Source organism: Olivibacter sp. XZL3, assembly GCF_004368405.1.
GTDB lineage: Bacteria > Bacteroidota > Bacteroidia > Sphingobacteriales > Sphingobacteriaceae > Olivibacter.
This window is the reverse complement of the sequence record NZ_SBJH01000112.1, coordinates 1-57,671: the sequence shown is the minus strand read 5'-3', so window position 1 is coordinate 57,671 and position 57,671 is coordinate 1. Positions and strand designations below refer to the sequence as shown.

Genomic DNA, 57,671 nt, shown 5'->3' with positions numbered 1-57,671 from the left:
ACGGACATCATTTCCCTTCGTAATCAATGGTACATCCATGGCGTCCACATACAATTCCGCGGCGATCATCGGCGTTTTGGGTTGCAACGTAGCAATAGACTCGCCTTCCTTGACGTTTTCTCCTATACCTGCCTTAAGGGTCTTCACTACGTAGCCACTTTGAGGAGCCCTTACCACATATAGGCTACGCCGAATGTCAATGTTGGCAATCTCATTGCGTAGTTTAGCAATATCACCCTCCGCAGAAGCCTTACTGGACAGAGCGGTTCCTAAATCAGATTGTGCTTTGGCAAGCGCTTCGCTGTATTTTGCTTTGATGTTATCTAGGTCAATAACCGCATTCATCAGCGCTTGTCTGGAGTTAGTTAGTTTATTTTCAGCGCTGATCACTTTTGCTTGGTCATTCTGCAAATTCAGCCGCCTGGTTTCGATATCAGTAAGCGAAAAAAGTCCGTTTTTGTAGCCTTCTTCATAGCGTTTCAAGCGCGCTACACTCGTTCTATAGAAGCTGTCGACGGCAACGAGATCTGCGCTATCGATTTTAACGAGGTTCTGAGACTGGATCACTTTGTTTTTTGCAGCCTCCAATTGATAACGTAACCCCGAAGTTAACGCTTCTATCTGCGCTTTGGTGGCTGTCATTTTTTGATCAGCCGCTTGTTCGCTGTTCTTTTTCGCGAGCAGCTGCTCACGTAGGCGAATGGGCAATTCAGGGTCAAAATAAGATGAGGTGGTCTCTGAAATAACCAAAAGTGTATCGCCTTGCTGTACTTCGTCTCCTTCTTTAACAGCCCAGCGCTCGATGCGACCACCAATCTGGTTTTGAACGGTTTGTGGGCGATCCTCCGGCCGCAAAGCAGTCACAGATCCTTTACCAGGAATCGTTTGTCGCCACGGCAGAAAAAGCGTGATCACGAACACAATTATTGCGCTATAAACGATACGTCCTAATCGTAATATACCTTTGATTTTCAAAAGCCCTGCACGTCCTTCGGTCGACAGTCCCTCCCATGGAATCGACTTCTCCAGAACAATTTTATTTCCCATAATCAATGGCCTCCTCTTCCATTTCCAAATCCGTCACCGCTGCAAGTTTCACTGTTCCAGTTAACATGTCAAAAATTGTGTCGAGATTTGTCATTAATTTTTCTACTGCATATCCTATTTGTACAACCACTACTTCTGCAGCCACAAATTGACCGAAGGTCATTTCTCTTTCAATTACAAAATAGGAACCCAAGAACAGCATCAAACCGAATAAGAGCGTCCGTATCACTACCGATCCGGCGAAAAACCGCTTCAATATTCTGAAATGACTATTTCTGGATGCCAAGTACTTGCTGGTGATAGCATCGGTATCAGAAATGACTTTCTTCATCATCTCTTTATTTCCACGATACGCATCGATGTTTTTTGCCACTCCCTCTAAATAAGCTACGTTCTCGTATTTATGTTGCGACTCTTCAATGCTGCTTGATAAACCGCGCTGGTAATAGACCGCGATAATTACGGCAACGGCAATAATGATGACCAACCCAAAGCTTAAAAAAACCGGGTGGTAAAAGGAAAGTAAGATCACGCTAAAGAAAATGGTGACCACAGCAGCAATGATGTCGATGAGCAGTTTGATGATTCCTTTCTGGATCACGATCACATCAAAAAAACGATTCACTAATTCCACTAAATTCTCGCCTTCCAGCTCCGAGCGCTTGATCCTAGGCAGCCGATAGGCAAATTCAATGGAGTATTTGAGGAAGATTTTCTGTTCGAGATATTCCACTAAGCTGAGTTGTCCAATCAATGCGATGCCGCCTAACGACACCGCAAAGAGCACAATGACAATGAGAATATAGGTAGAACTATACATCGCTCCATTGCTGAGTAAATTGAATACAGCTGTGATTCCAAGTGGAATCGTTAAACTGAAAACGCCTATAATAATAGCGTATAAAAAAATATAATTGATGGTCTTCCGCTCTGGATGTAATATTCCTATTAACCTTTGCAAAGGAGTAAGCGAAGACTCCGCGTGTTTCTTTTTCATTAATGCCTTTAAATTTGGATAGAAGTCAATAAATCTAGTCCTGTAGCTAAAATTCCTTAACTACTTTGTATTAAACGTTATATAAATGCGACTAGACTATTTTATCCGGAGGCGGCGAGGGTACAGCATCAATATGGCAAAAATGATAAAAAAAAGCGCCCAGACTGCGTTTTCTTACCAGGTCTTTTTCTATAAGACCGACATTATGGATGACATCAACTTGTAGGAAATCGTTGGATTTATATCGGTCACCTGCATCTTTTCGTTCTCCCTTTTCCCGTTTTTCATTATCCTCGTACGCTTTGAAGGCGCTGGCATCTTTACTCGTATGGTAAGTGAAGACAATTCCTGCCGTTTTTAAAGCAAAAAGAGCAATTAAAAGCGAACTAAATACATAACGGAAAGCGGTGCCTCGAAAAAAATGCAACATGGCACAAAAATACTCGCCAGAGCGGAATAAATCTGTCAGGAAAATGTAAATGTGTAGTTTAGATTCAGTGGTACCGAAAGAAAAGCCGCGTTTATACGCCAAACTCGCCTTAATAAAACGAGAAAGGTTGCAAACTATCGTTTACAACCTTGCCTATGTGCCCGAGGAGGGACTCGAACCCTCAAGAGCCAAGCTCAACGGCTTCTGAGACCGCAACGTTTACCAATTTCGCCACCCGGGCATGCTTGCAAATATAGTACTCGTTTTTGGTTCAAAAAATTTTTCTTACCAGCAATTTGGCTATCATGCATAAAGAACTCTTTTACAAAGATTTATTTTTTGCTTTAAATAACAATTGTAAGTGTAACAAATGCTTTGAGTTCAAAGCCTGCTATTGTTCATTTCGGCATACTGCTTAAAAACGCGGTCGTAGACTTCTAAGAACCAGAAAGTAAAATTTTCCGGCTTGGACAAAGTCACTTCTTTTAGACTTTGATAGGAAATCCACTTATATTCCATAACCTCTTCCTCATTAGCTTGCACTGGTCCATTGAATTCTCCTACAAATACATGGTCGAATTCGTGTTCTATCAAGCCATTAGGAAATGGGGCTTTATATACAAAGGCAAAAAGAGGCCTAATGGAGGCACTAAACCCCATTTCTTCCATCAGCCTGCGATTTCCTGCCGACAATAAACTCTCGCCCGGTTCCGGATGACTACAGCAAGTGTTCGTCCACAATCCGCCACTGTGATATTTTTCGATAGCACGCCTTTGTAAAAGCAATTCTCCGTCCGGATTAAAAATGAAAATGCTGAAAGCTCGATGTAATAAGCCCTTTTGGTGAGCCTCTAATTTCTCCATGCTACCGACAGCCTCGTCTTGTTCGTTTACTAATATTACCTCTTTCATAAACTCTGCACCCTCACGGTTCTTAATGCGTTAAAAATTAACAAAAAATGGCTTTAAAAGCTCTTTGTAGGCTACCGAATACACGCCTTTTTGTTGATATATCGTGAAGGCGATCTCTTCGGTGCATTCAGCGGTTCCGTTTTTTCTCAAAGATATTATGTGCCGGAATGGCTCACTATCTTCAAAAGACTTTAAGTAGATCGTTTTCGCGAGGCAAAAGCCTCCCGACTCGTTAGCGTATCGCTGAATGTGTGCACTGATATTCGGAGGTAGCACGAGCTGTAATTCGCCTCCCTCATTAAGCCAGTTAAACGCTTTCTCAATCAGCTCCTCGTAAAACGATTCATCGGTATGACGTGCTATGGACTTTCTCTCATTTGGGCTCCGCAGCGCATTCAAAAAAAAAGGCGGATTGCTGACAATCAAATCGTAGGCACCCTGTGGCGAGAACTCCTGAAAAACAGTGCAATAAGCATGCATACGTTTCGAAAAAACCGAGTTCTTAAAATTCCTGTCAGACAATTGTGCTGCCCATTCATCCTTTTCAATGGCATCAATAATGGCCGCCGGAAAACGTTGTGCCATCATCATCGCAATTACGCCGGTTCCTGATCCGATGTCTAGTATACGGCCGGGCGCAGCGCAACTTGCTAAGGCGCCCAACAGCACACCATCGGTATTTATTTTCATACCGGCATCAGTTTGATCCACATGGAATTGTTTGAATTTAAATAACGAAGGGTGCGTCTCCATAAACCGGTGCAAAATTACCAATTTTATTCAAATCGTTTTGCAGATAGCGACCGAAAAAAAGGTGTCCAATAATTTTTGAACACCTTTCTATGATGATTTTCACTAGGGTAATCTAGGTTGCCCAGGCTTTATCTCCCTTTTTATAAGGAAAATTGCCATCATAGCGACCAGGGATTTTTACATATCTCAGCGCTTTCGTAGCCCCTAATTCAGAAGTGAAGAAGCCAAGTAAGGTAAGCTGCTTAATCATGCTGAAATAATGATTCGGATCATCGTCTTTTTTATTGGTGCTGTATTCCCTCGCTTCCTTATCGATTTCAGTTAGCAAGCTAGTACGCTCTTCTTTAGATAACTCTTGAAACTTCTTACTGTATTTAGCTTTTGACGCGTCTTCCAGCTTACCCAGTCCTTCAAGAAAAACCTTTTGATCTGCTTCAGTATAACAATCACGAACCATCACGGGTATAAAGGCCCCTACGCCGGCCTCTTTTGCGCCGGGTGTAGAAGTTTTAGGCAAAATCGTTTCGGAAATATCACCTAAATAATCTATTTGATCTTCTTCGAATAAGCTTTCAACGTCCTTTGACGCTGGACGAGTACAGCCCTCAAGAAAGAGATTCGCACCGATTACCGTGCCTCCCATTATCCAGGCTACTCGAGTTAAGGCCTCTCTTCTATTCATATCTTTATTCGTTTAATAACGGTTAAATTTTATAGTTTATATCCCAACCCGATCGGTAATTTCGTTTAACGAATTGGTTTACATCGTCAAAGTTAGTGACCTTCATGGCGTTGTTGTCCCACATTAACTTAATGTTACGGCCCGGGTATTCATTATTAATCCGTAAATCGGCTCCTCTAATGGCTAAATTAGCCATCAATAAGGCCTCAGTAAGCGGTCCCGCAATTTCAAAAGGCGAGCTTACCGCCTTATTACCATAACCGGCGATACAGGCTTCTACCCATTGCGCGTAATGACCTCTTTCCTGATCGGGGACGCGATCGTATTTCTTCGGCACGTTAACGGTCGAGGTTTTAGAGGTTGGCAACAAACGAGCATTTTTGCCATAGGTATCGGCAAGAATTTTCCCTTTTGTACCTATTAATAAGATACCATTTCCGCCATCGCCATAAATTTCGTTTGGTTCCAATTCTTCGGGGCGTTCGGGTTGAATACCTCCGTCCATCCAATGTAATGTTACCGGTTCGCTCGTTCTCGTTCCTTTCGGGAACGTAAGCGTAGCGTGACTCGATGGAGGGCAGCTCTCAGGGAAATACCCACGCTTGAATTCATCGACATACACAGTACCCACACTTGCTTGAACGTCTTGTACATAACTCAGTCCGAGTACGCTGAAAGGTAATTCTAACAAATGACATCCCATATCGCCTAAAGCGCCCGTTCCGTAATCCCACCAGCCTCGCCAGTTGAACGGTACGAGCTTGTCAACATAATCCTTTTGAGGAGCCGTACCCAACCATAGGTCCCAATCCAATTCCTTCGGAATTTCTGCAGTTTCTGTAGGCCACTTAATGCCCGAAGGCCACACAGGTCTATCAGTCCAGCAATACACTGTGTGGACGTCACCGATGATTCCTGCCTCGTACCACTCACGTGCTTGTCTTGGACCATCGTTTGAAGCCCCCTGGTTGCCCATTTGTGTTACAACTTTGTATTTCTTTGCCGCATCCGTTAATACGCGCGCTTCCCAAACGTCATGAGTTAACGGTTTTTGCACGTAAACATGCTTTCCCAATTGCATAGCAGCAAGGGCTTGAATCGCATGGTTGTGATCGGGAGTCGACACAGAAACCGCATCGATATGCTTGTGTTCCTTATCAAGCATTTCTCTGTAATCTTTATAGTATTTAGCTTTAGGGAACTTTTTTACAGAACCAGCAGCTCTTCTATCATCAACGTCACATAAAAAGGCGATATCCGCTTTTCCACTTTCAAAAAATGCGTTGATATCGCTTGACCCCTTCCCTCCGACGCCGATGCCTGCAACCTGTAGTTTATCACTTGGAGCGATAAAACCGGTGCCTCCTAAAACGTGTCTCGGAACAATCATAAAACCTGCTGCCGCTAATGCACCAGCTTTAATGAAGCTTCTCCTCGATTCGTTTGTTTGTGAGTTGTTTTTCTTATTAGTATCAGACATGATTAATATATAATTGGTGAACTTAAATATTGCCCTTTTTTAATTCTTTAACAGCGAAGTCGGCAGCACGAGCTGTCAATGCCATATACGTCAATGAAGGATTCACACATGCAGCGGAGGTCATACAAGCGCCATCTGTCACAAACACATTAGGTGCATCCCAAACCTGGTTATTAGCGTTCAACACAGATGTTTTCGGATCTCTGCCCATTCTTGCGGTCCCCATTTCATGTATTCCCTGACCGAAGCCATATTCGCGGTCGTATGTAAATACATCCTTCACGCCAACGGCCTCCAGCATTGCTTTTGCTTCTTCTGCCATATCCTTACGCATCTTAATCTCGTTCTCTTTAATTTCGACGTCGAAGGCTAATACGGGCAGTCCCCACTTGTCTTTCTTCTCTTTATCTAGCGTTATCTTGTTTTCGTGATAAGGTAAGATTTCACCAAAGCCACCGAAACCGATCGTCCACGATCCTGGTTCGCACAGTTCTTCTTTCAGCTCGGCACCTATACTCATTTCCGCAACATTTCTGCTCCAGCCTTGCCTGCTGGCAGCGCCCTGATAGCCGAAACCTCTTAGGTAATCTCTCTTGTCGCCGTCGACATTCTGAAAGCGCGGTATATACAAGCCGTTCGCCCGCCTACCAAAATAATATTTATCCTCATAGCCTTCCACTCTTCCGCTGGCCCCTACACCTAGATGATGATCCATCACATTGTGGCCAAGTTCGCCACTGCTACTGCCGAGACCTCCTTCCCAGACGTCGGTTGCTGAGTTCATTAATATCCAAGCCGAGTTAAGAGCCGAAGCATTCACGAAGATTATCTTAGCAAAATACTCATATGTCTGGTTGTTTTGTGCATCTAATACCTCGACACCTTTTGCCTTCTTTGTATCTTTGTCATAGATAATTTTGGTAACGATTGACCAAGGCCTAACCGTTAGGTTACCGGTTTTTGCTGCCGCGGGTAGGGTTGCCGACTGGGTACTGAAATAAGCTCCAAAATTACACCCCAACCAACATTTGTTTTGGTACTGGCAGTTCACCCGGCCGTTGTGCGGAACAGTAATGTTAGCGGTACGTCCAATAATAAAGTGGCGTTTACCGCCGAAATGCTGTTTAATCCTTGCTGCGACGTCCTTTTCTACCACATTCATCTCCATCGGAGGCATGAACTCACCATCTGGTAAAACCGCTAAACCGTCGCGGTTTCCGCTGATGCCGGCGAATTTCTCCGCATAGCTGTACCATGGATCAATGTCTTTGTATCTGATAGGCCAGTCCACCGCAATTCCGTCTTTTAAATTCGCTTCGAAATCCAGATCGCTCCAACGATAACTTTGGCGACCCCACATTAAGGAACGTCCCCCCACATGATAACCTCTATACCAATCGAACCGTTTTATTTCCACATAAGGACTTTCCTTCTCATTTACCCAATAATTCAAGTTGGTTTCGTTGAGTGGATAATCCCTTTTCAGGACGGGATAGTCTTCGATCATCTTTTGTGTTCTGCCACCTCTATGAGGAAAGTCCCAAGGGTTCTTATTCGGACTTTCATAATCTTTTATGTGTTCGATGTTTCTACCCCGCTCCAACATAATTGTTTTGAGGCCCTTTTCTGTTAATTCTTTGGCTGCCCAGCCTCCGCTGATACCTGATCCGATTACTATCGCATCATATACATTCTCTGCCATAATTGATTTAGTTTATTGTCGTTTTAGTATTCAGTTAGTAATTTACTGTTATGTATTCAATTGTCACCCGCCCTATTCGTAACTTACACTGACTTCCTTCTTTTCCTTGAAGAAAAGTGCAAATAATACAAATATAACAGCCGCTATCGAAGCCGGCACCACCCAAACATGTTGCCATAAATTGTCAACAGCTGCTTCTTTATAATACTCCGTTACAAAACCGGCCACCCAAAAGCCTATTAACATGCCCACACCGTATGTTGCCAATGTAACCAAGCCTTGAGCGGATGACTTGTATTTTTCACCTGCACGGGCGTCTGTATAGATTTGACCCGAAACAAAGAAAAAGTCATAACATATACCATGGAGTGCAATACCGATAATCAATAAAAAGGATAGTTCATCAGCATTACCATAGGCGAAGAAAGCATACCTTATGGCCCAAGCCAACATGCCGAATAAGATCGTTTTCTTAAATCCAAAACGACTAAAGAAGACAGGTAGGAGTAACAGGAAAAACGCCTCAGAAACTTGGCCTATTGCCATTTTCCCCGTAGGGTTAGGCAATCCGATGTCGGACAAGAACGGATTTGCGTTCTGATAATAAAATGCAAGCGGAATACAAATGAGAATAGCTGAAATAAAAAATATCAAAAAATCTTTTTTGTTCAATAGTTTTAACGCGTCCAGGCCTAAAATTTCAGAAATACTGCTCTTCTCGCCTGCCTCGCGAGCTATCGGAGGTGTCTTAGGAAGAATAAAGCTATATAAACCTAATATGAAAGAAGCGATACCTGCCATTAAGAAGGTGTTCCGTAACGCTCCGGCTTTTAAATTATCGCCCGAATCCCAGTTGAACACGTAACTGATCACTAAACCTGCAACGATCCAACCGATTGTTCCCCAGACGCGTATCGAAGAAAACTCTTTTTCGGGATTTTGCATTTGTCGAAAAGAGACAGAATTTACAAGCGCTAGTGTGGGCATATAGCCAATCATGTAAGCTAAGACATAGGGATAAAACACGCCTACATCAGGAGCACTATACATTTTGTACATTAAAAAAGCACCGATTAAATGGAGCACACCCAAAATTCGTTCGGCGTTGAAGTAACGGTCGGCTATTAAACCTATAATGAAAGGCGCAATAATAGCACCAAACGACTGCGTTGAAAACACATTGGCGCTCTCCAGCCCCGATGCATTTAAGTTGATGTTCAAGAATGTACCTAGGGTTACAAACCATGCTCCCCAAATAAAAAATTCCAGGAACATCATGAATGACAATTTTGCACGAGTAATAGTGTTCATAAAGTGGGTTAGTCTAAGATTTGGTTGCGTTAATAATAAATTTAATTTTTATCATCTAAATTGTTAGTTATAAATAGTTTATGTTAGCTTTTCTGGTTGCTTTGTTCAATGCCCTTTCTGCCTTTTTGCAGAAATGTTTCAGCTAAAATTTACTAAATGTAGTCGATTTTTTAAAAAAACCAAAATGCGCATAAAATTTATTTGAACTTTATTGAAACGATAAAAGCAGTCCAATTATTATTAACACAGCAGGGTTCAACAGAACTAATTGATAATCAGACTGTACTAAATACATTAAGAGGAGAAACAGCTAAAAGAGATTTCTTTTTATAACATTTTGGTTATAAAAATAGCCGTAAATCAAAAAGGCCGCAGAATATGGAAATTCTACGGCCTTTTACTTGCTAAATCGTTTTTCGCTATTGTCGACTGTTATAGTTTGGAGCTTCTTTTGTGATGGTTATATCATGTGGATGGCTCTCGCGCATACTTGCCGCACTGATTCTCACAAATTTCGCACCCTGTAATTGTTCGATGGTTGCTGCACCACAGTAATGCATGCCTGCACGTAATCCCCCAATGTATTGATAAACAATTTCCGCCAGTGTGCCTTTATAAGGAACCCGACCTACAATACCTTCAGGAACCAGCTTCGTTACTACATCTGTTTCATCTTGAAAGTAGCGATCTCTTGAACCTTTTGCCATTGCATCTACCGATCCCATACCTCGGTAAGATTTGAATTTACGTCCTTCATAAATGATCGTCTCGCCCGGCGACTCTTCTACGCCTGCGAACAGAGAGCCTGCCATAATGGTACTTGCGCCGGCGGCGATGGCTTTCACGATATCGCCCGTCTGTTTAATTCCTCCATCCGCGATTACCGGAATTCCCCTCCCCCTTAGCGCTTTGGCGCATTCGAACACGGCATATAGCTGCGGAACACCTACGCCAGCTACAATCCGTGTGGTACAAATAGAGCCAGGACCAATTCCGACCTTCACGGCATCCGCACCTGCGTCAGCCAGCGCCACCGCTGCTTCTGCTGTGGCAATATTTCCAGCTATCACTTGAAGTTGCGGGTGTAACTTCTTAACATTCTTCACCATATCAATTACGCCCTTTGAATGGCCATGCGCCGTATCTACGGTGATTACGTCTACTCCGGCCTTCACCAGTTCCGATACACGGTCTAAATTATCGGCTACAACGCCTACCGCTGCACCAACCAATAAACGGCCATGCTCGTCTTTGGCGGCGTTCGGATAATATTTGAATTTCTGGATGTCTTTAAAGGTAATCAGCCCAACGAGTTTTCCTTCGCTGTCAACAACCGGTAACTTTTCTATTTTATAATTCTGCAAAATTTCTTCTGCCTTAACTAAGTTCGTTCCTACCGGAGCTACTACCAGATTCTCTTTTGTCATTAATTCGCTAATAGGCCTTTCCATATCCTTCTGAAAGCGTAGGTCTCGATTTGTCACGATTCCTACCAGCTTCTTTTCTCCGTCCACTACCGGAATTCCGCCTATTTTATTTTCTTTCATAATGATGAAGGCATCCTTCACTAAAGCCGCTTCGTTTAATGTAACCGGATCTTGGATCATCCCGCTTTCTGAGCGCTTCACCTTACGCACTTCGTCGGCTTGTGCCTCCGTTGTCATATTTTTGTGTAAGATGCCAATACCTCCCGCTTGCGCCAGCGCAATTGCTAGGTCGGCTTCAGTAACCGTGTCCATGGCCGCAGAGATCAACGGAATATTTAATCGGATCTTCTTTGTTAACTGTGTACTCGTGTCCACGTCACGTGGCAACACTTCAGAGTAAGCGGGAATTAATAATACATCATCGTAGGTGAGACCTTCAGCTACAAATTTTTCTGGATCTAATTGCATGGCAAATATGTATAGGGGTTACTATTTGCCAGGCAAAAGTACGATTTTTTTTCAGATCCGCGACAAGGAAATATACATTTTTGTAAAAGGAAAGTCAAGTTTAGTCAGCGATCCGCTTAGCAATACGAAGAATCGGCAAAGTGACCTTAATTGCCCTTCATTTCCTGTGGTGAATAAGAAAAACTACCGATTTAATCCTTACCTTTGTCCCCTTAAATTTCGTTGCTAACAATGAGTAACTTACAAGTAGAGATAAATAAGCGAAGAATTTTTGGAATAATAAGCCACCCCGATGCCGGTAAAACTACCTTAACAGAAAAACTGCTGTTATTTGGTGGTGCTATACAGAAGGCTGGCACCGTTAAACGAAATAAAGCTGAGAAAACTGCCACTTCGGACTTCATGGAAATCGAAAAGCAGCGCGGTATATCGGTTGCTACGTCTGTAATGGGATTTATCTATAAAGATCGAAAGATAAATATATTGGACACCCCCGGCCACAAAGATTTTGCGGAAGACACCTACCGTACGTTGACTGCAGTGGATTCGGTGATTTTGGTTGTGGATTGTGTGAAGGGCGTGGAAGAGCAAACCAGAAAATTAATGAACGTCTGTCGAATGCGGCACATCCCTGTGATGGTTTTCATTAATAAAATGGATCGAGAAGGGAAAGATCCGTTCGACTTGTTAGAAGAGATCGAAAAAGAATTGAATATTTCAACGCGTCCGCTTAGCTGGCCTATTGGAATCGGCAGCACGTTCGCGGGTGTGTACCATCTTTATAAAAAGCAGCTCAAACTGTTTAGCGGCGATAATAAAATGAATATATCGGATGAATATATTCAAGTTGAGGATATTTCAAGCAAAGAACTGGATAAGCAGCTAGGCGAAAAAGCCGCGAATAAATTGCGTGACGAGGTTGAGTTGGTGGAGGGCGTTTACGAGCCCTTCGATTTAACACTTTATCGCTCGGGCTATCTGGCGCCTGTTTTTTTCGGGAGCGCGATCAATAACTTCGGTATTGAAGAATTGTTGGACACTTTCGTGGAAATTGCACCCGAACCGCAAGCAAGGGAAACGGATAAGCGTACTGTGCAGCCGAATGAAAAGCCGTTTTCCGGATTTATTTTTAAAATACATGCCAACCTTGATCCCAATCACCGCGACCGTATTGCTTTTTGCCGGGTATGCTCCGGGAAGTTCGAACGCAATAAGTTTTATCAGCATATTCGACTGAATAAGAAGTTGAAATTTGCATCTCCCACCAGCTTCATGGCAGACGCAAAGAGTCTGGTAGAAGAGGCCTGGCCAGGCGATGTAATCGGATTATACGATGCAGGGAACTTTAAGATCGGTGACACGTTGACAGAGGGCGAGACATTAAAATATCTAGGGATACCTAGTTTTTCTCCGGAGATCTTTAAAGAGTTAGAGAACTTAGATCCAATGAAAACGAAACAACTCGAAAAAGGCATTACGCAATTGGTAGACGAAGGAGTTGCGCAGTTGTTTACGCAAAATCTGGGAAGCAGGAAATTCGTTGGAACTGTAGGTGAACTTCAGTTTGAAGTCATCAAATTTAGGTTACTTCACGAATATGGAGCATCCTGTAATTTCAGAGCCATCAGTTTCACGAAAGCCAGTTGGATAACTTCTGATAATCAAAGTGAAATCGATAAATTGATGCGATCGCAAGCCAGTCGAATTGCTTTCGACAAAGAAAACAGACCGGTATATCTTTCGAACTCTAAATGGGATATCGATTCGACCATGCGTGAATACCCTGATATCGTTTTCCACGAAACCAGCGAGTGGTAAGGTATGCCCGAAACAGGTTCAATCCTTAGCGCAGGGTTGGATAGCTTAAAAATTGCAAGCTTCCATCGCCCTTCAAGGTCAGCGTGTCGGATCGGGTACTACCATCACTGGCGCTAAATTGGAGGGTGAGCTTGTTCTCTCCCAATACTAATGGAACTCTGGTGTACAAGATTTGATTGGGGAGGGATTGCCAATTACGGGTATCTGCTTTTTCCGATAGCAAGCTGTATAGCTGAACCCCAAATCCCAATCCTTCCAAAACAGCATTATCCTTTCCGTTCTTTCCGCTGCCTTTAGCACTTTCCTTTAGCGCATATTCTGCGCCTTTCTTTATTGCTAGCCGCGTGAGCGTTTTCCCCCTCTCCTTGCCGAAGCGTTGTTTTAGCGTTTCTAGAGCCAGCGCGTTGATGTCCTCGGCTTTTTCAAAATAAAAATCGCCGCTGTCCATCTTTACCACGGCATCTGAAAAATACGCTGGCTTTGAGATGTACGTGGGGTACGCTATATGCACACTGTGTACATCATTTAATCGTGTCTTATTATGATCATACACATCCCGATCTATCGGGATAAGTATAGTGCCTGCGGCATTGGTAAACACAAAATCACCGCTACTGCCTTCAACCAACGAGAACACCAAATCTTCTTGCCTTTTAATGGGTGCCAAACCGTTCTCCCAAAATAAAACCAACTCCCCTCCCGGCCCTGGTTGATAATGTTTATAAGGCATGTTGAAAATTGTCTCGAACCGTTGAAGTTCCGATTCGAAACCATTAAGATAGGCCATTCGCATGACATCATATTTTAAGCTGGCTGGAATATGGGTATTATAATAGGTGCTGTCTTTCTGTTTTAAATAGACTTCAACTGCGTTCCTATAAGCGATAAAAGCGTTATTGACGTCTCGGTCGTGCTCATAGATAAGCCCTTGCAGCATAAGCGAAAAAGCATCTTGACTGTATCTGTTGGACTTTTCATTGTGCTTGTCGGCCTGTATTTGAGACTGCAGCGTAATACGCCTAGCTTCTACGATCGCTTCCTCTGTGTTGTTCAAATAAATGTAGTTGAGGGCTTTGTAATAATGAACCATAAACTTTTCGAAATCTTCACCTTTGTAGTTCTGGGTCATTGGGTTTACCAGAGCACCTACTATCGCATCCTTTGTGTTTCCCAACCCGATTTCAAGCAGTCTATCTGCTTCGTTTAAATACCGATTACTGGCCTCGTAATTTCCATTCAATTGACTAACGCGTCCGAGTTCCATTAAATAAAGAAGCTTATTTCGTGGTTTCTTTAGCAGGGGGTTTTTCGTTAAATCATTTTCTGCCGCTTGAAAATTGCCCTCTGCTATTTTTCTGTAGTATGAGGCCACTCGATCATGGTAACTTGCACAGCTGCAAACAAATACTATTAGCAACATAGGTATTATTGTTGCCGACACCCTTCTTGAACATCTCTTCATGCTGCAGCCGTAATCTAACGTCTAGTTCTTAACGTATTTAGCAATCTTTTTATCACCAACCCACACCACTTCGTTTGTCTGAATATCAGTCAATTCTAAATCCACTTGATAGTAAACGACCTTCTGTCTTTTGTGAGAGTCTACAATTGAGTTGATTGAGCCTTGTAGGATATAATCAGCGCCATTTTCCAGTCCGAATCTTTTCATAGTAGACAGCGAAGCATTTTCCTGTTGGTCGGCCTTCTCAGCCCTTAACTCTTCCCTCTTTTTACCTCCCTGTACCAAGCGGACCCGTTGAGTCTGTATGAAGGCCCTTTCGACGTCTTTCACAAAGGTTTCCGCGTCAATGTGTTCATGACTTTTGTTTTGCATCATTCCTACGATTACGACAGGCTTTTTTCCGCCCTGTTTTTCAAGATGATCCGCTAACCACCCGGCGCCGAGCATGGTTTTTGTCATTTCGTCAGCTACCATTCTCGCGTCTGTATTGTTCCAATTTCCGCTGATATCAATAGCTTCCTCCGGACTTACTCTGGTTACTTGCCTAGCACAGGAAAATATAATAAACGAAGCGGCGGTTAACGCGGTCGAAAACAAAAGGTGTTTAAGTTTCATTTTTTTTCTTTTATTAGTTAAATTGTAAGTAATTAATACCAAAGGCTCCTAGTGTTAAAGCCTATACCTCCGTAAGGTGACCAGCCCCTATTACCCCAGCGGCTATATCCAAAATAGCCAAACCCTATGGAAGGATAAAACCTGTCGCTATAATAGGGGTTTGCCATCCGTTCTAGGTGCCTTCTTTCTCGGCGCAAGGCTTTCCTCTCTTCTCTGGCCAGGTACCAATCGTATGCTTTATAGGTCTGTTGAACGGTTGATCCCTGATCTCGTAATAATGAATCGCTTATAGTTAAATAGCGCCGCAGACTTTTGTTAAAGTTCGGATTTTGATCAGTAGATATTATTTCCTGTGCGTTTGCTACAAAAAATGGCAAAAACACCATACCAAGCAGCTGAAACATACGTTTTCTGTTCATAGCGAAGAAAATTGAATATAGCGCAAAGCTATTAATTTAAGCCACATCTGCTTTAATTTACCGTTACTTATGGGCAATAACTTTGAATTTCTCTCTATTTTGACAATATTTAAACATGAAGGATTAATGCGCTGATGGTTTTTCGGCCTTCGTGATCATAAGGCAAGGTTTAATTACGTTTAATTCAATCCCAAAAAGCACATATGAGCGGGAATATCTCCCGTTTCAAAGGAGTTTATCAAGTTTCCTGTTGCATCGAATTCGTACAGTGTTCCCGGACTGACGTAATTTTTGGCATCGGCCAAGTAAATTCTCTTGGTATTGGGGTCAACCGCTATCCCATAAGGCATTGTTATCCGACTTTCAGTGCCATCATGGATATACGGAAAACCAGTGGTCAGATCGGTTAATAAGAATGAATTAAAAAGCATGGTGTTTTTTTGTCCATTGCTGTCCCACTCCGTGGAATAGGTGTAAATTTTGCCGTCGTCTAACCAGAAATTACTGACTGGACTAGCTAATTGCCTCATAAGGCTGTCTGTATCTGTCTCTATAATAAAAAGGCTGGCGTGGTTCGCTTTGTAGTCTCCTCGCGAGGTCACATAGATTTTACCGTCCTCAGCTGCTTTTACTCTATGTAGATTTATAGCCACATCTATCCGTTTTACTTCTTTAAACAGAGCTAAATCAATAACGGACAGGGTCCGTTCGTAGGCGTTGGGGTTATATCCACCCGAATTGGCAACATAAAGCTTATCGTTGGAGACCGCTAAGCCCTCAGGTTGCCGTCCAACAGATACTTCTCTCTCGATATTCAACGATAAGGTGTCGATTTCAACTACCTTGCCGTTTGGTGAATTAACGCCTAAACTAACAGGTGCGTCATATGAACTAACATAAATTTTTCCATTTGCCGAAGCGATATTGCGGCAGTTGACAAGATCGATTGATTTGATCCGTTTGGCGGTATATGCATCAACTACCTCTATTTTGTTGGATGCATTTACAACGATATAAAGTTTACTTCCGTACAGCTTTAGGTCGTTCCCCACATCGCCCAAACCCAATACCAAAGACGGATTCGCTCTTTTATACACATCCCTTTCATAAATTCCGGTAGTAAAATCATAAAAGTCTAGAGAGGCTTTATTCATGGACATATTCCCTTCATTCAACAAATACATTCCCCGACTAAAATGGAAGGTTTCCTCCGTTGATGGGACGGTGTCTTTTCTACAGGCAACGAAAATCCCCAAACTAACTAAGGTAAAGAAAAGGTAGCGACGTATGTTACGCATGATCAGTATTTTAATGACACCCTTAAACGAAAGTTCCTTCCTGGCATTGGGAAATTTGTAACCACCTCATATGGTTGGTTGAAGAAGTTATTAATTTCCAACATCAAATTTAGCTTTATTTTCTTTACGAAAGCCAAATCCTCTTTTCCGATTGACATATCATGTGTATACCAAGGCTGTAAATAGTTTTCGCTTCTATTAGCTGCTTGACTATAACGCTCGCCTGTATAAAGAAAGCTATAGTTTAATCGGAAACGACGATAGTACATTTGTAGCGTGAGGGAACCGCTATGTTTTGGAATATAGGGAACCTGTTCTCCGCGATTAATAGCCTGGTGGTCTGTTTGTTCGTCGGTTATATTCAATGCTTCTTCCAAGTTGTAGCGTAGACTGGCAGTGGCGTTGAATTTTTCAGACGCTTGGTAAACCACCTTTGCCAACGCCTCCACTCCTTTTGTTTTTACGCGATCCAAGTTGTACATGATCCAACGGAATTGGTTATTGGCAGGAGTCGCTATTATTTTATCACTGATTGTATGATAGTAAGCATCGGTTTGCACACTCACCTGTCTGATTTTTCCTGGTAAGGATTTAATATACGTTGCGCCCAGATTGAATTGGCTTACCTGCTCGGGTTTCAACAAGGTGTTCCCAACGTCGGTATAATATAAATCGTTAAATGTCGGCATTCTAAAAATGTCTTTGTAAAAGGCTCTTATTCGAAAGTCGGGGTACTCGAAGGGCTGCAGCGATAAAGAGATTGCCGGGCTAAGTCGACGTTTCCTTCCCCCGGCGGGCCCATATTCAGCATGATCTTGAACCAATGTAGCTAAGAGATTCGACTGTACAATGAATCTATTTACTTCATACAGCGATGTCAGAGATACAAGCGTTGTGAAGCGCGTTGGGTAGGCGAAGTCGTCCAAATTTGCGTCCAATTTATTCCATTGCCAGTCGGTGCTCAACGAAAGGTGCCACTGTGTGTTTACCTGATACCGATTTGCTAACGACAGAAAGACTTCCTGCTGCAGGAAATCATTCGCTAAAGGTCCTTCAATTCTGATGATATTGGGGTTCAGATAATGCGTATAATCGTTCGCATATTTTGCGTTCGCTAAAAATGAATAACGTTCAAATTCCTTTCGATATGAGCTCTGAAGGAAGATGTTCCGATCTTTTTGGCGCTGCCCTTTATCCGGTTCCGTTGGTTTCAAACGATTGGCCACAATAGCTTCAGGTAACCCCCTATCCGAAGTATATAAATAAACATGGCTACGCCAGTCGCCCGATAACCACGTTCCGCTAAGGGTAGATTCGGCTCTGAACGCCCTGATATCCGCGTTCTCGCGAACCGCTGTGGTATCGTAGTTTGGATCCTGAAGCCGGAATTTATATCGGCCGCTTGCCTGCATATATTCCGTGCTAACGGTGGCGTTGAGGTGATTATTTATCTTTTTTTCAAATAGCAAGGACGGATTGATCAAGGCGAATGAACCACTTTTGAACCCAAAACTTAAGTTGACCGGTTTGCCTTCTTGGAATTTCGGCGTTTTACTTTGCAAATACATATAGGAAGCCGAAGCAAAGCTTTTAGCCGGTTGTAAAAGCCTTTGCCGATCGCCACTATACAGACTGATTTCCTCTATATTTTCCAGCGAGAATTTACCAAGATCGACTTGCCCGTTTTGCATGTTACCTATCGCAATTCCGTCTAGAAATACCTGCGTGTGATTAGCCCCCATGCTCCTAACATTGATCGTTTTCAGTCCGCCCACGCCACCATAATCCTTCAATTGGACGCCCGATAGAAAACGTGTGGCATCGGCGAGTGACAAACTGTTCAACCCTTGCAGCTCCTGCGAAGTCAAGATCTGAACAGGCACGGGTGATTGAACCTGCAAGGTGTTTTTTGCCCCGTAGACGGCTACAGTATCCATTTCATTCGTTTGCGCATACGCATGCGAAAAAGTGAAAAGCCTGTATAGGATGAATCCGAAGGCAAGGAATGACAAGCGTTTGTTCAAGCCCATTAAGGGATATTTAAATCTTCAACCGCCGTTATTTCAGTAGATAATTCGCCTAAAGAGCCCAAATCTGCTAAAATACCCGTCTGTATCTTAATAAAGTCAATGGAAGGAAGGTCTACCTCTGCCCCGTTCTCGTCGATGGCATCGGCAATATCTATTTCATCCCCGTTAACATTGTTGTCTACATAGCCATAAGCGAACGGGGCGCTTACAATAAACTGAGGATTTGTCTTATCGATGTTGGTATTAGGAAGTAAGGAACCACTTAATGTATACGATTCTTTTTCCACCCAAGTAGGAAAATAGGATTGGTTATGTACGCTGTTCTTACTTATCTTCCCCTCGCCGTCCCGATTGTCTTTCCATGTAACGTCAAAAGAAGCATCCCCGGAATTAAAATAAGTAACGACATAATTCCGCGTATATCCTGCTTTTCCGAATTCACTCCCCTTTATTTCGTACCACGTATCATCAGGAATACCATTGCCATTCTCATCTTTCATAACCCAAACAATTCCAGGTTCGGAAAAGTTATTCGCGGCATTTCCATAAATGGCAATATCCTTCTTGTTGGGTCTATTCACCACACTGTGATCGAAGCCCAAAATGATGTATCCTCCAAAAGCTCCTAAAGAAACGATACCTTCTTTGCCTCCTAATATGCTTTTAGCACCCTGTTCACTACCTATCGATTGATTGATAAACTGTCCCGGTGCTGGCTGGTATTCGAAAAGTTTGGTCACATATTTTGTAGCCTCTGGAACGGCTGGGGCGGTATCACTTTTGGTGCACGACTGCGCTAAGAATATAGCGCTGAAGCCGAACAGTAGGGTTTTCTTATTTATAGCGATTCGTTTTAACATAGCTTAACACGTTTAGCGGAGACGAAGCAGCAGAATAACCCTTGTGTGTAGAAGAAAAAACAAAGTCAACCTGACGCTTCAATCCACGAAAGCCTAGATTCTTTAGTTATTTGGCAGGTATTCTGACTTGTTCGCCTTGGCTTCGCCTTCCCATAACTATCGTACAGTGGCATATGAAACAAGGATTGAATGAACTTACAGCTGCGGGACAGTTCTGGATTTACACCAGATTCCCTTTTCATTTCAATAAGCTATTATTGAAAACCAAATGTTACGGCAAACTTAGATAAAATGCTCGACATTCGCGACCACCAAATAAGTGCGTATTAACTTTTTTATATGTTGACCGATAGTTGCAGAGACCGACCGTTCACAGATTCAGGTCATGGCCTCGTTTGGCCCGCGCCCCTAATAAGCCATTTATAAGAAGTGAGCTCCGCCAGTCCCATCGGGCCTCTCGCGTGCAGCTTTTGCGTACTGATCCCTATTTCGGCACCTAAACCGAACTGAGCGCCATCTGTAAATGCGGTCGACGCATTAGCGTATACAGCTGCGGCGTCTACTGCGTTCAGGAACGTCGCGATGGTATCGGTATCTTCGGAGATAATAGCTTCGCTGTGCTTGGAGCTATATGCTGCGATATGGCCAATGGCTTCATTAACATCCTGCACCACTTTTACCGCTAATTTAAGTGAAAGAAATTCCGTTCCGAAATGACTTTTCTCTGCCCGATGAAGTAAAGGCGGGGGATAACGTCCTTCAAGCTGTTGATAACTCCCTTCGTCTGCAAAGAGTTCAACGTCGTTATGCAATAAAGGTTCGACAAGTGCAGGTAGATCCGTCAGTCGATCTGTATGTATTAGTAGGCAGTCAAGCGCATTACATACGCTTACCCTCCGGGTCTTGGCGTTATGAATGATGGCTTTCCCTTTTTCTAAATCGGCTGAACTGTCAAAATAAGCATGAACGATTCCCGCACCGGTCTCAATAACGGGAATCTTACTTGCTTTACGTACATAATTTATTAGTTGCTGACTACCACGAGGGATAAGCACGTCCACATATCCAACCGCTTGAAGTAAAGCTTCGGTTGCTTCGCGTTCGGCAGGTAATAAAATCACGACCTTCGACGATATACCATGCTTTTCGAGTACAGTGTGTATAATACTAAGAATCGCCCTATTAGAGTATATAGCATCGCTTCCTCCCTTCAGGATAGTCACATTACCGGTTTTAAAACATAGCGAAAATACGTCCAACGTAACGTTCGGCCGCGCCTCATAGATGATGCTTACAACACCCAACGGCACCCTGATTTTCTCAAGCCGAAGCCCGTTAGGGAGTGTTCGGCTTTCAATAATGTTCCCCACGGGGTTCGTCAATTTAACTACATTCGCTATGTCAGACGCAATAGCTAAGATCCGCGACTCGCTCAGTGCTAATCGGTCGAATTTTGGGTCATCGCTGGCCATCCTATCCAAATCCTTTTGATTCTCTTCCAGCAAAAAAGAGACATTACTTTGAATTTCACGTGCCAAATCCGCCAGTATCAAGTCGATTTTTTCGTTTGATAAACGACGCATCTCTAGCTGCGCTTCCTTCGCGTCCTCAAAGTACTGCAGGTAATTCATCTCTGTATGCATTTGTCTTTCGCTCTAAAAGGGTGCTCGTAATCGTTAATTTCCATCGAAACAACTAATAAATAGAATATAAATAATCATAATGAACAAGCGGTTTCTGATTTTTCAAGCCCATTCGCTCACGCGCTTTATCAGCACCGTATTGAGCGATTCCCCAACCGATTGTTTGATCACGCTCGTCGAGTATCTTGATCATGTCCCCTTTTTTAAAGTCGCCCGATACAGCAACAACGCCAATGGGCAATAGGCTACGCACGTTTCCCGAAGTCAGCACTTCTTTTGCCGCATTATTGAGTTGAACTGCACCTAATGCAGCGCTTTCGGCATGGGCAATCCATCTTTTTCTTTCAGACTTATGATTTTCCGGCAGAAAATGCGTATGCACCAGCTCTCCGAACAGTAAATCTCGCAAAACATTGTCCTTTTTACCATTCGTTATATGTACTGCTATACCGAGTTTAGCTGTCTTTGTTGCGATAGCCGCTTTTGTAATCATACCTCCTCGTCCAAAAGTAGATTTTTCGGCTTTGATAATATTTGAGAAGTTGTATTCATTTTGATGAACTCGCTCGATGATGCGCGTCTGAGGCAATGTAGGGTTGCCGTTGTAAATACCGTCTATATTGGATAGGATAATAAGTGCATCAGCGCTCAGCATGGAGGCGATTAAACCTGCCAGTTCATCATTGTCGGTAAACATGAGCTCAGTCACGGAAACCACATCATTTTCATTAACAATAGGAATAACATTGTTTTGTAGTAATGAATGAAAGCAGTTTTTCATATTTAAGTAGTGTACCCGATCGCGAAAATCCTCCTTCGTTACTAAAACTTGCGCACAAAGCATCTCCTGTTCACTAAATAGCTGTGCATATGTATTGATGAGCTTCACCTGTCCGACGGCAGATAATACTTGCCGCATAGCTACCGACTGTTTATGTTCCTTCACCGATAGCAAACTCCTGCCTGATGCCACTGCACCGGAGGATACTACGATCAGTTCGATACCCTGTTTTTTTATATAGGCGACCTGTTCAACCAGCTGCTGTATACGCGCCTGGTCGGGCAAACCGTTTTCTTGTGTCAGTACATTCGACCCTATCTTTACAATAACTCTCTTATAGCTAAATGCCATGGTACCTATAGGCTAAAATTTGTCCGGGATCCATAAGGCTACTTATGGATTGCCAAATTAACATCTTTTTATTGCAATAGGCAAAAAAGTGGCAAGATATTATTTGTTTATTTATCTATTTGACATTAACAACAGTTGCTTCCATGGTAATACCGTTATTATTATTTCAGTATGGCATTTATTTATCGGAGGGATGCCCGGCTGTTTGTTTTATTAATGACTAACATCGGTACAACAGCGTGGAAAGCCAGATCTTCCGCGAGGTCAGATAAAAACAGTTTGTGAAAGAAAGACTTGTGTCTTTTAGTAAACAAGATGAGAACTGACGGATTCATACGGGTTAACTGATCTCTTAAGTTCTTTAAGAGTGTGTGAATCGGATTCGTCTTTTCAAAATGAAAAGTGATACCGTAATCGTATTTATTATCGATCTGCTGCTGATTATACCTATCTGGGATAAGCGCGAGATCCGGCACAAAATGCAGCACCTCTATGGAAGCTCTAAGCGCAGAGGAAAAACCGATAACTTGTTCGATCTCGGAGTCAAAATCTTGAAGATCTGATGCGTACACTATTTTGGTGAAAGGCTGAACCGTATAATCTAAGGGCACTACAATTACGGGGATTTCGGATTTCGTGACAAGATTTCCGGTATTGGTTCCGAAAAGTCGATCGATACTGCCAGCACCCTTCGAGCTCATGCATATATAGTCGAAATCTCTGTTCTTCGTACAATAATTTAACAAGGCGCTATCGGCTCTAACTCCCCTGATGACGTCAATTGAGTACGCTTTAGGGGAGATACCGATTTTATTATATAAGTCTAAAACAAATTCGGCGAGCTTCTTCTGATATTCCGATTGCTCTGGATCTGCCGCATCAATTTGCTTATGGAGTGTATCCTCATCGGCGAACACCTTAGGCAGATAGTCAACATATACAAACTGCAAATGCGACGGACCGGTAATTTGATCTGCCAAGTGCATAGCAAAATAGATACCGGCAAGGGAATTTGCTGAAAAATCGGTCGGCACTAAAATATTCATGATCTTTATTTTAACAAGAAACAATTACTTGCTGTTAAAGTTACCGTTAATTTTTAAATATTTTAATGATATAGATCACCTTTGCCACCTAGCGCTTCCTTTAATAAAGCTGAATAAATATGTGAAAGAATATATCTTTGTAAATATTCAAATACCCGAGCATTGGATATTGCTTTATGAAGAAACAGGGCGCTAATAGAAGAGAAAAGATAATGGAGGCCGCACTTTTGCTGTTTTCCGTTAAAGGTTATGCCGATACATCTACTAAATTAATTGCCAAAGAGGCGAACGTGTCAGAGGCGCTTATCTTTAAACATTTTGAGAATAAAGACAAGTTGCTCTTTCATCTCATTAAATCCGGATATCGGAGAGTGCTGGCACAAAACAAAGGAATGTTGACTTATCACGATCCTAAGTCGTTTCTGCGGTATATGATTGATTTACCCAAGAAATTAGTAAGTGAAGAGCCACTTTTTTGGAAATTGCAGGAACGGCTTGCTCATCATGAGTTTTCAAAACAGCAACATATATTGTTTATGAAGCCGGTAGATACCGTTGTTAACAAGGCATTCACCGAACTCGGAATGGAGAATCCAGCATTGGAGACACAGTTCCTTCTTTTACTGATAGATACACTTTGGAAAAAAGAAGCAACGGGCGATATCGCCAACATGGACGAGGTGGCAGCGCTCATTAAAGAAAAGTATAACTTGGAGTAAATTCAGCCCATCCGCTAAAAGGTGAGTGTTTACTTACTTAATTTTAAAATATTTTTCCTCCTTCCCTTTTTAAATAGTACATTTGTTCAACTAATCAATTATAAAACTAAGAGTTTTACATAGAGCACCCGTAAGTTTCACAATTCCTTTGTGAAACTTACGTTTTTTAAAGTCGCGCGGCGAGCAAACAACGCGAAAGCATTTACTTCTTTTTAAGAACGCGTCATCTACGGGTTTATTGTTTGGCAGTTAATAGGTAGCGACTTCCACTTAAACCCGATCTCTCTCGTATGCCAGCGATTTCATTTGGCGCTTAAACTGATTTAACAGTTCGGCCTCTTCTTCAACTTCCTCTACAGTTTGTACATTCCCTACGTTTCGTATTGAATCCAGCTGTTGAAACAATCCTTTCAACGCTTTATGAATATTTCTTAAATATTTTTCATTTGTAGAACAAAGCTCACTATTTGTAAGATCTCCGACATCCTTAAAATGAAGTGCTGTTATTTTTCCATTCGTAATAACAGCATGGAATTCGTTTGTGTCTGGAAAATCCCATTTAAGCTGATGTACTGTGGTAGTTGTAATCTCCATAACGATAGGTGCTAATTAATAATTGCATACTTTAACAGATAATACTGATAATCTTTTAGTTACAATTTCCATACCACTTTCTGGCGTCCAAGATTCGGTGTTCGCCATATCAAGAAAATTTTAATTCCTTGCACAATAAAATCGTTCTTTTTTTGTTATTCTAATACATTATTTAGATTTTAGTGCACAAATTTTGATACATAACAGTAAATCGCCCAAACCATACAATATGAAGTTCAACAAGTATACCGTTAAGATTCTTATAGTGTTATTGATTGTATTAGGATCAGGTATCGTTTTCTTTTCTGGTTTCGAAATCAATAGATCTTCTTTTAGGAAGTCGCCGGTTGCGCCGGCGAAGGTCGAAAAAACGACGCCGGTTGCGCCTCCTAAACAATTTAACATAGCGATAGATTCTTTTGAGGTTCATCACAATAAAGTTCAAAAAAATCAGTTCTTGTCCAACATTCTATCCGCATACCAAGTCGATCCGGTTTCCATTAGCAAGTTAGTGGATAAGTCCAAAGCAATATTCAACGTACGTAAGATATCTGCGGGAAATCCCTATACTGTTTTCACTTACAAAGGCAACCCGGAAAAAGCCGCATACTTCGTCTACCAACCCAATCCGATAGATTACATCGTTTACGACCTGAGAGACACCTTAAATGTATATGCCGGCAAAAAAGAGGTGACGGTTCGGACAGAAACTGTTGCGAGCGACATCAGCCATTCTCTTTACGAAGCGCTTCAACGAAACGGCGCAGACCCCCTTTTAGCTATTAAACTGGCTGAGATTTATGGATGGGCGGTCGACTTTTATGCTATTGGAGAAAACGACTGGTTTAAAATCCAATATGAAAGGCAATACGTAGACGACAAACCTGTCGATGCAGGCCACATTGTTTCGGCCGTGTTTTCCCATAAGGGAAAAGAACTTTCAGCCTTCTATTTTCAGCGCGACAGTACGACTAAAGGCGAATATTATGATGAAGAAGGTAACAGCGTAAGAAGGGCTTTTTTAAAAGCGCCGTTAAAATTTAGTCGGATAACCTCTCGATATACCAAGAGGCGGCTCCACCCGGTACAAAAAGTGTGGAAAGCGCATTTAGGAACCGATTATGCAGCTCCAAACGGTACACCGATTATCGCAACCGGTAACGGAGTGGTTGTTGCCTCAGCCTTCAGTAAATTTAACGGCAATTACGTCAAAATAAAACATAATGGAACCTACACCACACAGTATCTGCATATGAGCAAGCGGGCAGTCCGTTCGGGCCAACGTGTTCAACAGGGACAAGTAATAGGTTATGTTGGGAGTACTGGGTTGGCGACCGGGCCGCATGTCTGTTATCGATTTTGGAAGAATGGAAAACAAGTAGACGCTTTGAAACAGAACTTCAGAGAGACTACCCCTCTTCCAGCGCAATTTTTATCTGCATTTAAAGCCGTAGTTGCAAAAGAACAGGAAGTGTTGGCCTCCCTCCATGTCGGCGCAGGAAACGTATTAGCCTCCTCCGGCGAGGTTGACGATGATGGAGAAGGTGTTTTGTAAGAATCATTTTTTAAGTCTTTGCAAAGGTTCATCAACATTCATACCCATTCCAGCCAACAGGACAATACTTTACGTGTTGTTAATATAGCAGAAGACTACAGGCAGTGTACAAAGTTCGATCCCTGTTCTATCGGCATACATCCTTGGTTCTTATCCCCTGACGAAATCGGACAACAATTGGACGATTTAATAAGATATGCCGTAAACAAGGAGGTCTTTGCAATAGGCGAATGTGGTTTGGACAAATTGTGTAAAACCGCCTGGTTTTTGCAGGAAAACGTGTTTTTGAAACAAATAGCAATTGCGAACCAGGTGGGTAAGCCCTTAATCGTCCACTGCGTAAAAGCCTACGGTGAGGTGGTACAATGCCTTCAAAAAATGGCCAACAACGTTCCGGTAATATTTCATGGTTTTAATAAAAAAACAAGCGTTGCTCAATCACTGATAGAAAAGGGATATTATTTATCCTTCGGACATGCTATAATTGCTGAGCAAAACCTTGAATCTTTAAAACTATGCCCGCCCTCGCAACTCTTCTTGGAAACAGACGACACCGAACGGAAAATAGAAGCAGTTTACGAAAAAGTTTCTTACGTGCTGGGGATACCAATGGACAAGTTGATCAAACAGCTCCAAATGAACTATAACCGAATAAAGAAGAAAACAATTTAATAATAAGTAAAATAGATGCAAGATGTAGCTTGGTTATCAAGAACGGAAGTTCTGATAGGTAAGGAGAATTTAACTAAACTGATTAATAGCCATGTAATGGTATTGGGTTTAGGAGGTGTTGGCTCGTTCGCCGCTGAGTTTTTGTGCAGAGGCGGTGTTGGAGAAATGACGATCATCGATGGAGATGTAGTAGATCCCAGTAATAGAAACAGACAGCTCCCCGCATTGGCTACGACACATGGCCAGTCGAAAGCTGAACTCATGGCAACCCGTTTGCTGGCCATCAACCCCGAGTTGAAACTACATGTGGTTAATGATTTTATGACCCCCGAACGCATTGAATCTTTAATCAATATGAAGCCTAACTACGCAGTTGATGCTATCGACAGTATAACACCGAAACTCTCCTTTATTCGGCAGGCACATGCGAAACGAATTCCGTTTGTTAGCTCAATGGGAGCCGGCGGAAAAGTAGACCCTACAAAGTTGGAAGTGGTAGACATTTCAAAAACCTACAATTGTCCTTTGGCACAGCACATTCGGAAAAAACTAAAAAAGCACAAAATTTACAGGGGAATTAAGGTGGTTTTTTCATCGGAGCTTCCCGATAAGAACTCATTGATTTATACAGATGGAAGTAATTACAAGAAATCGGCTTATGGCACCATGTCTTATATCCCGGCTACTTTCGGAGCGGCCGTTGCATCGGTCGTAATTCGCGATTTAATGGCGGGAAGCTGACGTACTAAGATCCCATGTAAGCAAGGTGCTTTGAGACATCCTGCGTATAATGCAAGCATTATTGAAAGGCCTCCAAGGAGATTGGAGGCCTTCGTTATTATTAAAAAAAAGTGGCCGGATGGCCTAGACATAGGACTACAAATATAACGAAAGTCCAAAAGGATTTCATAATTCTATTTTTTTTTTCATATTTATAAAATACTAACATAATGGAGCGCTGCTTTTTGGAACTTTTCTTAATTCCATTGAAGTGTGGTTTAAGAATATATTAATAGTTAACGCCTATTCGGTTAATATCATTTCAGGGTCCAACCGTCCTTAGTGTACAACAGAGTGACCTCATGCTTTTTCACCTGGGTATAGTCTTTTTTATCAAGTCTAGAAAAGGGGTTAACGTTTGTATATTTAGACGTATAGGTTACAACTGCGGTCTTCTGTTGCTCGTTTATCTGGATAGCAACAATAGAATCAATCACTTCTTCCGCTATTTTCACCTTTTGCACTGAACTTAACTGTCCCTTATCAGCGGGTAATAAGAACGCTTTGCCGGCCTCGGTAAATTCAATGATCGGTTTTTGGTTCTCACCCGTCTTGTGATCGCGGGCAACGGTGGCCAAGCCCTCTTTTACTAAGCCGGCATCCATTATGAGCCTACCGTCTTCGGCATCCTTGGTGTAAACTTGATAGCTCAACATTTGAGGGTATCCTTTACTGGCTGCAATCAGTTTAAACGCCTCTTCTTCTGTTATTGACGGCCGACTGCAGGCTGCCAATACTAATCCAAAAAAAACGAATGTGTTTAATATTTTCATTTGACATTATATTTATAAGATAAAAATAGACGATTTTGACGCGAGGAAGAAATCTTCATCGATTATTTACCAGATATTTTCGAATATCGGATTTAAATCCGATATTGCTATCATGATTGCAGTTTTGACAGGCGACATCATTAATTCGCGCAAAGCAAAGTCTCCACAGGAATGGAATACGCTGCTTCGGCAAAGTTTGACCGAGACAGCCGGTGACAAAGCAAACTGGGAGATTTTTAGAGGCGACAGCTTCCAAGTGGAATTAGCAAATCCAACACTGGCGTTGAAATCGGCACTGTACATAAAAGCCTGTCTAAAAACTGTCAAAGGCTTAGATGCGCGGATCGCGATCGGAATTGGGAAGAAGAGTTTTGCAGGCGAGCGCGTTGTAGAATCTTATGGAGACGCTTACTTTTTTTCCGGCGATCAATTTGAATTATTAAAGAAGCATAAACAGACCTTGGCTATCAGAACCGGAAATGCTTCTTTTGACGAGGACTTCAATCTTTTTTTTAGACTCGCGTTGACTTTTATTGATAGCTGGACGCCTAATTCTGCTATGCTGGTAAAGGCAGTTTTCGAAAATCAAGGAATATCACAAAAGGAATTGGGCGCAATGCTTGGCATAGGCCAATCTTCGGTAAGCGAAAGGTTCAACCGGGCGAATTTAACGGAAGTCTTGGATCTTATCGAGTTGTTCATGAAACGACTGAAGTTACTTTAATAAAATACAATGGAACTTTTTTTAAAATTGCTGTTGGCCCATTTAGTCGGCGACTTCTTTTTGCAAAGTAACCGCGGTGTACAGTCGAAAGAGAATCGGAAAATAAAATCTCCCTATTTGTATTTTCACTGTTTGCTGCATGTTATACTCGCCATGTTGGCAACGTTCGACCTCAACTTTTGGCCTTACGCACTATTGATTGGTCTAAGTCATTACTTAATTGATTTGGCGAAATTGTATTTTCAACAAAAAAGATGGCAGGTCGAAGCACTGATAATCGATCAGCTATTACATCTATTGGTAATTGTAGGAGTGGTAACCGTTCATAGCGGGTATGAACATATATCTTCGTTGAAAGATCTTTATCACCCACAGCAACTGTTGCTGTATTGTTGTCTGCTGTTGCTGACAAAGCCTTGCTCCATTCTCATTAAGACAGCCATCTCTAAATGGAGTCCGCATGAAGAAACGCCTTCCAATAACTCCCTGCAAAATGCCGGGAAATGGATTGGTTATCTGGAACGTTTACTCATTTTCATCTTCGTCATTATAGGAAAGTTTGAAGCGATCGGCTTTCTATTGGCAGCCAAGTCGATCTTTCGATTTGGCGACCTAAAACAAGGTGACGACAGAAGGCTCACCGAATATGTCTTAATTGGGACGCTGCTTAGTTTCGGTATAGCCATCGTCATCGGTTTGCTTTATTACAAAGGTCAGCATAGCGAGCTTCCGTAATATATACCTGCAACAGCCGCACTGATTCATACGAGTTTGCCAAGTGCAATTACAGATTAAGGAATAAACATAAAAGAAAAAAACCTTGATAATCAATAAAACAAGCTACGTACTGATTGGTGTAAGCTTCGCAATTCTATGGTCGTCGGCATCAGTTGCCACAAAATGGGGACTAGCAGCTTCTCAACCCTTTGTTTTGGCTATTGCCAGGTTTGCACTGGGTGGCAGCGTGATGTTATGTGTTTCTCATTTTATGCTAAAACATCGCTTACCGGCGAAACATGAATGGAAACAACTATTGATTTATGGCGTCCTGAACATTGGAATTTATTTAGGTTTATATGTACTGGCAATGCAACACGTATCAGCTGGTCTGGGCTCACTATTTCCTGCAGTAAGCCCGGTATTTGTAAGTGTCATTTCGGCTCTTTTCTATCGACAGAAAACAAGTATTACAGCTGTTATAAGTCTTCTTTTATGTTTGCTCGGCATCCTTGTTGCCGCCTATCCACTGCTTTTAAAAAGCTATGCATCTCCCCTAGGTCTCTTTTTGCTGTTATTGAGCATGCTGTCTTATTCCGTCGGCTCTATTTATTTTTCGAGAAAGAACTGGCAAAATCTGCATGTCCTGACGATAAATGGCTGGCAAACCGTGTTGGGCGGATTATTGCTGGTTCCCTTTATGTTGGTGTATTATGATAGCTCACTGAACCACTTTAATGGCACCTTTTTCGCTTCTGTATCTTGGCTGGCATTTATCGTTTCTATCGGAGCCGTTCAAATGTGGCTGTACTTAATAAAACAGGACGCGGTGAAGGCTTCGTTTTGGCTCTTTTTATGCCCTATATTCGGCTTTTTATTGGCTTGGATATTAATGGATGAACCGATTGACGGTTATACCATTTTTGGCATTTCTTCTGTAATAATTGGGCTTTACCTGGTATTGAAAAAGAGATAGACGTACAAAACATAGCGAGCTTTAATATTCGAAAGATGCTCGGAGCCAAATGGCCAAAATGACATGCTGGGAGTGACATTTCAGTTATCGAATTCATCGGGCACGGCCAACAAGCTGTGCTGGCTCGCCGTGAACAAGTCGCGCCACACCCGATTGATTTCTTCCATTGGATTAGCGGCTTTCATACCGCAATAAGGATACAAAAGACAAACCCAATGCTGGGCAGTTCTGACTAGTCGTCGGCTGTATTTACTGATCTCATTAAGCAAAGAAGGCTCGATACTGTCTCTTTCACCCAATTGTTTCCAGGTGGCTGCTGCTACCTCATAAATTAAACGCCTTAGATCGGCCATTTCTCGTTTTGCTTTTGACAGATATTGATGCAACACCACATCCCTTTCCATCCCGTCTCTCACATTGAACCTTGCGTTAAGGATCGGCACACAGAGATCAAGAAATCGGGTGGTCATGCCCAAGGTGTTAATACATAAGGTAAGCTCGGCAAACTGTTGAAATGGATAGCGGTAAATTTGTTGGTTCAAAGTAGCACTCTCCGGATCAATGCGGAACGATCTGTTTTTATCGACGAATAAATTGTTTACTTCAAAACTATGACTCGCAGTTGCTTTCAATCCCATCGTATTCCATTCATTTAATACGGTCACCTCTTCTTTAAAAAAGAAAAAAGACTTAATAAGAGGCTCATTCGTATGGCTCAGTACGGGTTCACCGTTCAAGTAAATCTGGCAATTGGCAGTGAAAACTGTATTGTGGGGAGCGCCTGTCGCATAACGCCATCTACCGGTCACTAAAAAGCCTTCCTTAAAGATCTCTGCGCGTCCGCTCGCTTGTCCGCTACCGCCGAAACATACTTCTTTAGGACGGAATATCGAGGGAGCAATTTCTTGATCGAGAAAGCCTACAAACATATTAGCGCCGCTGCACAACGTAACCGTCCATCCGAGACTTCCATCTATCTCTGCCAGCAACTCCTCTACCTGAAGCGCTTCAGGTAACGACAAATCGAGTCCGCCGTACTCCTTCGGAACAAAAAGATTAAACAGCTTGTTTTCGTAAATCAACCCGAGCTGTTCTTTTGTTAAACAGTTTTTTAGCTCGGCATGCAAACTTTCATTTCTTAATTCATCTGTTAAATCTTTTAGTTGTTGAAGAAGCTTCATTCCTTTTATTTATTAAGCGCCGTCCGCATCGACCTTCGCCAAGCGAAATAACCAAAAACGGCAACGACAAACAAGAAGAGTGTTAAAATAGCGTAAAGAAAAAGGTTTTTGTGAATATAAAGTGGGACAGCAAAAGCATTGCTTATGTTGAGAAGCAGCCAATTCTCCAGCTTGCGCTTAGCCAATAACCACATGCCAGCCCATGCCGTTACTGTTACCCAAGTGTCCCATAGCGGAACCGTAGAATCTGTAAAATAAAAAAGCACATTGTATAAAACGGGTGTCCCAACAAACAGGAAACTGAAAACCACCCACCAATCACGCCCGGAACAGGTGGTAATTGGCACTTCTTTACTATCCCCTTTTCTAAGCCAATAATACCACCCGTAAAGGCTCATCACAAGATAGTAGAGGTTGAGTAAAATCTCTGCATAAAGACCTGCCTCGTACAAAACAATGAGTGTGATCAGAATGCTAATAATACCACAGGGATATAGCGCTACCTTATTATAGCGGGCCAAGAAGACCTCCGCCACTCCGAAAAGGACTCCAAACCATTGAATCAGCGGTGTTTGGATTAATTGTTCTCTAAAAATAGTCAGCCATTCGGCCATGTTTTTCGACTTAATTAGCTAAGTGGTTGAATTAATTCCCTACAAAATGCAGCGAAGTTAAGGTTAATTTAGAGCACAGCGTAGTTTTTTTGAAACAATTGCTATAACGTCTTTGTTAAGTCTTGGATTGCCTTGAGATAGATGTTTACATGTTAAATCCTACAGACAAAAAGCCCTATTCTTTCGAATTGGCCGCCAGTTTACTTTCATTGGTGCTAATTATCGCTGTGCTTTATTTTTTGCAGAGCGTGCTTGTTCCGTTAATGTTTTCTATTCTGATTTCCATTTCACTTTATCCTGTTGCCAGATTTCTGGAAAAACTCAATATGCATCGAGCGCTTTCTTCTATTCTAGCGGTCATATTGGCTATACTGATCATTGCGGGGCTCATTTGGTTTATTGTACATCAAGTAATCGTTATCGGCCATGATGGAACCAATCTTCAACGCAAATTCTTAACGATATTCAACACCATCCAACACTGGATAACGGCTAAATTTGGTGTTGAGCCAGGTGAAATTACTGCGAGAATAAAGGAGCTATCAAATAGGGCCTTGTCGAACGCCGGCGTTTACCTTTCTGCTGCTTTTGGTTCAGTAGGTGGTATCTTAGCGGGCCTTGTCATTGTTCCCCTTTTTTCCTTTTTTCTTCTCTATTACAGAGACTTTTTCCGAGAATTTTTTTTCCACGCTTTTAGTAGTACACCGCAGGACAAAGTGCATGAAACACTTAACCGTATTTACGACGTTGTTCAAAGCTATCTATTGGGTCTGATTACTGTAATGGCAATTGTGGCGATTTTAAACACAATAGGACTGATGATCATGGGCATCCAATATGCATGGTTCTTCGGCACCTTAGCTTCGCTGTTAATGTTATTGCCTTATATTGGAATTGCCTTGGGGTCTATATTACCGGCCATATTTGCCCTCGCAACTAAAGACAGCTATTGGTATGCTGTAGGCATAATAGCCTGGTTTCAGGTTGTTCAATTTTTAGAGGGGAATGTCATTACTCCTAATATAGTCGGCGGCAAAGTGAGTATTAATCCACTAATGGCTGTAATTGCCATTCTACTCGGAGGTATGTTATTTGGCTTAGCGGGCTTGATATTGGCTTTACCATTAACCGCAGTTATTAAAGTATTATTCGATGCCATTCCTTCCATGAAGGCCTTTGGCTTCCTGATAGGAGAACCGGAAAAATACCATCTAAAAAGATATTCAACAATGGTACTTCTCAAGCGATGGAAGCTAAAAGACAAAATAGGCAAAGACGAAAAATAGTTGCTAATTTTCCTTTTCCAGCACCAGTTCAAGTTCTTTTCCAGCGATGAGCAGTTCTTGGGTTATTTTCTCCGTATACTGTTTGATTTCTTGTTTGAAGGCTTTAACAGAAGCCCCGGAGCGAATTTCCTCTAAACGTTTTTCCCATTGACCTGTAAGTTCCGCCTGAGCAATCAACTTGTCCTTTACGATGTCGTACACCGCCAGTCCAGTTGCCGTTGGTAATAAGTTCTTTTTCTTCCTTGCGATATATGAACGTTTTATAAGGGTCTCAATGATCGACGCGCGCGTGGCGGGTGTTCCCAAGCCACTTCCTTTCATTGCATATCGCAACTCTTCGTCCTCTATCTCTTTGCCGGCGGTTTCCATCGCTTTGAGCAAAGTTGCTTCCGTATAAAAAGGTTTGGGCTTCGTTTGCTTTTCCGCAACATTCTTGTCTTGAATGGAAACGCTTTCACCCACGTTCACTTTTGGTATGGTATTATTTTCGGGTTGGTCTTGATCGCTTTCCTCAGGCTCATTGTATACCGCGCGCCAGCCAGCCGAGCGGATTACAGTACCGTTTGCAATAAAAGTTGAACCGGATTCAATTGATATCTTGGTGAGATCCTTTACACATACCTCATGGAATGCCTCAAGCATTCGTCCAATAATCATATCGTATATTGCTTGTTTATCGGGAGGCAGATTCCGTGGCTGTTCTCCGGTCGGCAAGATTGCATGGTGATCTGTTACTTTTTTGGCGTTCACACTTCGCTTATTAAGTTTATTATTACCTAAAACAAAGGCCTGTTTAGAGAAAAAAGGATGCTGTTGTTGTTTTTCAATAAGCTGAGGAATCGTAGCAAAGACATCGTCGCCGATATATTGACTGCCTGTCCGAGGGTAGGTAATCAGCTTTTCTTCATATAGACGCTGTAGAATAGCAAGCGTCTCATCCGCTGTATATCCCTTCTTTTTGTTCGCTTCCTGTTGCAAACTGCTCAGATCATGCAGTAAAGGAGGCTGTTCCCTTTTCGTTTTAGTTTCCACTTTACTGACATCGCCTCCCGCAGCAAAGCCGTCGGCCAAACTTTTAACGGCCTGGAGAATCGCCTCCGCTTCCTCTCTTTTATGATAGTTCTTTTTGGAAACCGCCTTAAAGATTTGTCCGTTCTTCTGTACCGAAATGATCACCTGGTAGTAAGTTTGCGGCACGAAATTCTTGTTCTCCAAATATCGGGCGCAGATCATCGCTAAAGTGGGCGTCTGCACCCGGCCCAATGACAGCACAGTTTTGGATCCCGCTGATATACTCAGGGCCTGCGTAGCGTTCATTCCTACCAACCAATCGGACTCCGACCGGCAATGCGCGGAATAAAACAAGGTATCATACGCGTCGCCTGGTTTAAGATTTCTAAAGCCGTCTTTAATGGCCGCGTCCGTCTGCGAAGATATCCAGAGGCGCCGGAAGGGCTTTTTACAATGCAGATAATGGTAGATATACCTAAAGATAAGTTCTCCTTCCCTACCCGCATCCGTTGCTACTATAATTTCAGTTGCAATGTCAAAAAGAGCCTTGATAGTATTCAGCTGCTTCCGTACCGACGGATCCTCAATCAGCCCTTGATTTGTTTTGATTTTACGAACGCTCAGCTTTAGTTTTTGAGGCAACATCGGAAGATTCTTAGCTTTCCAGCCGATATACCCGTATTCCTGCGGCGGCGCCAACTGAAGTAAATGTCCAAACGCCCACGTGAATGAGTACCCTTTACCCTCTATGTATCCGTCTCTTTTCGTCGTAGCTCCAAACACCTTTGCCAAATCACGTGCTACAGACGGTTTTTCTGTTATGATAATCTTCATTAAGACTGCTTTTGGGGCCGCTAATTTAGCGTATCCGTCCCTAAAAACTTCTTTTTTTTTCGGAAAACATCTTTTTATTCATTCATGTCATATGCTCAATGGAATGAGTGCCGTTCGACGGATGGGGCGTTTATTTGGCCGACTCGGCACACTGCTCTTTGATACGCTCACGATGTTTCATACCCCAATCAATCATTTCGTCTATGATATTTCCTAACGTTTTTCCGTATTCCGAAAGCTCATACTCTACCGTTATAGGTTTCGTATTGCAAACCTGACGGGAAACCAGTTCATTTAGTTCCAGTTCCCGAAGTTCTTTTGAGAGCATTTTAGCACCAATTCCCTGTACCTCTCGCTGCAATTCCATGAAACGCAGCTTTCCGAAGCTCAAAGCACTAATGATCTCAATTTTCCATTTACCTCCCAATACATCCAAGGTGTCATGTACCGCTCTTAATTTTTCTCTGCAACCATCGCTTGTGATGCTTTTCTTTATTGTTTCCATGGCTTAGCTTTATAGTTTCCTTTTGGAAACCACTATCAAACGTATAAATACTTTCAAAAGTAAACTATATTACGGAGCTTTGCAACGATTCGAACGCAAAACGGCGTTCAAAAAAGGTAAGTCCTTAATTTTATAAATTTAATTTTCAAAATGGAATTAATAACTGCGTTAAAGTGGCGCTACGCCACAAAAAAAATGAATGGGCAGCCGGTCCCACAAGATAAAGTAGATGCAATACTAGAAGCAACCTACCTAGCCCCTACTTCGTCCGGTCTGCAACCATATGAGGTTATTGTGATAACAAATGATGCATTGAAAGAGAATATTAGGGAAGTGGCAAATAACCAGAGCCAAATAACCGATAGTTCACATTTGCTGGTATTCGCAGCATGGGACAACTATACCGCTGAGCGGATAAACGACGTGTTCCTTCATACTACAACGGAAAGAGGTTTGCCTAGTAATGCAATGGACGATTATAAAAACAGATTGATCGCGGCTTATACGAGTCGCTCTGCACAGGAAAACTTCGAACATGCCGCGCGTCAAGCGTATATCGGCTTTGGTATGGCCATTGCAGCTGCGGCGGTTTTAGAAGTAGACGCCACTCCGATGGAAGGGTTTAACAATTCGGCCTTAGATAAATTACTTGACTTGGAAGCGAAAGGATTAAAAAGCGTGACTTTACTGCCATTGGGCTACAGAGACGCCTCAAACGACTGGCTTGTCAATTTAAAGAAGGTGAGAAAGCCAAAGGAAGCATTTATCTCGGTTATCAGCTAGGAAATTCCATAGTAGCGAAAGGGGCATGAACGACATTCATGCCCCTTTTTTTGTTTTTTGACGTAAGGCCTTCGCCGCTATTATCTCTTTATTAATGTGAGTTTTAGTTGTGAATATATCGATAAATTAGCTATTTTCACCAAGCCTAACACAAAGGGATTACTTAGTTGTTAACGGCTTTGTGGCGACTGTTTCACTATCAATATCCAAAGAAATGAACTTCAACGATCGATTAAAATCTCTATTTGTGCCGGAAAGTGACATACCGGAAGAATTTGCAATTCACGAGGAACTCCACCAGCGTGAATACCTTTGTAATGGTGAAATGCGCAGCTGGACAGGGCCTGTCAGCGAAGTGTATTCACCCATATGTATTCCTGACGAACAAGGGGTGTTACAGCGAAAATTTATAGGTACCTATCCCATTTGTACGGAGCAGGAAGCTATGGAGGCACTCGATGCCGCTGTAAAGGCCTATGATAACGGTCGTGGCGAATGGCCTACCATGAGCATCGATAATCGGATAAAATGCTTACAGAAGTTCGTTTTTAAAATGAACGAGCAGCGTTCATTAGTCGTTAAACTTATTATGTGGGAAATCGGAAAATCCCATACGGACGCGGCTAAGGAGTTTGACAGAACGGTCGATTACATAAATGCCACCATTGACGCGTTAAAAGATATTGATCGTCAATCGTCTCGATTTGAAATTGAAGAAGGTGTGGTTGCCCAGATAAGACGGTCGCCTATAGGAGTCGTCTTGTGTATGGGACCTTTCAATTATCCATTGAACGAAACGTTTACAACGCTGATCCCCGCGATCATCATGGGAAACACGCTGCTTTTTAAACCGCCAAAACATGGCACCTTACTCCACTATCCCTTGTTGAAAGCTTTTCAGGAATCTTTCCCGAAAGGTGTGGTAAACACGATTTACGGAAGAGGTGCTACGATAACACCGGGCCTGATGCAAACAGGAAAAATCAATGTGCTCGCCTTTATAGGTTCCAGCAAGGTGGCCAACGACCTTAAGAAGCGCCATCCGAAGATAAACCGGTTAAGAGCAGTACTCAGTTTGGACGCGAAAAATGCGGCAATCGTAACGAAGAATGCTGACATCACCCTTGCCGTTAATGAAACGGTATTAGGCGCCTTATCGTTTAATGGGCAGCGATGTACGGCTATCAAGATCGTTTTTGTACATCGCGCTATTGCGGAAGATTTTCTTCAGAAATTGAGCGAAGCAATTGCGCAATTGAAATTCGGTATGCCATGGATACCAAGCGTCAGTTTAACACCTCTACCAGAACCCGGAAAGCCCGAGTATTTAAAAGAATGCATTGATGATGCACTTGCTCACGGAGCAAAAGTTGTCAATGAAAATGGCGGCGCGAACCTAGCATCTTTTGTTTATCCCGCGGTTGTTTTTCCTGTTAATGAAAAAATGAAACTGTATCGCGAAGAGCAATTTGGCCCGATTATACCGGTAATTCCCTATGATTCGCTTGAAGAACCAATTGCCTACCAGATTGACTCCCCCCACGGTATGCAAGTAAGTATTTTCAGCAATGACGCACAGGAAATAGCTTCCTTGATCGATCCCTTCGTAAACCTGGTGAGCCGCGTAAACATCAACAGCCAATGCCAGCGGGGGCCCGATAAGTTTCCGTTTACCGGTAGAAAAGATAGCGCAGAAGGTACACTTTCTGTTGTGGATGCTTTACGTTCTTTCTCTATACGTTCGCTGGTGGCGGCTAAAATGAACGACAAAAATAAAGAACTCATCAATGAAATTGTGAACCATCAAAATTCTAATTTTTTGAGTACCAATTTCTTGTTCTAGCGTATATGAGGCGTGCCGATCGAGCTATTCTTGGTACGCCTCACTATCTTGGGGCCGAGCGCTTTTTTCATTAAGTAAGAGAAGGCATTTTTCCGACCACAATTTTAACCATCTTATCGTAGTCGAAATATTTGTTCGCCGTCTCCATAATTGTTTCTGCCGTACTGTTTTTTACAATTTGTAAATGACGGTTATAGTACGATAAACCGAGTCCTGCAAAGTATACGTTCTTAAATTTATCTACATGAGAAAAGACGTTTTCCAGGGACCCTAGAAAAGCGCCGGTAATATAGTTTTTTACCAATGTCAGCTCTTCTGCAGGAACTGGTTCGCTTTTTAGACGATTAATCTCCTTTTCAATTTCTAACAGCGTTGCTTTTGTTACATCTGTTCCGACCTCTGTTGCAATAGTGAAGAAACCATCATACTTTAAAGAACCAATGCCAGAGCCTATTCCGTAGGTATAACCTTTATCTTCCCGGATATTGGACATTAACCTGGATCCAAAATAGCCACCTAAAATGGTGTTTACCAGTTGTAAGGACGAAAAGTCGGGATGTTGGCGATTAATTGTTTGATAGCCGATCCGGATAGCCGATTGAAGCGCTTCTGCCCTCTCGATTACGATTAAGTCGCCTTGTTGTATACTTTTCGCTGAGCTCTCTTCCTGACGTTTGGCAACGGGTCGAGCTTCCCATTCGCTGCCGAAACATGCTTTAATAGTGTTCAGCACTTCCTCGCTTACTTTACCCGAAATAAAAAGGGTACAATTAGCGGCGTTAACCTGACGTTCATAAAGCCTCAACAGATCACTACGATTCAGCTGATCGTAATCTGCTACTTCGGGTGTATATCCGTATCGACTTCCGTTGAAAATCGATTTGTTAAAAACTCTCCGCGCAATAAAGTCGTTCTTCTTTAAGGATACACTCAAGTTTTGCTTATTGTTGCGTACATAGGTGGCAAGTTCCTTTTCCGGAAAAACACTGTCTGTTAGCACACTTTTTACAATGGGCAGTAATTTTTTAACATGCTTACTCAGTGCATATAAGGTAAGAGAGCTGTGATCAAAAGCGTATTCCGGCTGTAAAAACGCGCCGTAAAAATCTACGTTCTCGGCAATTTCGGCACTTGTATATTGTTTGGTGCCTTCCAAAAACATGCCGACAAGGGCGATATTGAGCAATGGAAGGCACGAACCTTCTGCGCTCAAATTTTGGAATACCCATTCTATTTTCACCAAATCTTGCTCGCCCGAATTAAAGATAAAGAGATTTACACCGTTCTGTAATACTTCATGTCTTGGTTCTAAAAGTTTTACCTCTTCTACGACTTTGAATTCGGGCGCCTTGGTTCTGTCTATCATATTATCCTGCTAAATAAAATAAAGTGGACGAATTTTCTAATCGAAATATGTGTTGAGCTGTTTGTTGTATGTCGTCAGCCGATACGCTCAGGTATTTTGTGATTTCATCATTAAGCAAATCTGCGTTACCCAATAATTCAAAATATGCCAAATTCATTGCTTTATCGAGAATGGACATTTCCGAAAACACCATGGTTGACTCTATCTTATTCTTCACCTTCTCTAATTCATAGTCCGATACAGGCGTCTCTTTTAAATCGCGTAATTGGTCCCATATGGCCTCTTCGGCAAACTCCATCGTTATATTGGGCAAAGGTTTACCTTCCACAATAAATAAGCCATTATCCAAGCTGCCCAAAAGATAGGCGTTTATTTCGCTAAAAATCGACTGTTCTTTCACTAAGCGCCGGAACAACCTAGATGAGTTACCTCTAGACAAGACATCCGAAATCAAATCGCAACTATAATAAGCTTTGGAACGTCTATCGCTCATGTGAAAGGCCATATAAAAACTGTTAACCGGTACGTTGGCGGTAACGGTTGCTCTTCGTGCCTCCAATTGCGCGGGTTCAGGCGAAATATCGCGGACATACTTCGCTCCCGAAGGGATGGGGCCGAACCATTTCTCGGCGAGATCTTTTACTGCATTCAACTCTACATTGCCTGCGATCACCAATATGGCGTTCTGTGGCGTGTAATGCTTCTTAAAAAAAGCCTTTACATCCTGCATGGAGGCCAGCTCTATATGAGATATTTCTTTTCCAATCGTAGCCCACTTATAGGGATGATGCTGGTAAGCCAAAGGCCTTAATTTAAGCCAAACATCTCCATACGGTTGATTTAGATAACGTTGCTTAAATTCCTCAGAAACTACCTGCTTTTGGGTTTCCAGACTCTTTTCACTAAAAGCCAAACTCAACATCCGATCGCTTTCCAACCAGAAAGCGGTCTCGAGGTTAATCGCCGGAAGCGTGATGTAATAGTTTGTGATATCGTTACTGGTAAATGCGTTGCTTTCGCCTCCAACACGTTGCAATGGTAGGTCAAATTGCGGAATATTAATAGATCCTCCAAACATCAAATGTTCGAAAAGATGAGCAAAGCCAGTTTTGTCCGGTGCCTCATCGCGCGCTCCCACGTCATACAATAGGTTGAGCGCCGCCATGGGGGTCGACTTATCCTGGTGCACCAATACTCTTAACCCATTGGCTAATGTGAACCGTTCGTATGTTATCATAGATTGTTATTTTACTTTTGGGTTAGCAAACCTACTATAATTTTTAGAATAAAAAATCGAATAGCGTATATTTGCTTGCTTTTCACGTTAGCTTTGTGTCGTAAAAATACATGTACCTATGTTTTCCTTTAATTTTTTTAGCCCTACAGAACGTTTAAGGTATGAACCCTTTGCCAGGCACCACTGCACAGTCGACATGAAACGAGACGATCTCATTCATCCTTTTATATCGGGCAATAAATGGCGGAAGTTGAAGTACATTTTGGAACACGCACATAAGAGCGGTCGGAATCATTTGGTTACATTTGGAGGCGCTTGGTCCAATCATCTCTTGGCTACTGCTGCGGCGGCTGCCACTTTTGGTTTTAAAGCAACGGGCTTTGTACGAGGGGAACCTGTCGACAACCCCAATCTAAAGCTTTGCCAGTTATTTGGTATGCAGCTCAGATATGTTACAAGAGATGACTACAGGAATAAGCAACACTTATTCAATAGCCACTATGGTAAAGACGAAAGGGCCTATTTTATCGATGAAGGGGGAGCTTCCGAGTTGGCTCTTCAAGGCTGTGCGGAAATAATTGATGAGCTCGACACCGATTATGACCACATCTTTTGCGCGTGTGGGACAGGTACTACGCTGGCCGGATTAAGCATGGGCTTAAAACAACGTAACAGTCCGACCAAGCTACACGGCGTCTCGGTATTGGCAGGAGGTGATTTTCTGCTAAAGGACATAAAAGAACTATACAGCGCAGCCGACAATATCGTCATACATACGGCCTACCATTTCGGAGGTTATGCAAAAACCAAGCCTCCTTTAATTGATTTCGTAAAATCGTTCGTTAGTGCAACCGGTGTTTTAATTGAACCGGTATATACGGCAAAAACTTTCTATGCCCTAAAAGACCTCATGGAAAACAACTATTTTGAGCCAGGTGCAAGAATTTTAGTGGTACATACCGGTGGTTTAACAGGCGTTCTGGGGAAATTGGATATTTTTTAACATCACTATTTGTCGACAGCTACTTTTAAAAGACAGAAAAATGTTCGATACTCAATAAATTCATCCTTTTAAAATTGCATCCGCTAAAATTTTAGCTTATGTTTGGTTAGATAAACCAATTAAAATGCTTTTCATGAGCCCAATCCCCATTACGCCGGAAAATGCGCGGACCATCATCGGTAAACACGTACTTACGGATGGTTATGATTTGACATTAGATTTAAAGAGGAGTCAAGGCGTTATGATGTACGATGCCAAATACAATAGAGAGATTCTAGACTTCTTTACCTGTTTTGCTTCGCTGCCGCTTGGCTATAATCACCCGAAAATGTTAAACGATGACGCGTTCAAAGAGGATCTTTTATTGGCCGCTTTATCTAACCCTTCAAATTCCGACATATACACTACGCAATATGCCAAGTTCGTTGACACGTTCGACCGCTTGGCTATACCTTCTTATCTGCCCCATGCTTTCTTTATTTCCGGCGGTGGACTAGCGGTAGAAAATGCCTTAAAAACAGCGATGGACTGGAAAGTACAAAAGAATTTTCAAAAAGGGTACCTCAAGGAAAGAGGTTTCAAGGTCATACACTTTCAAAACGCTTTTCATGGCCGCACCGGTTATACGCTTAGTTTAACGAACACAGAACCGGAGAAAACTAAGTGGTTTGCTAAATTCAACTGGCCGCGTATAGATGTGCCTTATATTGAATTCCCATTTACTGATGAAAGCTATGAAGATCTACTCAGACGCGAAAAACAGTCGTTGACCCAAATCAAACAAGCTTTTGCGGATAACCGGGATGATGTCTGCGCAATTATTATTGAGCCGATACAATCGGAAGGAGGTGATAATCATGTAAGAAGGCAGTTTTTGGAAGAACTGCGAGTCTTGGCTGATGAAAATGAAGCCCTGTTGATCTATGACGAAATTCAAACGGGGGTCGGCTTAACCGGCAAATTTTGGTGCCACGAACATTTTGGCGTTAAGGCACGACCTGATATATTGGCGTTTGGAAAGAAAATGCAAGTTTGCGGTATCTTAGTAGGAGAAAAAATTGATGAAGTAAAAACGAATGTTTTCAAAGCACCATCACGCATTAACTCCACCTGGGGCGGCAACTTAATCGATATGGTTAGAGCAACCAAGATATTGGAGATTATCGAAGACGAGAACCTGGTCGGACAGGCGGAGGAGACTGGCGAGTATCTGCAGCAGGAACTTTTAGCGCTGGCAGACCGTAATACCTTAATCAGCAACGTACGGGGGCGCGGATTATTAGCGGCCTTCGATTTTCCCAACAAAGAAACCAGAAACCTGTTTCTAAAAAGGAGCCTTGAAAAAAACATGTTGTTTTTAGGCTGTGGAGAGAAAAGTATTCGTCTCCGACCGGCCTTGATCATCGAACCGGGAGATATCGACCAAGGGATCAGCCGCATGAACGAAGTGCTAAAGAGTTGCTAAGGCCTGCCGCGAACATTTAGACGCGCGTGATAAGTATTTTATCAATGCGCATACCGTCCATATCCACAACTTCCAGTTCGAAATCCCTCCATCTAATCTTCTCCGCTAGATTTGGAATATGATCTGATAACCTTAACAATAAACCGCTCAAAGTCGTAAAGTTGCTTGCTTCCGGTGCATCCGATAAGTCAAAATATTGAATAAATTCAAAAATGGGCAACTGGCCATCGGCCAACCAAGTATTTTCTGTACGTTGAATAATTTGATAATCCGCTTCGGTGTCTCCATGATCACTTATTAATTCATCTAACAGGTCGCTTAGCGTAATTAAACCCTGTAAATCACCGTATTCATCTAAAACAATTGCGTAGCGTTGTCGAGCATTTCTCAATAGTTCTAAGACGCGATAGGCCGCCGTGTACTCTGAAACAAATAATGCCCTTTTGCTATATCGTCGTAAGTCGGGTTGCGCTGTATGGGGCTCTTGAAGAAATAATTCCCGCACGGACACCAATCCAATCAGCTTGTCCAGCGAGCCCTCGCAGAGGGGATATACAGAGTGCGGACGATCCTTAATTTTCAACCTGATAGCCTCCCAGCTATCGGATATATCAATCCAGATAAGATCCATCCGATGGGTCATCAGCTCACCGGCCCTTCTGTCGCCGAGAGCGAAAACCCGCTGAACAAGGTCTTGTTCAATTGGTTGTATCTCCCCTCCTTCCGTGCTCTCCCTAATGATGGCATTTATTTCCTCTTCGGAAACGGCCTCTTCGTGGCGGTCCTTTATTCCGAATATACGAAAAAACAGATTGCTGGTTTTGGTTAATATCCAAATAAGCGGCAGCGAGATATTTGAAAGCACGGTCATCGGGCCCGCAATTGTCATCGCAATCGCCTCTGGATAATGTAAGCCTATACGCTTCGGTATCAATTCGCCGAATACAATGGTTAGGTAGGTGATCAGTAGAACGACTAAAAAGACCGCAATCGAGTCAGCATAAGGTGCAATCAGTTCAATCTTACTTAGCTGATTGCTGGCGGCCTGCGTTAAACTTTTACCACTAAAAAGCCCTGTTAAGATACCGACAAGTGTAATACCAATCTGGACAGTCGATAAGAAGGTATTCGGGTTGTTGGCTAATTCCAATGCTTTTGCCGCTCCCTTATGTCCCTTCTTTACCGATGTCTGGAGTTTAAACTTACGAGTTGAGACGAGGGCGAGCTCGCTCATTGAAAAAAGTCCGTTGATAAGAATGAGTCCAATGATGATTGCAATTTCCATTCTATATTAAATAAATGTGTGCGAACGCTCGCACTATACTTATTTAACAAAATGCTGCTATCTTGGTTTTGCGTTACAGCCCCTTAGACAAGTCGCCTATTTACGAACGCATTTACTCACTTTTTGGGAGGTAAATCAAAAGCCACTGCTTCATGTTCGAAATGCCCCTTGTGTGATCCATCACAAAACGGCTTGTTTGACGATAGGCCACAGCGACAGATAGACACGAGTGTACGTCCGCCCAGACCGTAAGAAGTCCCCTTCTTGTCTACAATTTCAAATTCCCCTTCTACTTTTAGTGAACCGTTGTCGTTAATTACTAATTTTGTTATTGCCATAAGATTTGTTTGGTACAAAAATATAAAGATGTTGATACCTCTATAAGAATAAGCGTAATTCAGATTGATTCTTTGAAGTCTATAAAACCTAATTGCCCTTCTTTTTTATTGAAAGAGTCGTTATTTTTATCGCAACGGCTTCCAAAAACATTAAGAAACCGCAAATATCCCTTATTCGCAAATAGATTTTAGCGTAAAGGAAGGGACAAATTGGAAGAAGATAAGTATCTTCTAATAAACAAATAGATCATGAAAAAAAGTGCTGGTATTTTACTTTATCGGTTTAAGGAGGGAAAGGTCGAGTTTTTTCTCGTCCACCCCGGCGGTCCCTTTTTTACCAAAAAAGACAAAGGCTTTTGGACCATCCCTAAAGGCGAATTTGATGAACAAGAATCCCCTTTAATGGCCGCTAAGCGCGAATTTCTGGAAGAGACAGGCTATCACCCGGAAGGAGACTTTTTTATGTTAGATTTGGTAATTCAAAAGGGAGGCAAGAAAATTCTTTGTTGGTTAGTAGAAGGCGATATCGCTTTAGACAGTGTACAAAGTAATACTTTTGAACTAATATGGCCTCCAAAGTCGGGAAAAACACAAAGCTTTCCGGAAATCGATAAGGCAGGCTGGTTTTCTCCTCAAAAGGCAAAGGAAATGATCAACGAAAGGCAGATTCCATTGATAGACCAAGCGCTGTCGTATCTTTCCAATAGGACGGAAAACTAAGTGGGCCGTACCTTGTCAATCCCTTTGTGTTACTTGCGCTGCCATTTTATTTTTCTTGATTCGCTTGAGGAATTTTAGCAACTGCGGTTCCAGCTCATGGACAGTCAACGGCGTTTTCGCGCGAGCCGGCTTTTTAGGACGATAACTTTGCAGTCCATCTTCCAAATAAGCATCAATTAAGTCGTTACAGACATAAGAAGCTCGGCATACCGCCCTCGTGTTTCCTAACTTTTTTGCTACAAAATCCAAGCAAGCATTTAAGTCTTTTTTATATGACTTCGCTTTACAGGCTTCTTGATTCAGTTCGATCAGGTATTTAAATGCCCATAAGGTTGCATACCACGTCCGAAAATCTTTCGATGTAAAGTGTTGTCCAGTATGCGATTGAATGTACTCGTTGAGATTCCCTGAGTCTAACGAACAGATTTCGTTGTCGTCGTTATAGTATTGAAAAATCTCCTGGCCAGGAATTTCCATCACCTCTCGCAATCTTTTTGCCAAGCTTCGATCACTAAGTCTTATACTATGTTTTATTCCCTTTTTTCCTCTAAAATTGAATGTTACTACTTGCCCTTCTATATTGACATGCCTGCTTCTTAGGGTTGTTAAACCGTAACTGTTATTTTCTCGCCTATACCGGTCGTTTCCCGCTCGCATAAGGGTGTCTTCCATCACACTAAGTGCAATTGCCGAAACACGTTCTTTGCCCAAGTTACGTTGTCGTCTATCCGTTACGATAGCTTGCCGGAGTGACGGCAGGGCTTTACCAAATGCGAGTATCCGGTCGATTTTATGCTTCTCCCGCATTTCATTCCATATCGGGTGGTATAGGTATTGCTTCCTGCCCCTGTCATCATAACCCGTAGCTTGTAGATGACCCATTTCATCCGGATTTATCCAAACGTTCTTCCATGCTGGCGGGATGACCAGCTTTTTTATGCGGTTTATGACCTCTTTATCAGTGATTAACTTTTTTTCGGCGTTTAAGTAGCAATACCCCCTACCCTTTTTTATCCTTGTATAACCGCCCGTACCGTCATTACTATAACGCAACCTTTGCATGCCCGCATTTAACATTTCCTTGGAATTTTAGAGGATTAACACCGTCTCGGCAATTTTGTGTGCCGTTCCCATCCAACAACTTGCATCGGATAAGGTTCTTTTTCTATTCATTTACGGTGGCAACAGGCTGTCAACAGCGCGCCGCGGAGTTGCTCCATCAAATAAAGAAAAGGCTTCATTATGTAAGCATGTGCACAACAACTGGAGCGGAATGATGTTTCTCTTAATAAAAATTGTTAAAGAAGGACGTATAGAAAAAACAACGACATATTAAGTAAAGTAAAACTGGCATGAGATGTGAAGCTTGTCGTTGGAAGATTGTACCCGATTACTTATCTTAAAAAACATGTTAATAAACAAGTCTTTTGTGCTGGTTACGTTAATGATGGCAACCTCTATGGCTGCAATTGACAGCAGCATTGTTAATGTCTCTTTACCGGTAATGCGAAATGATTTCGATGCAGACCTTAATCAGATCGAATGGGTAATTACCGCTTATATGATTTCGTTTTCGCTTTTTATTCCCTTAACAAATTGGTTAAAAAGGCGTTTCGGCTACTATCATCTATTTCTAGGGAGTATTGTCATCTTCACGGCCGGGTCATTATTGTGCAGCCTTTCTGTCAATCTAGATATGTTGGTTCTTTCTCGCGTCATACAGGCTATAGGTGGCGGATCTTTATCGCCCACTTCGCTGGCAATTCTAAGTGAAACGTTTCCGAAAGAAGAGCGAGGAACCGCTATTGGCTGGTGGGGAATGGGAAATGTAATGGGGCCGGCTTTAGGGCCTACGCTTGGCGGCGTACTAACGCATTACCTGGGTTGGGAATCAATTTTCTATATCAATATTCCGATCGGTGCCTTAACGATCTTATTCGCGGTACGTTATTTGAACTTCTTAAAACGAAAAGTCGATAAAGAGGCTAAATTCGACATGCAGGGCTTCGCTTACTTCTCCGTTTTTATCATTGCTTTACAATATACCATTTCCGTGATCGGCAGAGAAGGATTGCTATCTATCTCTTTTTTACTTGGCCTTGCGATTACGCTGTTGATGCTCTACTTCTTCATAAAATCCGCCAGAAAACCGCAATCCCTACTGGATTTGGAAGTATTCCGTATCGCGCAGTTCAACGTAGCAGCAACAATCACCATCATACGGTCGTTAGCCCTCTATGGAGGTATGTTCTTTTTGCCCTTTTTGCTTCAGGGCTTATTGGGCTATACGGAAATAGAGTCCGGCCTATTAATGTTGCCGAACGCGTTGATCATGTTAGTCAGCAGGCCTTTGTCTGGAAGGCTAGCGGATAAAGGAATGATTCGGAATATATCAATAGCAGGCATATTGATTGTCTCCATCTCTTTTTTTATGTTTGCCAGGATCGATATCGGCGTGTCCATTTGGTTCATCCTATTCACCATGGCTGTCAGAGGGCTCGGCATGAGTTTATTGGTGGCGCCTGTTTCGACAGCGCTCTTAAATGCCGTTAAGCCAAGCCAAACGCAAACCGCTACAGCCTTAAACAGCTTGTTTCTGCAGGTGGGTGGTTCTATAGGGATCGCAGTAAGCGCCGTTATACACACCTTAATTTACGACAACTACCTGGCGCAACAATTTCAAGAGCAGGTAGCAGAGCACTATGCCCTGCGAAATAGCTTTTTAATCACAGCCATTATTATTCTGCTCGCTATTATTCCCGCGTTGCGACTACCGCAAAAATCAAGTCTCATTTACATGTTACGGAACAGAAACCGTGAAAAAACGGATGATATCACTGCAGAAGAAAGCGCCGACGTACTGAATAAAAAATGAGGTCGACGGACGCCGAGGGATCGACTGCTGACACGATTGGTGGGCGACTATTTTTTTTGTAGATATTTTTACAAAAAAATTGCATTTCTAATACTTTTCAAATATCTTTCACGTTAATTACAACAACATCCTAACTTGTATAATGAATAAGAAAAAGAGCTTTAGTTGGTCGGAAAAGTGCGAGCCACATAAACTTAGAACACGGGAGATCATATCTAATCATCCCGAAATCCGACATTTAATAGGCAGAAATCCTTACACTTTTCTGGTCATTGTATTGTGTGTGGGTATACAAATCGCCATGTCGTGGATTTTATATGACGAATCATGGTGGTTTATTGTCCCTTGTGCTTATTTGATCGGCGCATTTGCGTGCCACACCTTATTCATTTGTATACACGAATGCTCACATAACTTGATTTTTAAAAACAGGGTACTCAATACGCTCTCAGGGATTTTTGCTAATTTACCCTTGGTGTTTCCAAGTTCCGTTTCTTTTCAAAAATATCATCTCAAGCACCATGCGTTCCAAGGGATCGAAGAACTAGATGCCGATATGCCGAGTGAATGGGAAGCGAAGCTGGTTAACAATTCTACTATAGGAAAAGCGCTATGGTTACTTTTATATCCCATTGTTCAGGCATCCCGTTTGGGACGAATGAGCAAAGAGATTAAAATGTTCGACAAATGGGTCATTCTAAACTATGTGGTGCAGTTTGCGTTTATGGGACTAATCTTTTATTTCTGGCAATGGAAGGCGATCGCCTATTTAACTGCCAGTTTCTTTTTCTCGGTAGGACTACACCCACTTGGAGCACGTTGGATTCAGGAACATTTTTTAACGCATGATGAGGACCAGGAGACGAAAAGCTATTATGGTGTATTGAATGTCGTTAATTTAAACGTAGGCTACCATAACGAGCACCACGATTTTCCTTCTATTCCGTGGAATAATTTGCCTAAAATTAAGCAAATTGCTAGCCCTTATTACGATTCGCTCGGATCCCACAAGTCCTATACGCGTTTATTGTTAAGGTTTATCTTCGACCGGAACTTATCGCTTTATTCAAGAATGGCACGCGACAATCGAGGAAAAACAAAGTCAACTTCAACCAAGTCACCCGCTCACATCGAGTAATAGAACGTTATCATTAAATAAACGTTTTGATGCAAAGAGGCCGAAAAAAATTCGGCCTTTTGCTAAATCAACCGTGAAATCATTTACCTTTTATGCAACTTCTGCGTTTTCAAAAGCTTTTCCGAATAACGCAAAGGTGCTTCCTGCCGCTTTAATGGCCTGCTCTTCTGCTGCTGCGTTCGTTGCATGTTTATTTAAGACGTTTACGAATGTACTCCATTTTTTGCCGGTTTCCTCTCCGTATCCTGAAAAGAAAGAAGTTCCTCTTGTTATCCCAATTTTTTCAAGCATTTTCACGATGATACTTCCGCCCATAATAGAACCCTCCAGCACATACAAAGCGCCCAAAGCTTCCTGAACGGTCGTTATGACAGGCGCTTCTACTTCCGGCAGCTGATCAATATTTTCTCCTAATGCTTCGATGTCCTTTTTTATAAAGGAAGAATTTCTTCTTTCTTGGTAATCGGGTAAAACCGATATGGTAATATAGGGCTTAATTGCATTTTCTACTGCATTAAAGTATGCATAGAAAAATTTAAGAAATTCCGCGTAGTCTTTGTCGCTATCGATTGCTTTTAATTTTCTGACAACGACACCCTCTAATTGTTGGTGCGGTTGTTTTGTAGCTTCTTTTATTTTGGTACTTAGCATATTTTTATTATTACTGTATTTGGTGCTTGATCTGGTCTTCGTTTTATAGTGTTTAACGATCAAGCCTAACAAAGATTGTAAAATTTGAAAACAAAGTCTGTATGCAATCCGCTTGATTTTGTATCAATTTCGCCGGACAAGAATAACGGCTTCGGCAAATTTCTATTAAATAGTCGTCGCTATGCTGTTCACTTTCGTTACGATTTCAAATGCTTTTGGATTAAATACCATTGACTTATTATATTTTTCAACCGGCACTGGAGTAGGTTTGTTTGGTGTTATTCTAAACCCAATCGACTTTATTGCAAACCCGATCAACTTTATAATAATTCCACTGGACTTTACCACAATTACAAACGCTTTTATTATAAAGAATAAAACTTTGTTGTAAGCTCGGTTGTTTTTACAACAAACCCATATAACATTGACACAAATCCAATTGCCTTTGACGCAAAGCTGGACAACTTTATGATAGCTAGGTGCATCTCTAGTATAAATCCAACAAACATGAAGTCAATCTCAATTGACTTTATCCTAAACTCAATTGATTTTATTATAAAGCTAAACGACTTTACTCCAAACCCGAACGTGGTTAGTATTAAAGCAATGGAATTTATGCTAAAAGTGATTGAGTTTCTTATCATTTCATACAAAAAACACACATTCAATATTGTTTTTTCGTTCAATTGGCAACTACATTTCGCTATATACGTACCTCTTCTTTCATCACCAGTCGCACATCAATCAACAGCCTCATATTGGAGTAAACCGTTGCCCATGAAATACTCCGTGACGCATGTGCAAAGCCATCCAAAAAAAGCTTCGATGTTTTCAATTCTTTTTTGTTTGCACAAGGCTTCAAATAGTATTTTCCGCTGTGAGCCGATCATGTATCCTCGTTTCGCTAGAATCTTGAATCTTTTTTTTCACGTTGTCGTTTTGTTTCTACAGATTCTTTCATAAAACGTTTTCTTGGTTTAAAATGGAGCTGCTATTTTAGTTTAAAATCTTGTTTACATATCGGTATATAATCATTGGCCGAAACATTTTGAATTTTAGGAGTGACGCGCTCTTGGACAGCTATCTTTCGAGCCGACAAAGACGTCTTTCGGTTTGAAGAATTAAGCAGAACAGATTCACCTTTTATTAGATTTAGTGCTGTGTGTAACCCCTTTTCCTCTGGATCGCCCAGAGAAGCCTGACCGGAAAGTACTACATTGACGTCTGGTGGCATCCCATCATAATAGTCATACCAACCTACTGCATTTTGAATCGTAAAACTACTTAGGTAGATGGTGTATGCATCTATATGGATACCAAAAAAGCCGACAGGTTTTCCATATGTTTTTTCGCCAATTAATTTCACGCTGACATACGGTTTCGTGCTGCTGATCAGCAACTCACTTGCAGAAGCGGTGTTGCCTGAAGTAATAAAATAGATCTCTTTGACAGTTTCTAAGGAACCTTCTTTTTTAAATAGAACGGTGTTTGCCTTTTTACTAAAATCTATATCCGCCATTGTTGCCAATCGATTTCCATATAATACCGTGTTACCATTTGCATCTCGGTATAATTGATTCTTCAAAAGGGTAGCTCCTCCCGCTTGCATCAACGAATTAAACTGTTCGCTGTACATAACTTTACCGGTTAAATCGGAAGATACTATTAGATTAGCCAAGTACGCAGCCGTCTCAACATAACCGCCCCTATTAGACCGAAGATCAACAACGACATCGGTCACTTCAGCCTTGGCAAATGAATTGAAAATGGCATCCAACTGTTCTTTAATAACCCCAAGAGAAGGGAAAGAAGCCAGGTAGATATAACCAATTTTTTTGTCGTCATCTTCAATAAGTTTATATACAATCAAATCAGATGACATACCCGAAATGGCAGTCATCTTTGCCGTCCGACCGCTTGTAGTTCTTTGTTCCAAATATGAATATTTAGGGCTACCAGCATACACAGGCAACTCATAAGAATCGCCTGTATTAGGATTTCTATTCATCTGCGAAATATCATACAACTCAGTTCGATAGGCTGCTATTTCTGGGTCAATTGCTCCGTACCGAGTTCGGGGCGCAAATTCATCATAGCTGGGCAGTGCATCATTCCATAGATACACCTGTTTAGCATAGAGAAAAATAGAGTCCAGCGTAAATTCCATCCGGGTACCCGTCAGAGGAGACAGTATTTCATCTCCAGGTGCGGGTTCTTCTTTTTGGCAAGATATGAATAGCATCGTTATTATGCTTAGCTGGCAAATGACCATCTGATACCGTTGCATGTCGAAAGCTTTAAATCTTTTATAACAGCAGGCCTATTATTCTACAATACTGGTTGTATAAGGTGCTGCATATACTTCCGCCAATCTCACAGCGAGGGTTCCTGTGCTCAACTGTTGTCCATAAGCTATCGCCGTTGTTATCTTACCAATGGGCGCGTCTGATCCTATTCGATAAGTTAGCTTGGTGTCAGTTACACTCAGCAATTCCGCATTATAAGCCACCTGCGCATTTGTTTGCTCATCCAGAATATACAGCGTAAGATCACCTTCATAGTTAAAGTAATGCACGTCTATGTAGGAAGGCTCGTAACTAAAGCTAATGATCGAACCTCTTTTAATGTTCGTCCCCGCCTGATCCAGCTGATAACCGATGTGCGAAAGTCCTGACCCCGTCATAACTGGTTGAAAGGGACCATAGATCAGCGACTGCGTTCCCGAAATAAGTTGGACCGAATAGCTTTTCTCCGGTAGTACAGAGCCATCAATAGGAATAGGCACATTAATATAAACAGAACTCAAGTTTTCCGGTGCCAATTTTATAGGAACGACATTTTTATCTTCATCAATGAGGTTTAAATGAATACGATTCGTGTCAGTACTGAAATACTGTCCCCTTATACTCATGTCATAACCGATCAATATACTATTAGGCGCCGCGGTTACAAGCACGGGAGGCTCGTTGACAGCCGGCTTCAGATAATAGATTTTGGAAAGGCCGCTTTCGGATACCACCGTATAAGCTGATCCTTCACGAAAGGCAATTTTTTCGCCTGATGCCGGACTGATCGTGGCATTCCTGGAGATACCGATCACCGGACTGATACTATCGGGCACTGTTTGAAATGGGGGCCAATAAACCCAGATGCTGTCACCTACGACAGCAGCTTCTAAAGAATAGCCTTCCGCATCAGAGATGGTAAAGCTTTCTATATCATGATAGGGATAATCTTCATATTCCTTTTTGCAGGAACCGAGACTAATCAGACCGATTACTAAGATCCGAATAAGCGTGTTAGGTATGGGTGTATAGCGTGTTTTCATTGTATCGAACCGTTCGTTATAATATATGGATAGCTTGCACAGCTGTCAAAGTATCTCTAAATAATGTATCTTTGCGAATGAACAGCCCAGCCGACATCGTTACAATAGACCGGGCTGTTCGGGTTTGGAGTCCCGTAGCGATACGCTACGGGATAAGAGCCTAAAGAATTTCCTTAAATTTTAATTTATTACCGGACCATAACTAAAGGTGTATACCCCTCTGTTCCCTGTGTCGTTACCTTCACCAACAGCATTCGTCGCCTGGAAAGCATAGGTGCTCGTACCATTGCTTACATACATCACAAAATTTGGCACATGGGTTACCACATGTGTACTGATATTGTAATTCAACCATCCGTTAGCGCCCGTAGTCGCCGTATTAAGGCCAAGCGAACTGGCTGTGGTGGCACTACTGTAATTACTTAAACCGATGGTAGCCAATGGACTGGTGTAACCTGCAGTGTATTTTAAAGTGTAGCCCGAAGCTGGATTGATGGTGAGATTGTTCGTTCCGGAGAAACTCACGTGCCAGGCTCCAGTCCCCGTTGTATTCGTCACTCCGGTGGCCAAATTCAGATAAACCGTCCCGAACGAACCGGGGCCGGAAGCTGGATTACCATAATTTCCGGTTACTATTGTCGAATTCACCGGAGCTACCACTGCAGTTTCGTTATTGAGACTTAAATTTGCGGCGTCATCATTTTCCTTATCGCAGGAAACCGCTAAAAATGCAATTATGCCAAGGAATAAACCTTTTGTCGCTTTACTTATTATTGTTTTCATAAAAAATCGTTTTACTTGTTACTTTTATAGAACATTCATCTTTAGGCTCTTATACTTTGTACGATGAACTATTATATTCGTTATTGGGAATTGATCCTAAGATCGACGTTCAACTCCACCGTCGGCCACTCTCCGAATTGAAAGCTGAAAGGCACCGCGGAATGGTTACCGATAGGAAAATCATCCGGCACTTTCAGCACAAGGTTTCGTTTCGTGCTGCTGCTTTGAATGGTAAATTCATAGGTTCTTCCATCCAGTACCGCCTTGGCAGCTTTCGGTTCAATGAAAAGATATTGGATAGGCGAAGTATGCGAAAGGAAACTGATTTCCCCTCCAGCTGTGGCAACTTTAGCACTCCATAGCGGGGCAAATTGCGGGGAGTGATATTGCACATGGAGTGGCGCAGGAGCTATTTCTTTATGCCCCAGAAAGCCGACTTCCACGTCATAATATCCACTGTCAATATCGTCCGGAATCGTGATGCCAGCTAATTGATAGTCGGCTATCAGCGGCAAGAACGGGCTCGGATTGGGGATAATAACTGCTGCGGACAAGCTGGGCAGGATGGTGTCTCCCGTACTGCGACTCACTAAAGCAAGACTTAGGGTCGCAGTGTTGGTAGACTGAAAGTCACCGTATAAGCTGCCAAAGAGCGGTGCATCGTCAGGACCGGTTTGCATTAATTGATTACCCGGAGCAGCGGTAGGCCGTTCAACCGACCAGATCAAGGACAAAGACGACGTATTTTGTTGGATAATATGCAGTTGGTAGGTACGACTGCTCCCATCTGCTCCACGCACGGTATAAGTCTGTGTCGTATTATTCAACTCTACCGGCAGTATTTCCGTTTCAAGCATAGCCCCTGTTTCCACAGTAATTTCAGGTTGAATAACCGCCATACCTAAATAAAAAGGCACATACACCGTAATGATATTATTTTCATTGTCAATTGCTCCGTATATTACGGTATCTTGAAGATTGATCACCTTGTATTCCGTCATTCTATTCGCTGGAATCACTTCAAATGATTCTGTTTTGGTACAGGCAGAAACACAGACGGCTACGAACCACGTCATTAAGAATAGATATTTATTTTTCATTGCAGGGATAAGATTTATCGGATTTCGAATTTAGTACTGCCGGCAGGTACGATCACATACTCAAAAGTAAAGAACATATGAGGCGTATCCCTGAACATCTGATCTCGGGTAAAGGCATCTTTATAACAGCTAATCATCTTGATTTTGGCGTAATCTCCTGTTGATGTACGGGCCAGAATCGTACGAGCCGGGATTTCTTTGTTAGTCCCGCCAGCGTTTATCGAAATGGATTCCCCTAAGGCATAAGCTACGTGCTTTTTGTTTTCACTTCCATCGCTGACCAGATCTCCATTAAAATCATACAGGTACCAACCTATTCCTTCTCCAAAAGCACCATTGATATCGGTGCCGAACACACCGGCGCCTGTCTTAAATACCGTATCGGCAGGTATATGGACAACATCGTCAAAAGCTTCTTCTACAATGGCTACTCCACCTCTACCAGGTCCTTGGTAGCCTATATTGGTGCTATTGGCCGCATTATTTCCGCCTATGAAACTATTGTAAAGCCCAGTTAGCGAAAGATCCCAGAAAGTCGTTTTAGCATAATTGAGAGGCTGTTCTTTTTTGTATGTTAAACTAAATAAAACGGCCGTTTTTGGTTCCGTCGGATTTTCGTCGTCTGTTTCCACCGCCAGATTTTCTACTCGCTGTAACGTATAATAAGGTACTTTTGAGCCTGTTTCCGTAGGTATCTCTTCCTCCGGCGACGGATCTTCATGCTTGTCCGAGCAAGCTGTAGCGAGACTCAGCAATATTAAACTCCATTGCAAAAGGCGAAATATCGGGCAAACCATATACTTTAATTGATTGCTTTGTATATTCATTTGATATATATAAGATGACTGGATTTGTTATTTCTATTATTGTGTGTTAAGATCTCGACTTCCGTCCTCTTGAACAAAATAACGGAAGGTGAAGTAAGGCGCTGGCCAGTTAAGGTCTGTGACGGTAGGTGGGTTACCGCGGTATACATTAATGAGCTCCAACTTGGCGTATTTGCCATCTGGAAGTCGAATAACATATACCCTATTTTTAATGGGTACCACTAGATGTGTGTTCAAGCTGTAATTGAACCACCCGCCGGAGTTTGGCCCAGACGCCCAACCTATTTTACCAATTTCGCTTTGATCGAAGAGGTTGTCTTGTGGTGCTTCTACAACAGAACTATAGGGCTGATCGAATTTTACCACCGCAGTATTTCGTATCCGTCCTATGGACTACGTGTTTGATTTGAGCATAATTTGTTTATAGTTCTGCGGATACAGATCTTTTATGTTTTT

At 42.3% G+C, this 57,671-nt stretch carries 54 protein-coding genes, 1 tRNA gene and 1 riboswitch (1 of these 56 running past the window's edge); of the genes, 16 read left to right on the top strand and 39 right to left on the bottom strand.

The genetic code is table 11. The features are described from left to right. From EPX21_RS21335 to guaB, 11 genes are all read right to left on the bottom strand, one after another. Nucleotides 1-1,047: the 5' portion of an HlyD family secretion protein gene (locus EPX21_RS21335; RefSeq protein WP_134091786.1), read on the bottom strand. Its footprint begins 300 nt before the window's first position; 1,047 of the gene's 1,347 nt are visible here — the first part of the coding sequence; its start codon is at nucleotides 1,045-1,047; its stop codon lies beyond the left edge, outside the window. Next, nucleotides 1,037-2,044, bottom strand: a complete 1,008-nt coding sequence (locus EPX21_RS21330) for an ABC transporter transmembrane domain-containing protein (protein WP_134091785.1) — start codon at nucleotides 2,042-2,044, stop codon at nucleotides 1,037-1,039. The genes EPX21_RS21335 and EPX21_RS21330 overlap by 11 nt, the downstream gene beginning before the upstream one ends. A 91-nt stretch (nucleotides 2,045-2,135) precedes the next feature. Next, on the bottom strand, nucleotides 2,136-2,576 hold the full coding sequence (locus EPX21_RS21325) for a hypothetical protein (protein WP_166670842.1): 441 nt from the start codon (nucleotides 2,574-2,576) through the stop codon (nucleotides 2,136-2,138). A gap of 56 nt (nucleotides 2,577-2,632) precedes the next feature. After that, nucleotides 2,633-2,715 (bottom strand) — tRNA-Leu (locus EPX21_RS21320). A gap of 140 nt (nucleotides 2,716-2,855) precedes the next feature. Then, entirely contained in the window at nucleotides 2,856-3,386 is a 531-nt protein-coding gene (gene idi, locus EPX21_RS21315) for an isopentenyl-diphosphate Delta-isomerase (protein ID WP_134091781.1), read from the bottom strand. A 30-nt stretch (nucleotides 3,387-3,416) separates the two neighbouring features. After that, on the bottom strand, nucleotides 3,417-4,076 hold the full coding sequence (locus EPX21_RS21310; protein ID WP_166670841.1) for a tRNA1(Val) (adenine(37)-N6)-methyltransferase: 660 nt from the start codon (nucleotides 4,074-4,076) through the stop codon (nucleotides 3,417-3,419). Nucleotides 4,077-4,251: 175 nt separating this feature from the next. Beyond that, nucleotides 4,252-4,821, bottom strand: coding sequence for a gluconate 2-dehydrogenase subunit 3 family protein (locus EPX21_RS21305; protein WP_134091777.1), 570 nt, complete (start codon nucleotides 4,819-4,821; stop codon nucleotides 4,252-4,254). Nucleotides 4,822-4,843: 22 nt separating this feature from the next. After that, on the bottom strand, nucleotides 4,844-6,301 hold the full coding sequence (locus tag EPX21_RS21300) for a Gfo/Idh/MocA family protein (protein WP_134091775.1): 1,458 nt from the start codon (nucleotides 6,299-6,301) through the stop codon (nucleotides 4,844-4,846). A gap of 22 nt (nucleotides 6,302-6,323) precedes the next feature. Then, entirely contained in the window at nucleotides 6,324-8,003 is a 1,680-nt protein-coding gene (locus EPX21_RS21295; protein WP_134091773.1) for a GMC oxidoreductase, read from the bottom strand. Nucleotides 8,004-8,075: 72 nt separating this feature from the next. Next, nucleotides 8,076-9,314 (bottom strand): nucleoside permease, encoded by a 1,239-nt coding sequence (locus EPX21_RS21290; protein WP_134091771.1) that lies wholly within the window; start codon nucleotides 9,312-9,314, stop codon nucleotides 8,076-8,078. 419 nt (nucleotides 9,315-9,733) lie between these two features. Further along, nucleotides 9,734-11,209, bottom strand: a complete 1,476-nt coding sequence (gene guaB, locus EPX21_RS21285; protein ID WP_134091769.1) for an IMP dehydrogenase — start codon at nucleotides 11,207-11,209, stop codon at nucleotides 9,734-9,736. Between the two features lie 231 nt (nucleotides 11,210-11,440). Between guaB and EPX21_RS21280 the strand changes: the two genes are divergently transcribed. Further along, on the top strand, nucleotides 11,441-13,027 hold the full coding sequence (locus tag EPX21_RS21280) for a peptide chain release factor 3 (RefSeq protein WP_134091767.1): 1,587 nt from the start codon (nucleotides 11,441-11,443) through the stop codon (nucleotides 13,025-13,027). Between the two features lie 25 nt (nucleotides 13,028-13,052). Here the strand turns inward: EPX21_RS21280 and EPX21_RS21275 are convergent, their stop codons facing one another. The 9 genes from EPX21_RS21275 to EPX21_RS21235 form a co-directional block, all read right to left on the bottom strand. Further along, nucleotides 13,053-14,447, bottom strand: coding sequence for a hypothetical protein (locus EPX21_RS21275; RefSeq protein WP_240768755.1), 1,395 nt, complete (start codon nucleotides 14,445-14,447; stop codon nucleotides 13,053-13,055). A gap of 63 nt (nucleotides 14,448-14,510) precedes the next feature. Next, nucleotides 14,511-15,104 (bottom strand): penicillin-binding protein activator LpoB, encoded by a 594-nt coding sequence (locus EPX21_RS21270; RefSeq protein WP_134091763.1) that lies wholly within the window; start codon nucleotides 15,102-15,104, stop codon nucleotides 14,511-14,513. A gap of 32 nt (nucleotides 15,105-15,136) precedes the next feature. Continuing rightward, the gene (locus EPX21_RS21265; protein WP_134091761.1) at nucleotides 15,137-15,523 is read right to left on the bottom strand and encodes a hypothetical protein; all 387 of its coding nucleotides are present in this window, start codon (nucleotides 15,521-15,523) and stop codon (nucleotides 15,137-15,139) included. A 179-nt stretch (nucleotides 15,524-15,702) separates the two neighbouring features. After that, nucleotides 15,703-16,821: a YncE family protein gene (locus EPX21_RS21260; protein WP_134091759.1), complete on the bottom strand. Its 1,119-nt coding sequence runs from the start codon at nucleotides 16,819-16,821 to the stop codon at nucleotides 15,703-15,705. Between the two features lie 2 nt (nucleotides 16,822-16,823). Continuing rightward, nucleotides 16,824-18,851, bottom strand: coding sequence for a TonB-dependent siderophore receptor (locus EPX21_RS21255; RefSeq protein ID WP_134091757.1), 2,028 nt, complete (start codon nucleotides 18,849-18,851; stop codon nucleotides 16,824-16,826). Further along, nucleotides 18,851-19,711 carry a cell surface protein gene (locus EPX21_RS21250; protein WP_134091755.1) on the bottom strand — a complete coding sequence of 287 codons (861 nt, stop codon included), beginning with the start codon at nucleotides 19,709-19,711 and terminating at the stop codon, nucleotides 18,851-18,853. The genes EPX21_RS21255 and EPX21_RS21250 overlap by 1 nt, the downstream gene beginning before the upstream one ends. A gap of 94 nt (nucleotides 19,712-19,805) precedes the next feature. Then, nucleotides 19,806-19,995, bottom strand: a riboswitch (cobalamin riboswitch). A gap of 99 nt (nucleotides 19,996-20,094) precedes the next feature. After that, nucleotides 20,095-21,354 carry a glutamate-5-semialdehyde dehydrogenase gene (locus EPX21_RS21245; RefSeq protein WP_240768754.1) on the bottom strand — a complete coding sequence of 420 codons (1,260 nt, stop codon included), beginning with the start codon at nucleotides 21,352-21,354 and terminating at the stop codon, nucleotides 20,095-20,097. Nucleotides 21,355-21,406: 52 nt separating this feature from the next. Then, the gene (gene proB / locus EPX21_RS21240) at nucleotides 21,407-22,486 is read right to left on the bottom strand and encodes a glutamate 5-kinase (protein ID WP_134091753.1); all 1,080 of its coding nucleotides are present in this window, start codon (nucleotides 22,484-22,486) and stop codon (nucleotides 21,407-21,409) included. A gap of 182 nt (nucleotides 22,487-22,668) precedes the next feature. Then, nucleotides 22,669-23,532, bottom strand: coding sequence for a universal stress protein (locus EPX21_RS21235; RefSeq protein WP_134091751.1), 864 nt, complete (start codon nucleotides 23,530-23,532; stop codon nucleotides 22,669-22,671). Between the two features lie 176 nt (nucleotides 23,533-23,708). On the opposite strand from EPX21_RS21235, the gene EPX21_RS21230 reads away from it, so the two are divergent. Beyond that, complete coding sequence (locus EPX21_RS21230) at nucleotides 23,709-24,251, top strand: TetR/AcrR family transcriptional regulator (RefSeq protein ID WP_134091749.1); 543 nt, start codon at nucleotides 23,709-23,711, stop codon at nucleotides 24,249-24,251. Nucleotides 24,252-24,521: 270 nt separating this feature from the next. Here EPX21_RS21230 and EPX21_RS21225 read toward each other — a convergent pair whose 3' ends face one another. Further along, a complete protein-coding gene (locus EPX21_RS21225) occupies nucleotides 24,522-24,845 on the bottom strand; it encodes a hypothetical protein (protein ID WP_134091747.1) in 324 nt (107 codons plus the stop codon). Nucleotides 24,846-25,074: 229 nt separating this feature from the next. Between EPX21_RS21225 and EPX21_RS21220 the strand changes: the two genes are divergently transcribed. Genes EPX21_RS21220 through EPX21_RS21210 form a run of 3 tightly spaced genes read left to right on the top strand, consistent with a single transcriptional unit; the run spans nucleotide 25,075 to nucleotide 27,813 of the window. Continuing rightward, nucleotides 25,075-26,400 (top strand): M23 family metallopeptidase, encoded by a 1,326-nt coding sequence (locus EPX21_RS21220; RefSeq protein WP_134091745.1) that lies wholly within the window; start codon nucleotides 25,075-25,077, stop codon nucleotides 26,398-26,400. An 18-nt stretch (nucleotides 26,401-26,418) separates the two neighbouring features. Next, nucleotides 26,419-27,072, top strand: a complete 654-nt coding sequence (locus EPX21_RS21215) for a TatD family hydrolase (RefSeq protein WP_134091743.1) — start codon at nucleotides 26,419-26,421, stop codon at nucleotides 27,070-27,072. Nucleotides 27,073-27,087: 15 nt separating this feature from the next. Then, the gene (locus EPX21_RS21210; protein WP_134091741.1) at nucleotides 27,088-27,813 is read left to right on the top strand and encodes a ThiF family adenylyltransferase; all 726 of its coding nucleotides are present in this window, start codon (nucleotides 27,088-27,090) and stop codon (nucleotides 27,811-27,813) included. A gap of 296 nt (nucleotides 27,814-28,109) precedes the next feature. On the opposite strand, the gene EPX21_RS21205 is transcribed toward EPX21_RS21210, so the two are convergent. Further along, nucleotides 28,110-28,625, bottom strand: coding sequence for a hypothetical protein (locus tag EPX21_RS21205; RefSeq protein WP_134091739.1), 516 nt, complete (start codon nucleotides 28,623-28,625; stop codon nucleotides 28,110-28,112). A gap of 112 nt (nucleotides 28,626-28,737) precedes the next feature. Here EPX21_RS21205 and EPX21_RS21200 point away from each other — a divergent pair, with 112 nt between their 5' ends. From EPX21_RS21200 to EPX21_RS21190, 3 genes are all read left to right on the top strand, one after another. Further along, nucleotides 28,738-29,349, top strand: a complete 612-nt coding sequence (locus tag EPX21_RS21200) for a helix-turn-helix transcriptional regulator (RefSeq protein WP_134091737.1) — start codon at nucleotides 28,738-28,740, stop codon at nucleotides 29,347-29,349. Between the two features lie 9 nt (nucleotides 29,350-29,358). After that, complete coding sequence (locus tag EPX21_RS21195) at nucleotides 29,359-30,084, top strand: DUF3307 domain-containing protein (protein WP_134091734.1); 726 nt, start codon at nucleotides 29,359-29,361, stop codon at nucleotides 30,082-30,084. Nucleotides 30,085-30,169: 85 nt separating this feature from the next. Then, nucleotides 30,170-31,042, top strand: coding sequence for a DMT family transporter (locus EPX21_RS21190; protein WP_134091732.1), 873 nt, complete (start codon nucleotides 30,170-30,172; stop codon nucleotides 31,040-31,042). 80 nt (nucleotides 31,043-31,122) lie between these two features. On the opposite strand, the gene EPX21_RS21185 is transcribed toward EPX21_RS21190, so the two are convergent. Next, nucleotides 31,123-32,223, bottom strand: coding sequence for an acyl-CoA dehydrogenase (locus tag EPX21_RS21185; RefSeq protein ID WP_134091730.1), 1,101 nt, complete (start codon nucleotides 32,221-32,223; stop codon nucleotides 31,123-31,125). Between the two features lie 5 nt (nucleotides 32,224-32,228). Further along, complete coding sequence (gene pnuC, locus EPX21_RS21180; RefSeq protein WP_134091728.1) at nucleotides 32,229-32,837, bottom strand: nicotinamide riboside transporter PnuC; 609 nt, start codon at nucleotides 32,835-32,837, stop codon at nucleotides 32,229-32,231. 149 nt (nucleotides 32,838-32,986) lie between these two features. Between pnuC and EPX21_RS21175 the strand changes: the two genes are divergently transcribed. After that, a complete protein-coding gene (locus EPX21_RS21175; RefSeq protein WP_134091726.1) occupies nucleotides 32,987-34,123 on the top strand; it encodes an AI-2E family transporter in 1,137 nt (378 codons plus the stop codon). Nucleotides 34,124-34,126: 3 nt separating this feature from the next. On the opposite strand, the gene EPX21_RS21170 is transcribed toward EPX21_RS21175, so the two are convergent. Together EPX21_RS21170 and EPX21_RS21165 are read right to left on the bottom strand one after the other, a co-directional pair. Further along, a complete protein-coding gene (locus EPX21_RS21170; protein WP_134091724.1) occupies nucleotides 34,127-35,968 on the bottom strand; it encodes a DNA topoisomerase 3 in 1,842 nt (613 codons plus the stop codon). Between the two features lie 130 nt (nucleotides 35,969-36,098). Further along, complete coding sequence (locus EPX21_RS21165; protein WP_134091722.1) at nucleotides 36,099-36,473, bottom strand: helix-turn-helix domain-containing protein; 375 nt, start codon at nucleotides 36,471-36,473, stop codon at nucleotides 36,099-36,101. A gap of 150 nt (nucleotides 36,474-36,623) precedes the next feature. On the opposite strand from EPX21_RS21165, the gene EPX21_RS21160 reads away from it, so the two are divergent. Further along, nucleotides 36,624-37,256, top strand: coding sequence for a nitroreductase family protein (locus tag EPX21_RS21160; protein WP_134091720.1), 633 nt, complete (start codon nucleotides 36,624-36,626; stop codon nucleotides 37,254-37,256). 214 nt (nucleotides 37,257-37,470) lie between these two features. Continuing rightward, nucleotides 37,471-39,099: an NADP-dependent glyceraldehyde-3-phosphate dehydrogenase gene (locus EPX21_RS21155; RefSeq protein WP_134091719.1), complete on the top strand. Its 1,629-nt coding sequence runs from the start codon at nucleotides 37,471-37,473 to the stop codon at nucleotides 39,097-39,099. Nucleotides 39,100-39,169: 70 nt separating this feature from the next. On the opposite strand, the gene EPX21_RS21150 is transcribed toward EPX21_RS21155, so the two are convergent. Together EPX21_RS21150 and EPX21_RS21145 are read right to left on the bottom strand one after the other, a co-directional pair. Then, nucleotides 39,170-40,465, bottom strand: coding sequence for a pitrilysin family protein (locus EPX21_RS21150; protein ID WP_134091717.1), 1,296 nt, complete (start codon nucleotides 40,463-40,465; stop codon nucleotides 39,170-39,172). 1 nt (nucleotide 40,466) lies between these two features. Next, nucleotides 40,467-41,702: a pitrilysin family protein gene (locus tag EPX21_RS21145; protein ID WP_134091715.1), complete on the bottom strand. Its 1,236-nt coding sequence runs from the start codon at nucleotides 41,700-41,702 to the stop codon at nucleotides 40,467-40,469. Between the two features lie 118 nt (nucleotides 41,703-41,820). Here EPX21_RS21145 and EPX21_RS21140 point away from each other — a divergent pair, with 118 nt between their 5' ends. Further along, complete coding sequence (locus tag EPX21_RS21140; RefSeq protein ID WP_134091713.1) at nucleotides 41,821-42,705, top strand: 1-aminocyclopropane-1-carboxylate deaminase/D-cysteine desulfhydrase; 885 nt, start codon at nucleotides 41,821-41,823, stop codon at nucleotides 42,703-42,705. Between the two features lie 133 nt (nucleotides 42,706-42,838). Continuing rightward, nucleotides 42,839-44,170 (top strand): L-lysine 6-transaminase, encoded by a 1,332-nt coding sequence (lat, locus tag EPX21_RS21135; protein ID WP_134091711.1) that lies wholly within the window; start codon nucleotides 42,839-42,841, stop codon nucleotides 44,168-44,170. Between the two features lie 16 nt (nucleotides 44,171-44,186). Here lat and EPX21_RS21130 read toward each other — a convergent pair whose 3' ends face one another. Both EPX21_RS21130 and EPX21_RS21125 read right to left on the bottom strand, forming a co-directional pair. Beyond that, entirely contained in the window at nucleotides 44,187-45,455 is a 1,269-nt protein-coding gene (locus EPX21_RS21130; protein WP_134091709.1) for a hemolysin family protein, read from the bottom strand. Between the two features lie 116 nt (nucleotides 45,456-45,571). Next, nucleotides 45,572-45,793, bottom strand: a complete 222-nt coding sequence (locus EPX21_RS21125) for a CDGSH iron-sulfur domain-containing protein (protein ID WP_134091707.1) — start codon at nucleotides 45,791-45,793, stop codon at nucleotides 45,572-45,574. Nucleotides 45,794-46,042: 249 nt separating this feature from the next. Here EPX21_RS21125 and EPX21_RS21120 point away from each other — a divergent pair, with 249 nt between their 5' ends. Continuing rightward, complete coding sequence (locus tag EPX21_RS21120; protein WP_134091705.1) at nucleotides 46,043-46,513, top strand: NUDIX domain-containing protein; 471 nt, start codon at nucleotides 46,043-46,045, stop codon at nucleotides 46,511-46,513. A gap of 15 nt (nucleotides 46,514-46,528) precedes the next feature. Here the strand turns inward: EPX21_RS21120 and EPX21_RS21115 are convergent, their stop codons facing one another. After that, nucleotides 46,529-47,590: a DNA topoisomerase IB gene (locus EPX21_RS21115; protein WP_134091703.1), complete on the bottom strand. Its 1,062-nt coding sequence runs from the start codon at nucleotides 47,588-47,590 to the stop codon at nucleotides 46,529-46,531. A 331-nt stretch (nucleotides 47,591-47,921) separates the two neighbouring features. Here EPX21_RS21115 and EPX21_RS21110 point away from each other — a divergent pair, with 331 nt between their 5' ends. Together EPX21_RS21110 and EPX21_RS21105 are read left to right on the top strand one after the other, a co-directional pair. Continuing rightward, nucleotides 47,922-49,388: a DHA2 family efflux MFS transporter permease subunit gene (locus EPX21_RS21110; protein ID WP_134091700.1), complete on the top strand. Its 1,467-nt coding sequence runs from the start codon at nucleotides 47,922-47,924 to the stop codon at nucleotides 49,386-49,388. Between the two features lie 142 nt (nucleotides 49,389-49,530). Then, complete coding sequence (locus tag EPX21_RS21105; RefSeq protein ID WP_134091698.1) at nucleotides 49,531-50,526, top strand: fatty acid desaturase; 996 nt, start codon at nucleotides 49,531-49,533, stop codon at nucleotides 50,524-50,526. Nucleotides 50,527-50,616: 90 nt separating this feature from the next. Here the strand turns inward: EPX21_RS21105 and EPX21_RS21100 are convergent, their stop codons facing one another. The 8 genes from EPX21_RS21100 to EPX21_RS21070 form a co-directional block, all read right to left on the bottom strand. Then, nucleotides 50,617-51,177: a biliverdin-producing heme oxygenase gene (locus EPX21_RS21100; protein ID WP_134091696.1), complete on the bottom strand. Its 561-nt coding sequence runs from the start codon at nucleotides 51,175-51,177 to the stop codon at nucleotides 50,617-50,619. Between the two features lie 703 nt (nucleotides 51,178-51,880). After that, nucleotides 51,881-52,012: a hypothetical protein gene (locus EPX21_RS23335; RefSeq protein ID WP_255502268.1), complete on the bottom strand. Its 132-nt coding sequence runs from the start codon at nucleotides 52,010-52,012 to the stop codon at nucleotides 51,881-51,883. A 156-nt stretch (nucleotides 52,013-52,168) separates the two neighbouring features. Then, complete coding sequence (locus tag EPX21_RS21095) at nucleotides 52,169-53,419, bottom strand: S41 family peptidase (RefSeq protein ID WP_240768753.1); 1,251 nt, start codon at nucleotides 53,417-53,419, stop codon at nucleotides 52,169-52,171. Nucleotides 53,420-53,500: 81 nt separating this feature from the next. Next, nucleotides 53,501-54,505, bottom strand: a complete 1,005-nt coding sequence (locus EPX21_RS21090; RefSeq protein WP_134091692.1) for a hypothetical protein — start codon at nucleotides 54,503-54,505, stop codon at nucleotides 53,501-53,503. Between the two features lie 180 nt (nucleotides 54,506-54,685). Then, entirely contained in the window at nucleotides 54,686-55,288 is a 603-nt protein-coding gene (locus EPX21_RS21085) for a hypothetical protein (protein WP_134091690.1), read from the bottom strand. Nucleotides 55,289-55,368: 80 nt separating this feature from the next. Next, nucleotides 55,369-56,388, bottom strand: a complete 1,020-nt coding sequence (locus tag EPX21_RS21080) for a hypothetical protein (RefSeq protein ID WP_134091688.1) — start codon at nucleotides 56,386-56,388, stop codon at nucleotides 55,369-55,371. Between the two features lie 14 nt (nucleotides 56,389-56,402). After that, a complete protein-coding gene (locus EPX21_RS21075; protein ID WP_134091686.1) occupies nucleotides 56,403-57,215 on the bottom strand; it encodes a hypothetical protein in 813 nt (270 codons plus the stop codon). 36 nt (nucleotides 57,216-57,251) lie between these two features. Then, nucleotides 57,252-57,581 (bottom strand): HmuY family protein, encoded by a 330-nt coding sequence (locus tag EPX21_RS21070; RefSeq protein WP_206106129.1) that lies wholly within the window; start codon nucleotides 57,579-57,581, stop codon nucleotides 57,252-57,254. Nucleotides 57,582-57,671: the final 90 nt, after the last annotated feature.

What these genes read in the sequence shown, in the direction of transcription:
- EPX21_RS21330 (WP_134091785.1), bottom strand. Translation starts at nt 2,044, where the DNA reads ATGAAAAAGAAACACGCGGAGTCTTCGCTTACTCCTTTGCAAAGGTTA.
- idi (WP_134091781.1), bottom strand. Translation starts at nt 3,386, where the DNA reads ATGAAAGAGGTAATATTAGTAAACGAACAAGACGAGGCTGTCGGTAGC.
- EPX21_RS21310 (WP_166670841.1), bottom strand. Translation starts at nt 4,076, where the DNA reads ATGAAAATAAATACCGATGGTGTGCTGTTGGGCGCCTTAGCAAGTTGC.
- EPX21_RS21305 (WP_134091777.1), bottom strand. Translation starts at nt 4,821, where the DNA reads ATGAATAGAAGAGAGGCCTTAACTCGAGTAGCCTGGATAATGGGAGGC.
- EPX21_RS21300 (WP_134091775.1), bottom strand. Translation starts at nt 6,301, where the DNA reads ATGTCTGATACTAATAAGAAAAACAACTCACAAACAAACGAATCGAGG.
- EPX21_RS21295 (WP_134091773.1), bottom strand. Translation starts at nt 8,003, where the DNA reads ATGGCAGAGAATGTATATGATGCGATAGTAATCGGATCAGGTATCAGC.
- EPX21_RS21290 (WP_134091771.1), bottom strand. Translation starts at nt 9,314, where the DNA reads ATGAACACTATTACTCGTGCAAAATTGTCATTCATGATGTTCCTGGAA.
- guaB (WP_134091769.1), bottom strand. Translation starts at nt 11,209, where the DNA reads ATGCAATTAGATCCAGAAAAATTTGTAGCTGAAGGTCTCACCTACGAT.
- EPX21_RS21280 (WP_134091767.1), top strand. Translation starts at nt 11,441, where the DNA reads ATGAGTAACTTACAAGTAGAGATAAATAAGCGAAGAATTTTTGGAATA.
- EPX21_RS21275 (WP_240768755.1), bottom strand. Translation starts at nt 14,447, where the DNA reads ATGTTGCTAATAGTATTTGTTTGCAGCTGTGCAAGTTACCATGATCGA.
- EPX21_RS21270 (WP_134091763.1), bottom strand. Translation starts at nt 15,104, where the DNA reads ATGAAACTTAAACACCTTTTGTTTTCGACCGCGTTAACCGCCGCTTCG.
- EPX21_RS21265 (WP_134091761.1), bottom strand. Translation starts at nt 15,523, where the DNA reads ATGAACAGAAAACGTATGTTTCAGCTGCTTGGTATGGTGTTTTTGCCA.
- EPX21_RS21260 (WP_134091759.1), bottom strand. Translation starts at nt 16,821, where the DNA reads ATGCGTAACATACGTCGCTACCTTTTCTTTACCTTAGTTAGTTTGGGG.
- EPX21_RS21255 (WP_134091757.1), bottom strand. Translation starts at nt 18,851, where the DNA reads ATGGGCTTGAACAAACGCTTGTCATTCCTTGCCTTCGGATTCATCCTA.
- EPX21_RS21250 (WP_134091755.1), bottom strand. Translation starts at nt 19,711, where the DNA reads ATGTTAAAACGAATCGCTATAAATAAGAAAACCCTACTGTTCGGCTTC.
- EPX21_RS21245 (WP_240768754.1), bottom strand. Translation starts at nt 21,354, where the DNA reads ATGCATACAGAGATGAATTACCTGCAGTACTTTGAGGACGCGAAGGAA.
- proB (WP_134091753.1), bottom strand. Translation starts at nt 22,486, where the DNA reads ATGGCATTTAGCTATAAGAGAGTTATTGTAAAGATAGGGTCGAATGTA.
- EPX21_RS21235 (WP_134091751.1), bottom strand. Translation starts at nt 23,532, where the DNA reads ATGAATATTTTAGTGCCGACCGATTTTTCAGCAAATTCCCTTGCCGGT.
- EPX21_RS21230 (WP_134091749.1), top strand. Translation starts at nt 23,709, where the DNA reads ATGAAGAAACAGGGCGCTAATAGAAGAGAAAAGATAATGGAGGCCGCA.
- EPX21_RS21225 (WP_134091747.1), bottom strand. Translation starts at nt 24,845, where the DNA reads ATGGAGATTACAACTACCACAGTACATCAGCTTAAATGGGATTTTCCA.
- EPX21_RS21220 (WP_134091745.1), top strand. Translation starts at nt 25,075, where the DNA reads ATGAAGTTCAACAAGTATACCGTTAAGATTCTTATAGTGTTATTGATT.
- EPX21_RS21210 (WP_134091741.1), top strand. Translation starts at nt 27,088, where the DNA reads ATGCAAGATGTAGCTTGGTTATCAAGAACGGAAGTTCTGATAGGTAAG.
- EPX21_RS21205 (WP_134091739.1), bottom strand. Translation starts at nt 28,625, where the DNA reads ATGAAAATATTAAACACATTCGTTTTTTTTGGATTAGTATTGGCAGCC.
- EPX21_RS21200 (WP_134091737.1), top strand. Translation starts at nt 28,738, where the DNA reads ATGATTGCAGTTTTGACAGGCGACATCATTAATTCGCGCAAAGCAAAG.
- EPX21_RS21195 (WP_134091734.1), top strand. Translation starts at nt 29,359, where the DNA reads ATGGAACTTTTTTTAAAATTGCTGTTGGCCCATTTAGTCGGCGACTTC.
- EPX21_RS21185 (WP_134091730.1), bottom strand. Translation starts at nt 32,223, where the DNA reads ATGAAGCTTCTTCAACAACTAAAAGATTTAACAGATGAATTAAGAAAT.
- pnuC (WP_134091728.1), bottom strand. Translation starts at nt 32,837, where the DNA reads ATGGCCGAATGGCTGACTATTTTTAGAGAACAATTAATCCAAACACCG.
- EPX21_RS21175 (WP_134091726.1), top strand. Translation starts at nt 32,987, where the DNA reads ATGTTAAATCCTACAGACAAAAAGCCCTATTCTTTCGAATTGGCCGCC.
- EPX21_RS21170 (WP_134091724.1), bottom strand. Translation starts at nt 35,968, where the DNA reads ATGAAGATTATCATAACAGAAAAACCGTCTGTAGCACGTGATTTGGCA.
- EPX21_RS21165 (WP_134091722.1), bottom strand. Translation starts at nt 36,473, where the DNA reads ATGGAAACAATAAAGAAAAGCATCACAAGCGATGGTTGCAGAGAAAAA.
- EPX21_RS21160 (WP_134091720.1), top strand. Translation starts at nt 36,624, where the DNA reads ATGGAATTAATAACTGCGTTAAAGTGGCGCTACGCCACAAAAAAAATG.
- EPX21_RS21155 (WP_134091719.1), top strand. Translation starts at nt 37,471, where the DNA reads ATGAACTTCAACGATCGATTAAAATCTCTATTTGTGCCGGAAAGTGAC.
- EPX21_RS21150 (WP_134091717.1), bottom strand. Translation starts at nt 40,465, where the DNA reads ATGATAGACAGAACCAAGGCGCCCGAATTCAAAGTCGTAGAAGAGGTA.
- EPX21_RS21145 (WP_134091715.1), bottom strand. Translation starts at nt 41,702, where the DNA reads ATGATAACATACGAACGGTTCACATTAGCCAATGGGTTAAGAGTATTG.
- EPX21_RS21140 (WP_134091713.1), top strand. Translation starts at nt 41,821, where the DNA reads ATGTTTTCCTTTAATTTTTTTAGCCCTACAGAACGTTTAAGGTATGAA.
- lat (WP_134091711.1), top strand. Translation starts at nt 42,839, where the DNA reads ATGAGCCCAATCCCCATTACGCCGGAAAATGCGCGGACCATCATCGGT.
- EPX21_RS21130 (WP_134091709.1), bottom strand. Translation starts at nt 45,455, where the DNA reads ATGGAAATTGCAATCATCATTGGACTCATTCTTATCAACGGACTTTTT.
- EPX21_RS21125 (WP_134091707.1), bottom strand. Translation starts at nt 45,793, where the DNA reads ATGGCAATAACAAAATTAGTAATTAACGACAACGGTTCACTAAAAGTA.
- EPX21_RS21120 (WP_134091705.1), top strand. Translation starts at nt 46,043, where the DNA reads ATGAAAAAAAGTGCTGGTATTTTACTTTATCGGTTTAAGGAGGGAAAG.
- EPX21_RS21115 (WP_134091703.1), bottom strand. Translation starts at nt 47,590, where the DNA reads ATGTTAAATGCGGGCATGCAAAGGTTGCGTTATAGTAATGACGGTACG.
- EPX21_RS21110 (WP_134091700.1), top strand. Translation starts at nt 47,922, where the DNA reads ATGTTAATAAACAAGTCTTTTGTGCTGGTTACGTTAATGATGGCAACC.
- EPX21_RS21105 (WP_134091698.1), top strand. Translation starts at nt 49,531, where the DNA reads ATGAATAAGAAAAAGAGCTTTAGTTGGTCGGAAAAGTGCGAGCCACAT.
- EPX21_RS21100 (WP_134091696.1), bottom strand. Translation starts at nt 51,177, where the DNA reads ATGCTAAGTACCAAAATAAAAGAAGCTACAAAACAACCGCACCAACAA.
- EPX21_RS21095 (WP_240768753.1), bottom strand. Translation starts at nt 53,419, where the DNA reads ATGCTATTCATATCTTGCCAAAAAGAAGAACCCGCACCTGGAGATGAA.
- EPX21_RS21090 (WP_134091692.1), bottom strand. Translation starts at nt 54,505, where the DNA reads ATGAAAACACGCTATACACCCATACCTAACACGCTTATTCGGATCTTA.
- EPX21_RS21085 (WP_134091690.1), bottom strand. Translation starts at nt 55,288, where the DNA reads ATGAAAACAATAATAAGTAAAGCGACAAAAGGTTTATTCCTTGGCATA.
- EPX21_RS21080 (WP_134091688.1), bottom strand. Translation starts at nt 56,388, where the DNA reads ATGAAAAATAAATATCTATTCTTAATGACGTGGTTCGTAGCCGTCTGT.
- EPX21_RS21075 (WP_134091686.1), bottom strand. Translation starts at nt 57,215, where the DNA reads ATGAATATACAAAGCAATCAATTAAAGTATATGGTTTGCCCGATATTT.